This window comes from Neorhizobium sp. SHOUNA12A (assembly GCF_023006505.1).
Lineage (GTDB): Bacteria > Pseudomonadota > Alphaproteobacteria > Rhizobiales > Rhizobiaceae > Neorhizobium.
Window position 1 is genome coordinate 1 of record NZ_JALBGV010000048.1, and the last position, 44,435, is coordinate 44,435.

Genomic DNA, 44,435 nt, shown 5'->3' on the forward strand with positions numbered 1-44,435 from the left:
CGCTTGCCGCCAAGGCGCCGATCCCGGTCTACGCGATCATCCGGCCCCGCGCCGGCAGTTTCGTCTACGACGCCGACAACGAGGCGGCGATGATGGCCGATATCGATGGGGTGCGGGCGGCGGGGCTTGCGGGTGTCGTGATCGGCGCAAGCCGCCCGGACATGACGCTCGACATGGCCGTGCTCAAGCGGCTGATGACGCATGCGCAAGGGTTGGGCGTAACGCTTCACCGCGCCTTCGATCTGGTGCCCGATCCGTTTGAAGCACTCGAACAGGCGATCGATCTCTGCGTCGAGCGTGTCCTGACCTCCGGCCTCAAAGTCAGCGGCCCTGACGGCGTCGAGATGTTGAAGATGCTTGTCGAGCGGGCGGCAGACAGGGTGTCGATCATGCCCGGCGGCGGCATCAATCTGACGACCGTCGAACGGGTGGTGCGCGAAACCGGCGTGCACGAGGTCCACAGCTCCTGCCGGCGGCCTGTCGAAAGCAAGGACGAACGTGCGATTGCCTTCGGTTTCCAGGCGCCTGTTTCCCATGAGACGAGCAGCGAGATCGTCCGGCATATGCGCGCTTTGCTCGATGAATTGGAAGTGGCGCGGGAGTGATGCTCAGGTGTCTGCCGGTCGGCAGGCACGACTTTGCGGCAGGTCGCCGGGGGACGATGACCTGCCGCTTAGCAGTGAGGGAGGATGTTACGAAATTGAGGAGATATGCACTTCCATGGTCAGCGGACGGCCGCCACCGTCCGCTCATGCACTGCTATGCACTTTCATTCACTGTCATGCGCAGAGGCTGCGGAGTGCTTCGTGCTTTTTGATTTCGATGCAACGAATGCTCCGCAGTTTGATAAGGCCAGCCGTACGGAGTTTTGCGAAAACGCGCGACACCGTTTCGATCGTCAGGCCTAAATAGTCGGCTATATCAAGCCGGGTCATGGGTATGTCGAAATGTTCGAGCCCGCCCTGGCGTTCCGCCATGTCGACGAGAAAACCGGCAATCCGTTCCACCGCCGTCTGGCGGCCGATCATCATGATATGTTCCTGGGCGCGCAGCATGCCGCGCAGCGCCAGAGAAAGCAGTTCCGGCAAGGCCTGGTCGTTGGCGGCGCGGCTGATGGGGCGCAGCCCGGTCGGAGCGATGGCTTCGGCGAAGAAACTATGGGTCCGGTCAGCCTCGAACCCGAAAGTTTCTCCGGCCAGATGGAAGGCAATGACCTGCCTCCTTCCGTCCGACAACAGGCGGTGGATCCGCACGGCACCGAATTCGACGTGATAGAATGTTCCTGCCTTGTCGCCGGGGGCATAGATTTCCGCGCCGGCATTGAAGGTCGTCACAGAATTGGCCCGGAAGAGACCCGCGGTCTGGGGTGCGATCACGATCTGGCTCTTGGTGAGCTCCAATTTCGTGGCATGAGCGGCTGCGGTGTGCATCTTCACGTCTCCCCTTGCTGTAGTCTCAAGATGCCAGAAGACGTGCAGGGGGAAAATTGGGTTGTATCACTAGGGGGATTTACGTAGGGCAGGCGGGAAAACGGCAGCCAACGCGGCTCAGGCTGTCAGCGCAAGGTCCTTGACGAGACCCAGGAGATCGGCCCCGTTGAACGGTTTGGTGAGGCTCTGGATCGGGCCGAGCTCGTCTTCGATGGACGGAGACATGCCGTCGGTGAGCAGGATCACGGCCTCGCCCGACTGGAGCAGACGCTGCAGCGCGTCGCTCGAAGCACGCAGCACCTGATCGTCGATGATCATGCAAAGCGTCTGGCCGGCGGTGATGGTGCCCTTGCGCCAGGATTCGTGAGCCTCAACGTGATAGCCCTCCACCTCCAGTGCGAATGTCAACGACTGCCTGAGACCGAGATCGGGCGCGATGACAATTATGGTTCTCGCTTGTGATAACACCGAATTTCCCGCGCGGGTGGGGCAGCCGGAGAGCTGCTGAAGGGAGACATCTAGTGCCTGCGGGGGGGCCTGCGCTTTGCGATAGATCAAGAAAGTTTCAATAAATTTTAGGGGCCATCAATTGGGACCGAAACCGGCAGCCATTGCCATGCGAACGAGCTGTGGCAAGCTTTTCGCCTTCATCTTGCTCATGACGTTGGCGCGATGCACCTCGACGGTGCGAGGGCTTATGTCGAGATCGTAGGCGATCGACTTGTTCGGCAGACCGGCAACCACGGCGGCCAACACCTGCCTCTCCCGATCGCTCAGGCTTTCAAGCCGTGTCTGAACCTCGGCCAGGTCGTCGGTATCGAGCGTTTTGTCCGACAGCAGCTCGGCGGCCCGCTGGATCGCTTCGATGATGACCGTGTCCCCAAAAGGTTTTTCGATGAAGTCGATGGCGCCCGCCTTCATCGCCTCCACTGCCATCGGCACGTCGCCATGGCCGGTGATGACGATCGACGGAATGCCGGCGCGGCTGGAGGTCAGCTTGCGGATCAGCTCGACGCCGGTCATGTCCGGCATCCTGAGGTCGGTGACCAAAACACCGTTCCTGACGCTCGGCGCGAACTGCAGGAAAGACGAGGCGGTTTCATGCATGCGCACGGCAAAGCCATTCATGGTCAGCATGAAGGCGAGGGACTTTCTGACCGGCTCTTCGTCGTCGACGATATGGATCGTGTAGTCACCCGTCTGCATTTTCGCGTTCCTCCTTGTCGATCGGGAGTGTGAAACGGAACGTCGCTCCTCCGGCCGCGTTGCGCGTCACCGTCATCTCGCCGCCATGCGCTTCGACGATGCGCTTGGAAATCGAAAGCCCTATCCCCATGCCGCCGGCCTTGGTGGTGATGAAGGGTTTGAAAAGCTGGCCGGCGATCTCTTCGGGAATGCCGGGGCCGGTATCCTGGACGATCACCTGGATCATGTCTTCGTTTTCCTGGAGCGTGCGGATGACCAGTTCCCGCCGCTGGCTGTCGCGCATCGCCTCGATGGCGTTGCGCATCAGGTTGGTGAGCACCTGCTGAACCTGGATGCGGTCGACGGTGACCATTTCCGGCCCTTGCGCGAATTCGAAGATCGCACGGACGCCTTTTTCGCGCGAGCCGACCAACGCCAGAGCGCCGGCTTCCTCGACCAGACGGCGGATGTTCTCCGGCGCCTTTTCCGTCTCGCCCTTGGTCACGAATTCCCTGAGATGCTTTATGATCTGGCCGGCCCGGAGCGATTGATGTGCCGTCTCTTCCAACGCTTCGCGCATGCGCACCGCGACGGCTTCGTCCATGTCGCGCAGAAGGCGCGCGCAGCCGTGCACATAATTGGCAATCGCCGAGAGCGGCTGGTTCAGTTCGTGGGCAAGGGTGGATGCCATTTCGCCCATTTCATTGAGGCGGGCGAGGCGGGCAAGCTCTCCCTGGATCTCCTGCAGGCGTGCAGCCGATTCCTCGCGTTCGGTCAGGTCCCGCACGAAGCCGGTGAAGAAGGTTTCCCCGCCGGTATGGGTCTCTCCGACTGCAAGCTTCATCGGGAAGGTCGAGCCGTCCTTGCGTCGTCCGACGACCACGCGGTCCATGCCGATGATCCGCCTTTCACCAGTCCTCAGATACCTTTCCATGTAGCCGTCGTGTTCGCGGTGGTAGGGTTCCGGCATCAGCATGCGCAGGTTCTGGCCGACCACCTCATCCTCGCTATAGCCGAACTGGCGGATTGCTGCGGCATTGAAGGAGACGATCGTGCCGTCCCTTGTGCTGACGATGCTGGCATCGAGAACCGTGTCGAGCACGGAGCGAAGATGCGCTTCGCGGGAGTCGGCTTTTGCCTGGGCTTTTCCGATCGCCTTGCGGGCAGAGTGAAGTATTTCGCCGAGCAGCGCGATCACCACGCCGACGATGCCGATCATCGCCATTTCCGTGAAATTGGCCCCCCGCGGCGTCAGCTCCTTGATCACGTAGGCTGCCAGAACAGAAAGCAGCACGGTGAAAAGCGAGGCCCGCATGCCGCCGATAAGGGCGGCAACGAGGATCGGCGGAATGAAGAATGTGAAGGGCGCCTTGTCGTCAAGAACGCCGTGCAGCGAGAAGCGCAGCGCAAACGCAACCAGCACGCAGATGGTCGCAATAAAATAGACTTCCGCGGCTGAAAACCGACGGCTCAAGAAAGACTGAATATAGTCATCCTTCTTTTCGGCGAACGTCTTGGAAGCCATGATGCTTATCCGAAGCCGATCGTCTGCAGGAGGAACCCCATTCCCTTGTGCATATGAAACCTGACAGCCTGTCCTTAAACTGGTTCTAGCATGAGCGCGGATGCGGCGTCCAACGGCGGAAACCGTCGTGACCTAAAAAACATATAGTTTTGCGTGGTTTCTTATGTCCGGTGTGAAAACGCGGGCGGGTGCCCGCGCAGGTCGGAAGCGGTGCCGTGGGGGCCGACAGGGTGGAGCCGGAGGCCCGATTCTTCACTGTTGCGGGATATTGGCGATTTTGACGTAGTCGGCCCAGGCCGCGACTTCATTTTTCAGGTATTCCTGGCCTTCTTCCGGTGTCGAGACGAACACGTCGCCGCCCTGGTCGGTCACGAATTTCTTGACGTCTTCCTGGGCGAGAACCTGCCTGGTCCAGCCATTGATCTTGTCGACGATATCCTTCGGTGTCGCCGAGGGGACCATCATCGCGAACCAGCCGACCTGGTCCATCGGGTAGCCGGATTCCGTCATGGTCGGAACGTCGGGAGCGCCCGGAATGCGCTTGGCGGAACTGACCGCCAGCAGGCGGTAGCGGCCTTCGCGAAGCTGCGACAGGGAGAAGACCGGATCCTGGGCGGCAAAGGCCATGGCGCCGCTCAAAATGTCGTTCATCGAATCGGCGCTGCTCTTGTAGGCGACTTCGACCGTGTCGAGGCCGGCTTCCTGCTTGTAGATGGCGGCGAGAACCTTGCCTGAGGTGTTGTTGATGGCATAGCTCGCGTTGGAGCCTTCCTTCTTCAGGTATTCGGTCAGTTCCTTCATGGTCTTGATCGGGCTCGATACCGGAACGGCGATCATGTGTGGCTGCTTGTTGACGGTTGCCGCGACCTGCAGGTCCTTTACCACGTCGAAGGGCGGCGTCTTGAACATGTGCATGTTGCCGGCGACGGCGCTGCCGGTATGGAAGAAGATCGTATAGCCGTCCGGCTTTGCGCGCGTGACGTACTGGCCGGCAATATTGCCGCCGGCGCCCGGCTTGTTTTCGACGATGATGGTGGCACCCGAAACCTTGGCGATCTTTTCGGCGAAAAAGCGGACGATCACGTCGGCGCCGCTGCCCGCCGGGAACGCACAGATCATGCTGATGGTCTGATTTGGGTAATTCGCCTGGGCCGCGGCCGGCGAAAGCCCGAAGGCGCAGCCGGCAACGGCGACCGATGCGGCAAGCACGAAACGACGCGTGATAGTCTGCATGAATTCCCTCCCATGGATGACCTGGTCTTGCAGTCGACGCTGGCCGATCACACCTCCCCGATGCGACCTGATACAACATTGTATAATTATATTTGATTTAATCAACTGTTCTGGCTAGAAAACATCCCACGCAGAAACGCGTTTTCGGGAGAGGACAAAATGACCGTCAATACGACAACTCAATCCGCCGCCGCACTTGATCTCGACCGTTTCCGGTTGAAGAATTTCGTCGAGAGCCTGAGCGCGGACGAGCTCGATATCCGTGAGGAGAAGGTCAATCTGGCCGATGTCGCGGCCATTTTGCAGAACAACCCGAAGGCCGTGTGGTTCAAGAACGCCGGTCCGGAAGGCCAGCAACTGGTCGGCAACGTGGTCGGAAGCCGTTCCCGTCTCGCCAAGGCTTTCGGCGTGCCGGCCGGCGAGGTGGCGCTCGAGATGCGCCGCCGCCTGTCGCTGAGGCCGGAACTGGTGAAGCTTTCCGGCGGCGAAGCGCCCGTGCAGCAGGTCGTGCTGTCCGGCAATGACGCCGACCTCCTCAAGCTGCCGGTCCACGTGCAGCACGCGCTCGATGGCGCGCCCTACATTTCCGCGACGATCGACTACACGATCGACCCGAAGGACGGCCGTTACAATTGCGGCATGCGCCGGCTGATGCTGCGCGGCCCAAAGGAAGCGGGCGTCGACCTGATCGCGCCGAGCGACCTGCGCGTCATGTACATGGCCGCTTCCGAGCGGGGCGAGCGGCTGAACGTTGCCTATGTGGTCGGCTGCCATCCGATCGACATGGTGTCGGCCACCATGAAGGAGCCGGTCGACGAACTGGAACTGATCTCCTCCCTGCGCGGGGCGCCGCTGCCGGTCGTCAAATGCGTCACCAGCGACATCATGGTCCCGGCCGACGCGGAAATGGTCATCGAAGGCTATTTCGACGAGCGCGGTTACGTGGAGAAGGAGGGGCCCTACGGCGAATATCTCGGCTACTACGGCGTCGTGAAGACCAACCCGGTCTTCCATGTGACCGCGATCACCCACCGCAAGGATGCGCTGTTCCAGACGGCGACCATCTCCGGCAATCGCATGGACTTCACCGATACGTCCAACCTCGAGGCGCTGCGCATGGAGATGAATGTCTGGAAGACGCTCGGCGATGTGGTGCGCCAGCCGGTTGCCGTCTACGCGCCGGTCGCCGCCGGTGGGTCGATGAGCATGCGCTTCTCGATCCGCCAGACCTACCCCGGCGAGGCCCGTTCGGCGCTCTACGCCGTTCTCGGCGCCGTCGGCGTCAAGAACGTCTTCGTCGTCGATCCGGATATCGACATTTTCGACGACAGCCAGATGGAATGGGCGTTCGGCACCCGTTTCCAGGCCGACCGGGATCTGGTGATCGCAACCGGTGTTCGGCTGTCGCCGCTCGATCCGTCGCTTCACGGCTCCCGTTCCGGTGCCAAGGCCGGCTACGATCTCACCTGGCCGATGCAGCATGCCCAGAACTGGGAGCTCGTCACGCCGCAGGCCCCGTCCTATCCCGGCAAGCGTTTCCCCTCGCTCGAAGCGGCTCTGAAGGACGGCGCAAAGCATTTCGAGGAGCTGATGGCGGCGGTCGGCAGTCGCGACGGTCGCGAAGTCGTCCGCGAACTCGACACCTTCCGCTCCAGGGGACTGGAGCGCGACGAGCGGGGCCGTTACTACCTTCCCCTATAAGTTGTTCCATTTCCGGGCACTGTGCCTAATCGAAACGACCTTCCGGGTGCAAATCCGGAAGGTTTTTCATTTTAAGTCGAAAAAGCTCTCTTCCATCCCGTTAAACGGGTGAGGCCCCGGCCAAACACCATTCATTTCTTGGGGGCACCTCGTTATGCTTTCTCTAATGGATGGATTTCTATGGTGCGGTACTACCGCCCGCCTCCGGAGCAGAGATGTCCCACGTCGACAGCATCGATATTGCAGAGCGCAGACGGCTCGACGCTCTGGCAAGTTACCGTATTGCGGGTTCCGGGCCCGAAAACCGTTTTGATCGCATCTGCCGTTTTGCCTCGGAGCTTTTTTCCACGCGCATGGCTTTCGTGACGCTGATCGAAGAGGATCGGCAATGGTTCAAAGCCTGTTCCGGTCTCGATATCGAGGAGACCCACCGATCCGAATCCTTTTGCGATCACACGATCCGCACGGATGATGTTCTCGTGGTGTCCGACGCGCGGCACGACGCGCGGTTCTCCAGCCTGCCGATCGTCACCGGCGAACCCTTCATCCGGTTTTACGCCGGAGCGCCGCTGGTCTCGCCGGACGGTTTTCGGATCGGAGCGCTGTGCATCGCCGACACGCAGGTGCGCGAAAGCTTTTCCGAGCGGGAAAGGCGGACGCTCGCGGGCCTTGCGGCCATGGTCATGGAGCACATGGAATTGCGTCGCGAGGGCATACCGCAGGCGACGGCTGCCAACTTTGCGAATGCGACCGATCTTTCGCTGGTTACCGTCGATCCCACCGGCCGGATTGAATTCGTCAACCAGGCGGCGCTCGACATGTTCGGTTTCGGACGGGAGGAGATGATCGGCAGCTCGCTCGATATGATCGTGCCGGAGCGATTCCGCGCGGCCCACAATGCCGGTCTCGCGCGCGTGGCCGCGGGCGGCAATTCCAAACTCAAGGGCAAGACCGTCGAGGTGTCGGCTCGCCGCAAGGATGGTACGGAGTTTCCGATCGAGATGGCCCTTTCGATCTGGCACGATCAGCGCGGCGTCGGCGTGGGCGCCATCATCAAAGACATATCCGAACGCCGCGACCGCGACGTCCGGCTCCTGAGGCTGGCAAGCCAGGATACGCTCACTGGCCTATGCAATCGGCCTCGTTTCGAGGACCTTCTGCGCGAGGAACTGGCGCGCAAGCGGCCGCTTGCCGTGCTGCTCTTCGATCTTGACGGCTTCAAGGACGTCAACGATCGGTTGGGGCACGGCGTCGGCGACTCCCTGCTGCAGGCGATCGGTGTAAGATTGCCGGCGGTTCTTGACCGTAACGTCACCGTATCCCGGTTCGGCGGCGACGAGTTTGCCATTCTCATTCCCGGAACAGGCGATCCCCTTGTCGCCCAGAAGACCGCAAATGCGGTCATCGAGGCTTTCAAGATACCGTTCGAGGTTGCCGGGCACACGTTCCGTGTCGGGGCGAGCGTCGGTTTTTCGCTCGCTCCCAATCATGGTTCGGATGCGGAGGAACTGATCGCCAGCGCCGATTTCGCGCTCTATCGGGCCAAACAGGCCGGCGGCCGCGTCGTGCGCATGTTCGAACAGTCGATGCGCAACGAGACCCTGGCAAGGCGAACGCTCCGGGACGAATTGCTGCGGGCTTTGAACAGGCACGAGCTCGTGCTGCATTATCAACCGCAGGTGACCATCGAGACCGGCGAGGTGTTCGGCGTCGAAGCATTGATACGCTGGCAGCATCCCGAACGCGGTCTCCTGCCGCCCGCTGCCTTCCTTCCGGCCCTGGAGCAGAGTTCGATCGCGCTCGACGTCGGCTTATGGGTGCTTGACGAGGCCGGTCGCCAGATGGCCGCCTGGAATGCAGCCGGTTATCCGCCGATCAAGATGGGCATCAATCTGTTTCCCGCGCAGGTTCGGGCCGGCGATCTGGCGCGCAGCGTCATCGACCTGATCGCGCGCTACGCCCTCGATCCGAGGCTCCTGGAGATCGAGATCACCGAAACGGTCACGCTCAACGACGACGATCAGTCGCTCGAGTCGATTCAGGCGCTGAGCGAACTCGGCGTCGGCATTGCTTTCGACGATTTCGGCACGGGCTATGCTTCGCTCGGTTCGCTGCAGCGCTATCCGCTGACGACGCTCAAGATCGACATGGGCTTCGTCCGGGACCTCCTGACCAAGCCGCGCGACGCCGCCATCACCCGGGCGCTGATCATGCTCAGCAAGGAACTGGGGCTGAAGACGATTGCCGAGGGTATCGAGACCGAGGAGCAGGAGGCGGCGCTTCGCCTGATGGGCTGCGAGGCGGGGCAGGGCTATCGTTACGGCAAGGCGATGCCGGCCGAAGAGGTTGCCCGGCTCTTCGTCCAACCGATCGAAAAGCAGCGTATCCGGATCAAGTAATCCGGCATGATCCGCGCAAGGGCCGGTGCCAAAACCGGACGTCAAGCCGGGACATGAGTATCCTTTGGCGGTCGCGACAATCCCATGGGAGATTTCCGGGACGGGCCTGATTTCAATTGTCAACAATCGCGGAAACTCTATAACCTGATGATGCATTTGGCATCAGGGACGGCGCATGTTCAGACTGACGGAGCTTTCCGAAATCGATCTGAATCAGTTGTTCAATCTCGCACCCAACCCCTATGTCATCCTCGACCGGGAGTTGCGGCTTGTCGGGATGAACGACGCTTATCTGGCGGTGACGGGGCGTAGCCGTCAAGAGCTTCTCGGCCGCAACATGTTCGATGTGTTTCCGAGCGAGTCGGCGTCGGTCCCGGGCCGGCTTCTGCGCCAATCGTTCGCCAAGGTCCTTTCCACTGGTGAGGTGGATCACCTGCCGCTCATTCCCTATCCGATCCCGGGCCCCGACGGTGAGCTCGAGGATCGGTATTGGAGTGCCACCCATACGCCGATCAAGGACGAGGCGGGGCAGCCGATCTTCATCCTGCAGCATACGGTGGATGTGACTGAACTTCATCTGCTACGCAGCCGGTCCGCGAGCGACGGCGGCTTGAAGGTTCACACCGACCTGATGCGCCGGGCCGATGCCGTGCAGGGAGAGAATGTCGCGCTCGGCGAGGAACGGGAATATCTGCGCATGCTGTTCGAGCAGGCGCCCGGCTTCATGGCGGTGCTGCGCGGCCCGAGCCATGTTTTCTCGATCGTCAACAGGTCTTACCGGGCGATCGTTGGGCGTGAGGATCTGATCGGCAAGACGGTGCGCGAGGCCCTGCCGGACATCGACGGTCAGGGTTTTTACGAGCTGCTCGACGAGGTTTACCGGACGGGTACTCCCTATAGCGCCTATGGCGCGCGGGTCGTTCTCCAGCACTCTGAAAGCGCTCAGCCGGAAGAGCGGTTTCTCGATTTCGTCTTCCAGCCGATCCGTGATCGCGACGGCATGGTCAGCGGCATTTTCGTGCAGGGTCAGGACGTCACGGAACTTCGCCGCGCACAGGAGGCTGCCCGCGAAAACGAGGACCGGTTCCGGACGCTTGCCCAGTCATTGCCGACGCATGTGTGGACGGCGACACCGGATGGCCGGATGCAGTGGTGCAACGACCAGATCTTTACCTATAGCGGCCTGGAATCCTTCTATTTCGACAGGGAGCGTCGCTCCGAAATGCTGCATCCGGACGATTCGCCCCGGATCGCCGCGGCCTGGGGAGAAGCGATCCGCGTCGGGGGTCGTCTTGAGACGGAGATCCGCCTGCGCCGCCACGACGGCGTCTATCGCTGGTTCATCAGTCGCGCGGTACCGATCAAGAATGCCGAGGGCGAGATCACCCTCTGGGTCGCCACCAACACCGATATCGACGAGCAGAAACAGACCGAATCGGAGCTTTCCAGCCTCGCCGAAACCCTCGGCCACCGGGTCGAGGAGAGAACGATCGAGCTCGAGCGGACGCAGGAAGTGCTTCGCCAAAGCCAGAAGATGGAGGCGATCGGCAATCTCGCCGGCGGCATTGCCCACGATTTCAACAATCTCCTGCAGGTGATCACCGGCAATCTCCAGCTTCTCGGGCGGGAATTCGCGGGCAGTGAAGTTGCTGAAAGGCGGTTGAACAGTGCGCTTGCAGGGGCTTCGCGCGGCGCCCGGCTTGCCTCGCAGCTTCTCGCCTTCGGCCGCCGCCAGCCGCTTTCGCCGAAGGTGATCAACCTGAGCCGCCTGATCCGCGAGATGGATCATCTCCTGAGGCGCAGTCTTGGCGAAGCGATCGAAATCGACACGATTGTCGGCGGCGGGTTGTGGAACACGCTGGTCGATCCGAGCAATGTCGAGAACGCCCTCCTCAATCTCGCCATCAATGCACGCGATGCGATGAACGGGCAGGGCAAGCTGACGATCGAACTCGGCAATGTCTATCTCGACGACGAATATGCGCGGCACGCGTTCGACATGGAGGTCGGGAAATATGTGATGCTGGCGGTCACCGATACGGGTACGGGCATGACGGCCGACATTCTGGACAAGGTCTTCGATCCCTTCTTCACCACCAAGCCGGAAGGCAAGGGGACAGGGCTTGGCCTGTCGATGGTCTATGGCTTCGTCAAACAGTCGGGCGGCCATATCAGGATCTACAGCGAGCCGGGCAACGGCACCACCGTGCGGATATATCTTCCGCGATCGATGGAGGAAGAGGATTTGGTTGGCGAAAATGCCAGTGGTGCGGCCTTGGGCGGCGATGAGACGATCCTTGTCGTCGAGGACGACGAAGCGGTGCGGGAAATCACCGTCAGCCTGCTCGCCGAACTCGGTTATCGCGTCCTGCGGGCCAAGGATGCCGACAGCGGGCTTGCGATCGTCGAAAGCGGCGTGCCGATCGACTGCCTGTTCACGGATGTGGTGATGCCGGGGCGGTTGAAGAGCAGCGATCTCGCCAAGCGGGCCAAGGAGCGGCTGCCGCATCTCGGTGTACTGTTCACCTCGGGTTATACCGAAAATTCGATCGTCCATGGCGGGCGGCTCGATCCGGGGGTGAACCTGCTGAGCAAACCCTATACGCGGGAGGCGCTCGCCCGAAAAATCCGCCAGGTGATCGACCAGAGTCGGCAGGCTCCGTCGCCGCGCTTGCCCGAAAGTCCTCCCGAAATAACTTCGGTTCAGCCGGCCGTCGAGCAGCCATCGGCGCCGGATCTGCCGATCTCGGTTCTACTGGTCGAGGACGAAGCGCTGATCCGCATCTCGACGGCGGATTTCCTGCAGGATGCCGGCATGACTGTGGTCGAGGCGGGATCGGCGGCCGAAGCGCTTGCCGCGGGCAGCACCCAGACGATCGACATCCTCGTCACCGATGTGCATCTGCCGGAAATGAGCGGGTTGCAGCTCGCCTTGAAATTACGCGAAACGCTTGCCGATCTGCCGGTGATCTTTGCAACCGGCGACCGCAACGTGCCGGGATCGGAGGATCTCGGCCAGACGGCGCTGATCACCAAGCCTTACGATTATGAGCTGCTGACGACCCGCATACGGTCGATGGTGACGCCACGGTCGGGGGGCTGAGCCGCATTCGTCTTTTGCGGCTAAGCCGTTATTCGTCGTCTTTCATGCCCACTGCGACCTCGGTTTTGCGCAGCAGCCACAGGATGACGATGCCGGCGCTGGTCGCGGCTACTGCGACGATCCACATGCCGAGGCCGATGCAGAGCCCGATCGCACCGGACAGCCACATGCTGGCGCCGGTCGTCAGGCCCTTTACATCGCCGCGCATCTGGAAACGACGCCGGCGGCAAGGAAGGCAATTCCGGCGGTGACGGCCTCGATGAGACGGATCGGGTCGATCCGGACCGTATTGGGCTGGTTGCCAAACTCATGCATGATCTGCAGGCCGACCAGCGTGAAGACGGCAGATGCGAGGCCGATCAGCATGTTGGTGCGCAGGCCGGCGGAATTCTTGCGCAACTCGCGCTCAAGGCCGATCAGACCACAGAGAAACGCCGCGCCGACCAGCCTCACCAGAAGCACTTCGATCGCAACGGGCGCCTCATGCGAAAACTCCTCGGCAAGTGCGTTGAGCATGGTCGCGATATCCCGATGTTAGCCGTGATGTAACACCGGAAACTGACGCAGGCCTATATGGTTCCGTCAGCCCTGGGACGCTGGCGCGAAAGCCTCAGACACGCCCTTCGGCCTCGACGATGACCTTCGTCAGGCTGCCGTTTGCCGGAAAGAGCGGGATGAGGCACGCCTGCAGGGCGTGGTAGATATCGCCCTTGCCGGGGAAAAGAGTGTGGGCCGGGACGAGATCCTCGGTCAGTTCCTCGTGCCAGCCGCCGTTTTTGTGATCGATGAAGCGGTTGGCGATCGTACCCCAGATCCGCCTATAGCTGTCCTCGTAGAAATTGTCGGCCGGCAGGTGCTCGTTGAGGAAATGCGCGGCACCGGCCGCCTCGCACATCGGCCACCAGAGCTTGTTGGTCTTGGCGGGCTTGTCGCTCCAGTCGAGCGTGTAGAAGAAGCCCCCCTTTTTGCTGTCCCAGCCCAGTGACATGGACTGGACGAACAGCGATTTTGCCGCGTCCGGCATCCAGCCGTGCTTTTTATCCCCGAGCGTCCAGAGTTGCAGCAAGAGGCGCGACCATTCCAGCCAATGGCCGGGTGTGGTGCCGGCGGGGCGGAACATCTCGTCGGGATGGTAATAGTCCTTGTCGATCGTCCATTCGGCATCGAAATGTTCGGCGACGCGGAAACCGACGCTGCCGGCAGAACGGCGAATGACGAGGTCGGCAATGCTCGTCGCCTTCTCGAGATAGGCCTTCTCGCCGGTCGCCTCGTATGCGGCCATCAACGCTTCGGTCAGGTGCATGTTGGAGTTCTGGCCGCGATAGCTGCCGCCATCGATCGGCGACCAGTCGCGGTTGAATTCTTCCGCGATCGCGCCATGGCGCGGTTCCCAGAACCTGGTTTCGAGGACCTCGGTAATGTCGGCCAGCATCTGGTCGGCGAGGGGGTGGCCGATGACCTTGGCGGAAGAGGCGGCGAGCAGCACGAATGCGTGGCCGTAACCCTGCTTGGCGGGATCAGCCGCGCCGTCATCATTGACCTGCCAGAAATAGCCGCCATATTCCGTGTCGCGATGGCGTTCCCAGAGGGTGCGCATGCCGTGGTCGACGATATCGCCGGAGCCCGGCCGGCCAAGCAGATGGCCGATCGAAAAACAGTGGACCATGCGCGCCGATGCATGAATGCCCCGGGTCGGATTGGCGCCGCCAATCGGTGAGCCCTGGTCGTCGAGATCGAAGAAGCCGCCCTTCGGGTTCATTGCCCGGACCTGAAAGAAATCAAAGAGCCCGTCCGCCTGATCGAGGAGCCAGCGACGATGATAGGGAAGGCTCGCCCAGTTGGCTTCTGTCTGACGCGTGTCGCTCATGAAAACCTCGGAATCGCTGTGGCGGGGCAGTGGGTCAGAACGCCTATAGCGCCCCGCGAGTTGCCTGTCATCGCTCTTATCAAATCGATTATTGCGCGCATACTCATATGACACTTCTGGAAGGTTATATATTGACATAAACATATCTTTATGCGGTTATTGAACGAAATCGAAACGATGAAGGGCTGTGCTATGTTCGACGAACTCTTTGGTCCCGAAGCCGCCGCTCGCGACGGCGCAGAGATTCTGGCGGCACTCAAGGCGGCTGCGCGGGAACGCATCCTGATCATCGATGGCGCGATGGGCACCGAAATCCAGGGGCTCGGTTTCGACGAGGGGCATTTTCGCGGTGAGCGGTTTGCCGGTTGCGCCTGCCATCAGCAGGGCAATAACGACCTCCTGATCCTGTCGCAGCCGCAGGCGGTCGAGGATATTCATTACCGTTACGCCAAGGCCGGCGCCGATATCATCGAGACCAACACGTTCTCGTCGACCCGTATCGCCCAGGCCGACTACCAGATGGAAAATGCGGTCTACGACCTCAATCGCGACGGCGCGCGGCTGGCGAAGCGCGCGGCATTTCGGGCGCAGAAGGAAGACGGTCGTCGCCGTTTCGTCGCCGGCGCCATCGGCCCGACCAACCGTACGGCCTCGATCTCGCCCGACGTCAATAATCCCGGTTACCGGGCGGTGACATTCGATGATCTCCGGCTCGCCTATGGTGAACAGCTCGACGGGCTGATCGACGGCGGCGCCGACATCATACTGATCGAGACGATCTTCGATACGCTCAACGCCAAGGCGGCGATCTTCGCCTGCGCCGAGCGGTTCGAGGCAAAGGGCATCCGCCTGCCGGTGATGATTTCGGGCACGATCACCGACCTTTCCGGCCGCACGTTGTCTGGTCAGACGCCGTCGGCCTTCTGGTCCTCCATCCGTCATTCCAAGCCCTTCACCGTCGGCCTCAACTGCGCGCTCGGCGCCGATGCGATGCGGCCGCACCTGCAGGAACTGTCGGGCGTCGCCGACACGTTCATCTCCGCCTATCCGAATGCCGGCCTGCCGAATTCGTTCGGCGGCTACGACGAATCGCCCGAAGACATGGCTCGCCAGATCGAAGGCTTTGCGGCCGAGGGGTTGGTCAACGTCGTCGGCGGCTGCTGCGGTTCGACGCCGGACCATATCCGCGCCATTGCCGAAGCGGTGGCGCCGCACAAGCCGCGCGAAGTGCCTGAGCACCGGCCGTTCATGTCGCTGGCGGGCCTGGAACCCTTCGAGTTCACCAAGGACATCCCCTTCGTCAATGTCGGCGAGCGCACCAATGTCACCGGTTCGGCGAAATTCCGCAAACTGATTACCGCAGGCGATTTTACCGCAGCGCTTGCCATTGCCCGCGACCAGGTGGAAAACGGTGCTTCGGTCATCGACATCAACATGGACGAAGGCCTGATCGACTCGCAGCGGGCGATGGTCGAATTCGTCAACCTGATCGCCGCCGAGCCGGATATCGCCCGGGTGCCGATCATGCTCGACTCCTCGAAGTTCGAGATCATGGAAGCGGGCCTGAAATGCGTGCAGGGCAAGCCGGTCGTCAACTCGATCTCCATGAAGGAGGGCGAGGAAAAATTCATCGCCCAGGCCAAGCTGCTCCGCAATTATGGTGCTGCCGTCGTGGTCATGGCCTTCGACGAGCAGGGCCAGGCAGATACCTACGAGCGCAAGGTGGCGATCTGCGAACGCGCCTACAAGCTCCTAACCGAAGAGGCGGATTTCCCGCCGGAAGACATCATCTTCGACCCCAACGTCTTTGCGGTGGCGACGGGTATCGAGGAGCATAACAGCTACGGTCTCGCCTTCATCCAGGCGACCAAGACCATCCGCGAGCGCATGCCGCTGGTGCATATCTCTGGCGGTGTCTCCAACCTGTCCTTCTCGTTCCGCGGCAACGAGCCGGTGCGCGAGGCGATGCATGCCGTGTTCCTCTACCACGCCATCCAGGCGGGCATGGACATGGGCATCGTCAATGCCGGCCAGCTGGCGATCTACGAAAACATCGATCCCGACCTGCGCGAGGCCTGCGAGGACGTCGTCCTCAACCGCCGCGACGATGCGACGGAACGGATGCTCGATATCGCCGAGCGTTATCGCGGAACCGGTGCCAAGGAAGCCAAGGAGAGAGATCTCGCCTGGCGCGAATGGCCGGTGGAGAAGCGCCTTTCGCATGCGCTCGTCAACGGCATCAACGAGTTCATCGAGGGCGATACCGAGGAGGCGCGCCAGAATGCGGAGCGGCCTCTGCATGTGATCGAGGGCCCGCTGATGGCCGGCATGAACGTGGTCGGCGACCTGTTCGGCTCGGGCAAGATGTTCCTGCCGCAGGTGGTGAAGTCCGCCCGCGTCATGAAGCAAGCCGTGGCCGTGCTTCTGCCCTATATGGAAGAGGAGAAGCGCCTCAATGGTGGCGACCAGAAGAAGTCGGCCGGCAAGGTGCTGATGGCTACCGTCAAGGGTGATGTCCACGATATCGGCAAGAACATCGTCGGCGTCGTGCTCGCCTGCAACAATTACGAGATCATCGATCTCGGCGTGATGGTGCCGGCGACGAAGATCCTGGAAACGGCAATTGCCGAGAAGGTCGATATCATCGGGCTTTCCGGCTTGATCACCCCGTCGCTCGACGAGATGGTACATGTGGCGTCGGAAATGGAGCGCCAGGGGTTCGACATTCCGCTGCTGATCGGCGGGGCCACGACCAGCCGCGTCCATACGGCCGTGAAGATCCATCCGCGCTATGATCGCGGCCAGGCGATCTACGTGACCGATGCCAGCCGCGCGGTCGGCGTCGTGTCCGCGCTTCTGTCCGAGGACGGAAAGCCGAGCTATATCAGCACGGTGCAGGCGGAGTATGCCAAGGTTGCCGCGGCACACGCACGCGCGGAAGCGGAAAAAACCCGCCTGCCGATCGGCCGTGCCCGCGACAATGCCGAGAAGGTCGACTGGTCGTCCTACCGGCCCAAGAAGCCGCAATTCACCGGAACGAAAGTGTTCGAGACCTATGACCTGGCGGAACTGGCGAAATATATCGACTGGACCCCGTTCTTCCAGACCTGGGAACTGAAGGGCCGTTTCCCGGCGATTCTCGAAGACGAGAAACAGGGCGAGGCGGCGCGCCAGCTTTATGCCGATGCGCAGGCGATGCTCGACAAGATCATTGCCGAAAAATGGTTCCGGCCGCGGGCGGTGATCGGCTTCTGGCCGGCCAATGCGGTCGGTGACGACATCCGCGTTTACACCGATGAAAGCCGCAACGAGGAACTGGCGACCTTCTTCACACTGCGTCAGCAGCTTTCGAAGCGGGACGGTCGCCCGAACGTCGCGCTGTCGGATTTCGTCGCACCGGTCGCGACAGGTCTCGACGACTATGTCGGCGGTTTCGTCGTCACGGCCGGTATCGAGGAAGTGGCGATCGCCGAGCGGTTCGAGCGCGCGAACGACGACTATTCGTCGATCCTCGTCAAGGCGCTCGCCGACCGCTTCGCCGAAGCCTTCGCCGAATGCATGCACGAGCAGGTCCGCAAGGAATTCTGGGGTTACGCGCCGGACGAGAATTTTTCCGCGGAAGAGTTGATCACCGAAGCCTATCACGGCATCCGCCCGGCGCCCGGTTATCCGGCCCAGCCCGACCATACGGAAAAGGCGACGCTGTTCCGGTTGCTCGACGCGGAAGAGGCGACCGGCGTCGTTCTGACGGAAAGCTTCGCGATGTGGCCCGGCTCATCGGTCTCCGGCCTCTATATCGGCCACCCGGCATCCTATTATTTCGGAGTGGCGAAGGTCGAGCGGGACCAGGTCGAGGACTATGCCAGGCGCAAGGGAATGTCGGTCGAGGAAGTCGAGCGCTGGCTCGGACCAGTCCTCAACTACGTGCCGGCGTCCGACCGGGATGCGGTAGACGACGCGGCCTGAGATGGCTCAAATGCAAAACGGCATCCGCGAGGATGCCGTTTTCGTCTGGGCCGTCAGCCTTCCGATTTGTTTGCGATCAGTCGCGGATGATCAGGAAGTCGTGGGCGTTGAAGCGCAGCGTCAGGGTTTCGCCCGGCTGCGGCAGGACCGCATCCGGGGAATTGAACATGTCGAAGGAAATCTGGTTTCCGCCGACATCGAGCTTGGTGCGGATGACCGAGCCCAGGAAATGCGAGGAGATCACTTGGCCGGTCAGCGAGGTATCGCCCTTGGCATTTTCCAGCAGCGAACCCGCTTCCGGGCGCAGGGCGATTGACAGCTTGTCGCCGCCTTTCAGGGCGCCGATCGATTCCCTCAGCCTGATCGTGTTTTCGCCGACCTTCACCGTGTTGGCCGCCGGATCGACGACGGTCGCCTCGATGATGTTGAGCGTGCCGACGAAGGAGGCGACGAAACGGGTGGTCGGGCGATTGTAGATTTCCGACGGGGTGCCGATCTGGTCGGCGCGGCCGGCATTCATGACGACGACGCGGTCGGAGATCGACAGGGCCTCTTCCTGATCGTGCGTCACGAAGACGGTGGTGATGCCGAGCCGGCGCTGGATTTCACGAATCTCTTCGCGCAACGAAACACGGATCTTGGCATCGAGCGCCGACAGCGGCTCGTCGAGCAGCAGGACCTGCGGTTTCGGCGCAAGCGCGCGGGCAAGCGCCACGCGCTGCTGCTGACCGCCGGACATCTGGTAGGGATAGCGGTCGGCCAGGTGGTCGAGACCGATCAGCGTCAGCATTTCCTTGACGCGTGTTTCGATCTCCGTCTTGGACTTGCCCGCCACCTTCAAGCCGAAGGCGACGTTGTCGAAGACGTTCATGTTCGGAAACAGCGCATAGGCCTGAAAGACCATGCCGATATTGCGCTGGTTGGTCTTCAGCGCGTTCTGGTTCCGGCCGTTGATCGAGATCGCACCGTCGCTCGGGCTTTCGAACCCGGCGATCATGCGCAGCACCGTCGTCTTGCCGCAGCCCGACGGTCCGAGAAAGGAAACGAACTCGCCCTTCTCGATGGACATGTTGAAGTCCTTGACGACCTGCGTCTGGCCGAAACTCTTCTTGATACTTTCGAGAACGAGGAACGACATCAAAATTCCTTAAGGCCTGGACGGCGACAATTTGCCGAAGCGAGAAACGAGCTGGATCAGACCCATCGACAGCCAGGTGATCGCAAAGGCGATGACGGCGAGCGCCGACGGTTCGTAAGCCTTGTTGGCACCGACGAGCTGAAGATAGGGACCGAAGGCCGGACGGTTGAGAAGGGCCGCCATGGTGAATTCGCCCATGACGATCGCAAACGTGATGAAGGCGCCCGAGAGCACGCCCGACATGACGTTCGGGAAAATGCAGCGGAACATGATCGTCGGCCATTTGGCGCCGAGAATTTCGGCGGCCTCCGTCAGCGTCCGCACGTCGATAGTCCGCATCGCCGTATCGACCGAGCGGTACATGTAGGGAAGCGCCAGGGTCACGTAGGAGAACGTCAGCAGGACATTGGTGCCCTGGGTCGAGCCGGTGAACGGGATCCAGGACGAGGAATTGTAGAGGCGCAGGTAGCCGAACACGATGACGATCGCCGGAATGACGAGCGGCAGCAGCGTGATGAACTCGACGACCGGCCGCATCTGCGGCAGGCGCAGCCGTACCCAATAAGCCGTGGGCACGATGAGCAGCATGCCGACGACGATCGTCACCAGCGCCATCAGCATGGAGAAGCCGAAGGTGGCGCGGAACTGCGCGTCGGTGAAGACCGACTGGTAGGCGTCGAAGGAATAGGCACCGCGCCGCATGCGCAGCGAGAACTCGAACGTGCCGATAAGGGGTATGAAGAAATAAATGGCGCCGATGGCGATCGCGAGCCAGGCGAAGATCTTGTGCGCCTTCATTTCTGCCACCGTTCGGCGCGGGTGCGCAGCCAGATGTAGAGGATGTTGGAAATGCCGGTGATGACGATCATGCCGAGAGCCAAAGCGTAGCCGAGGTTCGGATTGTGCAGCACGTCACCGCGGATCTGGGCGTAGAGCAGGATCGGCACGATGTTGAGCGAGGATCCGGTCAGGGCATAGGCGGTTGCGATCGCGCCGAAGGCGTTGGCGAAAAGGAGAAGCGTGGCGCCCATCAGGCTTGGCCACAGGATAGGCAGCACCACCATGCGCCAATATTGCCAGGTGGATGCGCCGAGGATCTCGGATGCCTCGCGCCATTCCTTTTTCAACCCGTCGAGCGCCGGGGTCAGGATCAGCACCATCAGCGGGATCTGGAAGAACATGTAGGTGATCGTCAGGCCGAAGAACGAGAGAAGGTTGAACCCCGTCGAATAGAGATTGAAGCCGAACCAGTCGCGCATGAAGACGGTGACCAGACCGGTCCGACCGAGCGTCGCCAGGAAAGCGAAGGCGAGCGGCACGCCGGCGAAGTTCGATGCGACGCCGGAAAACGTGAGCAGGCTGGAGCGGATCCAGGACGGCACGCCGCCGAGCACAACCGCCCAGGCGAGGAAGAAGCCGATCAACGCGCCGCCGAGTGCAGACGCAACGGATACCCGGATACTGATCCAGTAGGCGCCGAGGATGGACGGCGAAAAGAGATCGGCAATATTCTGAAACGTGAATTCGCCCGCCGGATTGAAGAAGGCGCCGACGATCAGATAGAGCGTCGGGACAATCAGGAAAGCGAGCGCAAATACCATGAACGGCACGATGCCGAGCCAGTCGATGACTGTCCGGCGGTCGATGAATGACGTGGATGCGGTGGTCATGAATGCTGGCCATCCAGGGGAAACGGGAAACCTCCCGCGCCGGGCGGCGCGGGAGGTCAATCCTGATGCGATTACTTGGAGACGTTGGCGCCGACCACGGTATCCCACTTCTTGGTAATGGTTTCCTTGGCGGCGGACTGCTGGGCGAGCGTCGGGAATACGGCCTTCTCATAGGCTGCTGCCGGGGGCAAGGCGTCGAGCAGGTTCTTCGGGATCTTGTTGCTCTTGGCAAGATCGTTGAAGCGGATCGGGTGGCAATATCCCTTCAGCCAGCCGAGCTGACCTTCGTCGGAATAGAGGTATTCCATCCAGAGCTTCGCAGCGTTCGGATGCGGAGCGAAAGCGGAAATCGCCTGCACGTAGACGCCTGCAACAACGCCGCTTGCCGGTACCACGACCTCGAAGGGCGGGTTGCCCTTCAGGCTTTCGCCCCAGGACAGGGCATTATAGTCCCAGGCGATGATGATCGGCGTGGTGCCCTGCGCAAACGGGGCGGCCTTGCCGGTGACAGGCACGAAATTGCCCTTCTTGTTGAGTTCCGCGAAGAACTTCAGGCCTTCGTCGCCGGCCTTGGCGGAGTCGCCCTTGGCGCCGGAGAGGCCGGCAGCATAAACGCCCTGAACGGCCTGGTTGGCGCCGCGCGGATCACCGGCGAGAGCGACTGCGTTGGCATAGTCGGACTTCAGCAGGTCGGACCAGTCCTTCGGAGACGTCTTGACGAGGTCCTTGTTCACCAGGAAAGCCAGAACGCCGTAATAGTCGCCGTACCAGTAGCCGTCTGCGTCCTTGGCGTCGGCCGGGATCGAATCCCAGGTGGAGACCTTGTAGGGCTGGATCAGGCCGTCGGCCTTGGCGGACGGGCCGAACGACAGGCCGACGTCGATGACGTCGGGAGCCTGCGGGCCCTTGTTGCCCTTGTTGGCCTTGATCGCTTCGATTTCGTCGCCCGAACCGGCGTCCGGGTTCAATTCGTTGACTTCGAGGCCGTACTTCGCCTTGAATCCGGCGATGACGTCGCCGTAGCCGCACCAGCTATGGGGCAGCGCGATCGTGGTCAGCGTGCCTTCCTTCTTCGCGGCTGCGATCAGCTCGGCGCTGGGCGCCGCGGCGGCGATGGCCGTGGAGGCGATGACGATGGCGGTCGTCAGAGAAAGAAGACGTTGGGTCTTGTTGATCAAGGTATCCTCCTAGGGGTTCAGGTCGTGTAGTCCGGATCGTTTCGGCGCGACTCGTAGAGCCAGTTCATGTATCGTATATGACAGCCCGGAGGATGAGCATTTGCTCATGAAACTCCCGGATTGCCGGCATATTTCTTAACCCGACCGATCAGTCGGGACGGCTCTGGCGGCCCGGGCGGCGGAACAGCATCGTCCGCTCGAACAGGCCTTCCAGAGAGTTCATGCGTTCGCGAGTTTCCTCCCACGTCGCGCTCTGCACCGCCTCGATCAGCGCCTCGACGACGAACAGGGTGATGACGGAGCTGTCCCAGGCCGAGGGTGCCTCGATCCTCACCTTGAACGTGTGCTGTGCGTGCTTGGCAACGGGTGAAGCCCAGACGTCGGTCAGCAAGATGATGACGACGCCGTTAGCCCGTGCGGCCTCTGCCAGCGTCGCCATCTCCTGCTCGTAGCGGCGGATGTCGAAGATCACCAGGACGTCGCCGGCGCTCATGTTGAGAACATGCTGCGGCCAGGAGCTCGAATTGGTGGAGATCAGGGTCGTCTTGGGACGAATGACCTGCATATGGGTGAAGAAATATTCCGCGAGCGCACCGGTAATGCGGCCGCCGACGAAGTAGATGCCGCGGTTGCGGTCACGCAGAAGTGCGGCGGCCCCTTCGAAAGTCGTGGTGTCGAGATCCGAAAGTGTGTCGCGCAGATTGGCGGTGATCGCGTCGGCAAAGCGATTGAGGATATGTGTGCCCGGGGCGTTGGACGCCCACCGGTCGTGCTTGGCGATCGGGTTGGAGATGGTCGCCTCGAGCTCGTGATGCAGATGCGACTGGAATTCCGGGTAGCCCTTGTAGCCGAGCTTCTGCACCATCCGCGCAACCGTCGGCGTCGAAACACGGGCGTTCTCCGCGATCACAGTGATGCTGCCGAGCCCTGACACCGGATAGTTCTCCAATAGGCTGTCCGCCAACTGTTTTTCCGCGCGCGTCAGGCTATCGTAACGAACACGAATGACATCCGATACGGTGCGTGCAGTTGGTGGCACTAAAACTGTTCCCTCCGGTCTTCGCCGGTTATCGAAAAGATTAACAATCGTTTCTGCGGAGAAGTCAACGGTTCCTTTGAAGAGAAATTTTCAGAATCCCGTTGACGGCGGCAGGAAAGTGAAGAATTCTCTTCTTAATCCAATTTAAACGATTTTTTCCGGAACGCGTCGATGCTGATCCAGTCGGAATTCTTCTCGGAGGCGGATGGCGGACCCGTTGCCCTGGACAATGCCGGCGGCCGGGGAGATGTGCTTCTCGTCTGCGAACACGCCTCGCGGCGCCTGCCGGAACGCTACGGCGATCTCGGACTTTCCGCGGATGCGCTCGCCTCGCATATCGCCTGGGATCCGGGAGCGCTTGCCGTCTCCCGGCTGATGTCGAAGAGCCTCGACGCGACGCTGATCCACCAGCGGTTTTCGCGGCTCATCTACGACTGCAACCGGCCGCCGGATTCGCCTGCCGCCATGCGTGACGTGTCCGAGGTCTTCCGGATCCCCGGCAACGAGAACCTGTCCGAGGCGGAGAAGTCCCGACGCACCACGGCGCTGTACCTGCCATTCCACGGCCGCATCCGCGAGGAGATCGCGGCGCGGCGGGCGAGGGGGCAGAAGACGGTGCTGGTCACCATTCACAGTTTCACGCCGGTCTATTTCGGCAGGGAGCGCCCGGTCGAGATCGGCATCCTGCACGATACCGACAGCCGGCTTGCCGACCGGATGCTGGAGGCAGCATCCGACACCCATCTCTACCGCGTCGAACGCAACGAGCCTTACGGGCCGGCGGACGGCGTAACGCATACGCTGGAAGTCCACGCCCTGCCGGCGGGACTTCTCAACGTCATGATCGAAATCAGGAACGATCTGATAACGGACGAAATCGGCCAGGGGGTCGTGGCCGATTTCTTGACAGGATTGCTGCGGGAAAGCCTCGCAGACATCCAAGGATAAGACCCGGGGAGCAGCAGCTCGCATGCCCGTGGTTAACCTCCGCGGGAAGGACAAACCGGATGGCCGCGATGGCGCGGTCTTTCTGCCAACAGGGGGAAGTCATGTCCGATTATACCGAAGGCGACAAAAAGCAGGACATTCATATCCTGCATTCCATGGGTTATGCGCAGGAACTCGAGCGCCGCATGAGCTCGTTTTCCAACTTCGCAATTTCATTTTCCATCATTTGCATTCTCTCCGGCGGCATCAATTCGCTGGCGCAGGCGACGTCGGGTGTCGGCGGGGCCGCAATCGGCATCGGCTGGCCGATCGGCTGCATCATCTCTCTCTTTTTCGCGCTCGGCATGGCGCAGATTTCATCCGCCTATCCGACGGCCGGGGGGCTTTATCACTGGAGTTCCATCCTCGGGACGCGCTTTACCGGCTGGCTCACCGCCTGGCTCAATCTTCTCGGACTGATCACCGTTCTCGGGGCGATCAACATCGGTACCGCCCTTTTCCTCGGCGGCACGTTCGGCGCGCAGCTTGGCATTGCCGATGCGACCGGCGTTGTTTCTCCGGGGATACAGGTGGTTCTGGTGATCCTGTTCACCATCGTCCAGGCGGCGATCAACCATTTCGGCATCGGCCTCACGGCCAAGCTCACCGATTTCTCGGGCACGCTGATCCTGGTGACGGCGGCGGTCCTGACCATCGCCTGCCTCATCTACGCACCGACGCACGATATTTCGCGGCTCTGGACTTTCACCAATTATTCCGGTGATGCGGGCGGGGCCGTTTGGCCTCAGTCCGACAGCATGTGGTATATCTTCGCGCTCGGCCTGTTGCTGCCGATCTACACGATCACCGGTTATGACGCCTCGGCGCATACGTCGGAGGAAACCAAGAAGGCGGCGCTGTCGGTGCCCCGTTCGATGGTCTCCGCCGTGCTCTGGTCGTCGCTTGCCGGCTGGGTCATGCTGTCGGCCTTCGTCATCGCCATCCCGGACATGGCCGCAGGCGCCAAGCAGGGCTGGGCCGTGTTCTTCACCACGATCAACACCATCATGCCGGCCTGGCTGGTGACGGTGCTCTATGTCGCCATCTTCATCTCGCAGTTCCTCTGCGGGCTTGCGACCGTCACCTCATGCTCGCGAATGATCTTTGCGTTTTCGCGTGATGGCGGGATCCCGGTCGGCTCAAAGACGCTCGCAAGCGTCAGCCCGAAATTCCGTACGCCCGTCGCCGCGATCTGGACGGGGGCGGCTCTCGAAAGCCTGTTCGTCTGGGGTGCGCTGTTCATCTCGGTGGGCGAGGCAAGCCTCTACGTCACGGTCGTCAACGCGACCCTGATCTTCCTTTTCCTTTCCTTCCTCTTCCCGATCGTGCTCGGCATCTTCGCCTACGGCACTAAAAAATGGCCCGCGCCAGGGCCCTGGGATCTCGGCCAGGGCGTCTACAAGACAGTCGGCGTACTGGCGACGCTTGGCATGGTGCTGATCATCTACATCGCCATCCAGCCGCCGAACGACAAGGTGCTTGCGGTCACCGTCGGCCTTATCGTCCTTGCGATAATCATCTGGTTCGCGGTCGAGAACAAGCGCTTCAAGGGGCCTCCGATCGGTGACATGATCGCCAAGCGCAAGGCCGAAATCGCTGCTGCGGAAGCGGCAGTCGGCGAAACCGGAGCGGTCTCGCCGGTACCGGGCGAATAACCTTCACCGACATCATTGGCGGAGGCCGCGATGTGCGGCCTCCGCCAAATGTTCAAAGGCCAGATGGATCGATCATGACCAGTCATTATTCTTTCGACGAACTCAAAAAAGATGTTGCCGAGGGCCGCATCGATACGATCATCGCTGCCCAGGTGGACATGCAGGGTCGCCTGATGGGCAAACGGTTCCAGGCGGAATATTTCGTCGAGAGCGCCTATCAGGAAACCCATAGCTGCAACTATCTGCTGGCGACCGATATCGAGATGGAGACCATCTCCGGCTACAAGGCGACCAGCTGGGAACAGGGGTATGGCGACTATACGATGAAGCCGGATCTTGCGACGCTACGCAAACTCCCCTGGCTCGAAGGCACGGCGCTGGTTCTCTGCGACGTGCTCGACCATCACACCCATGCGGACGTGCCGCATTCGCCGCGCGCCATCCTGAAGGCCCAGGTGAAGCGGTTGGAGGCGATGGGCATGTCCGCCTTCATGGCGACCGAACTCGAATTCTTCCTGTTCGACCAGACCTACGATCAGGCGCGCGAAAGCAGCTACCGCAATCTCAAACTGGCGAGCGGCTACAACGAGGACTACCACATCTTCCAGACCACCAAGGAAGAGGAGGTCATGCGGGCGATCCGCACCGGCCTGCAGGGTGCCGGCATTCCGGTGGAGAACTCCAAGGGCGAGGCTTCGGCCGGCCAGGAGGAAATCAACGTCCGCTACGCCGATGCGTTGACCATGGCCGACCGGCACGTGATCATCAAGAATGCGTGCAAGGAGATCGCCTGGGGCAAGGGCAAGGCGATTACCTTCCTCGCCAAGTGGAATTATTCGGCCGCCGGCAGTTCGTCGCATATTCACCAGTCGCTGTGGAGCGCCGACGGCAAGACCCCGCTGTTCTTCGACAAGGACGACGAACACGGCATGTCGGAACTGATGAAACATTATATCGCCGGGCTGCTTAGCCATGCCGGCGAGATCACCTATTTCCTGGCACCCTACATCAATTCCTACAAGCGTTTCATGGCCGGCACGTTCGCGCCGACCAAGGCAGTCTGGTCGAAGGACAACCGTACCGCGGGCTACCGTCTTTGCGGCGAGGCGTCCAAGGGAATCCGCATCGAATGCCGCGTCGGCGGTTCCGACCTCAACCCGTATCTCGCCATGGCGGCGCTGATTGCCGCCGGTATCGACGGGATCGAGAAGAAGATGGCGCTGGAGCCTGCCTTCGTCGGCGACGCCTATGGCGGCAAGGGTATCCGCGAGATCCCGAAGACGCTGCGCGAGGCGATCGATCTCATGGACGGTTCGGAACTGCTGCGCTCGGCCTTCGGCAACGACGTCATCGACCACTATGTCCGAGCCGGCCAATGGGAGCAGGAGGAATACGATCGCCGCGTGACGGATTGGGAAGTGGCACGCGGTTTCGAGAGAGCTTGAGATAATCGCAATACTGGGGTGCGCTTGTTGTCATTATGGCATTATGTTAAGCTATTTCCACAACCTGCGGGAATGGTCATGAGCCCTATAGACAGTGAATGGTTTTATCAGAAACTCGATCAGGGACAGAAATCTTTGCGCGATTTGGCTCGCTTCATGTCGCTCGATCCCAGTGCCGTATCGCGGATGCTGAAGGGCGAACGGAAGATGAGCGCAGATGAGCAGGACGATATCGCCGCCTTCCTCGGGATAAATCTCGAGGAGGTGGCCGCGCACCGGCGGGGCAAGGTGTTCGGATTTGAGGAGACGAAGCAAGGCAGCTATGACGCCACCGGCTACTCGGACACTCAGCCGGCCAAAATGTTCACGAAAGACGATATCATCTACAAGGATGGCAAGCGTTGGATGGAGAAGGAGGACGGCACGCTGATCGAGTTGCATCCCGGTTACGGTTGTATGGCTGGTACGATCACCGTCATGCCGGGCGTCGATCTGACGGCGCCAATGGACTGGGATGAGGAGTTGGGCGAGAAGCTTTATAATGAGTAGTCGGTTTCTGCTCGATACATGTTTTGTTATCTGGATGTCGCAAAAGGAGGTGCTGTCGCCGGTGGCTTTGGAGTCGCTCGGAGAGAGCCAGGCTAGAAGGATTCCGGTTTTCGTTTCCGCTGCGACAGCTTGGGAAATGGGCATGCTGCTCGCCAAAGGTCGTATTCGTGAATCCCGGGATGCCCAGCAATGGTACCGCGACTATCTGCGGGACGGGAATTTTACAGAACATCCCGTGACCTCCACGATTTTTATTGCGTCCTCGTTCCTGCCCCAGCCTATTCACAAGGACCCGATCGACCGTATTCTGATTGCCACCGCGCGGGAGCACGATCTGACCATCATCACGCGCGACCGCGCGATTCTTTCCTATGGACATGCGGGCCATGTCCGCACGCTTGCCTGTTAACCCCTCGGGGCCTGCTGATTTTCTGGAGCCTATATCAATGACGATGATCCAATGTATCTCGCCGGTCGACGGTTCGGTCTATGCCGAGCGTCCGGCCATGTCGGCGGAAGCGGCGGCCGAAGCGATCGGGCGCGCACGGCATGTGCAGAAGGCGTGGGCGAAGCGGCCGCTCGAGGAGCGTGTCCAGCTCGTGCTGAAAGGCGTCGCGCGCCTCAACGAGATGGTCGACGAGGTGGTGCCGGAACTCGCCTGGATGATGGGCCGGCCGGTGCGCTACGGCGGCGAGTTCAAGGGGTTCAATGAGCGCTCCAACTACGTCGCCTCGATCGCCGCCGATGCGCTCGCTCCTTTGCGCGTCGAGGACAGCGCCACGTTCGAACGTCGCATCGAACGGGAGCCGCATGGGGTCGTGTTCGTCATCGCGCCGTGGAATTATCCCTATATGACGGCGATCAATACCGTCGCGCCGGCGCTGATGGCCGGCAACGCGGTTGTCATCAAGCATGCCTCCCAGACGCTGCTCGTCGGTGAGCGCATGGTGCGCGCCTTTGTCGAGGCCGGTGTTCCGGAAGATGTCTTCCAGAATATCTTCCTCGACCACGCGACGTCGGCCAGGCTGATTTCCGAAGGGCTGTTCAACTTCATCAATTTTACGGGTTCGGTCGAGGGCGGAAGGTCGATCGAGCGGGCCGCCGCCGGTACCTTTACCGGCATCGGCCTCGAACTCGGCGGCAAGGACCCCGGTTATGTGATGGAGGACGCCGACCTGGATGCTGCCGTCGACACGCTGATGGACGGCGCGACCTATAATTCCGGCCAATGCTGCTGCGGTATCGAGCGCATCTACGTTCACGAATCGCTCTACGACGCCTTCGTCGAGAAATCGGTCGCCTGGGTGTCGAACTACAAACTTGGCAACCCGCTCGACAAGGAAACGACGCTGGGGCCGATGGCCAACAAGCGCTTTGCCAAGGTCGTGCGCCAGCAGATCGCCGACGCGGTGGCGAGCGGCGCCAGGGCGCTGGTCGATCCGAAGTTTTTCCCGGCCGACGACGGTGGCGCCTATCTTGCGCCGCAAGTATTGGTTGACGTCGATCATTCCATGGAGATCATGCGGGAAGAGACGTTCGGCCCGGCCGTCGGCATCATGAAGGTGAAGAGTGACGACGAGGCGATCGGTTACATGAACGACAGCCGCTATGGGCTGACGGCGTCGCTGTGGACGCCGGATGTCGACCGGGCCAACCGGATCGGCAGTCAGCTCGAAACCGGCACGGTGTTCATGAATCGCGCCGACTATCTCGATCCGGCGCTTGTCTGGACCGGCGTCAAGGGAACCGGGCGAGGCGGTTCGCTCTCCGTCCTCGGTTTCCACAACCTGACCCGCCCGAAATCCTACCACCTGAAGAAGGTCACGAAATGAATATCGTCGCGAACTGGAGCTATCCGACCGCCGTCAAGCTGGGCCGCGGACGCATCAAGGAACTGGCGGACGCCTGCAAGACGCTCGGCCTGAAAAAGCCGCTTCTGGTCACCGACCGGGGACTGGCCTCGATGGCGATCACCGGCCATGCGCTCGACGTGCTCGAAGAGGCTGGCCTCGGCCGGGCGATCTTTGCCGATGTGGATCCGAACCCGAACGAGAACAACCTCGAAGCCGGCGTCAAGGCTTACAAAGATGGCGGTCATGACGGCGTCGTCGCCTTCGGCGGCGGTTCGGGCCTCGATCTCGGCAAGCTGATCGCCTTCATGGCCGGCCAGACGCGACCGGTCTGGGATTTCGAGGATATCGGCGACTGGTGGACCCGCGCCGACGCCTCGAAGATCGCACCGATCGTCGCGGTGCCGACCACGGCCGGCACCGGGTCTGAAGTCGGCCGGGCAGGGGTGCTCACCAACTCCGTCACCCATGTCAAAAAGATCATCTTCCACCCGAAACTGCTGCCCGGCGTCGTCATCTGCGATCCGGAACTGACGATGGGCATGCCGAAGGCAATCACCGCCGGCACCGGCATGGATGCGTTCGCGCATTGCCTGGAGGCCTATTCGTCGCCATTCTACCATCCGATGTCCGGCGGTATCGCGCTCGAAGGCATGCGGCTGGTCAAGGAATTCCTGCCGCGCGCCTACAAGGACGGACAGGACCTCGAAGCCCGCACCAATATGATGTCGGCTGCGGCCATGGGCGCGGTCGCCTTCCAGAAGGGGCTTGGCGCCATCCATTCGCTGTCGCATCCGATCGGCGCGGTCTACAACACCCATCACGGCATGACCAATGCAGTCGTGATGCCGCCGGTGCTGCGCTTCAACCGTCCGGCAATCGAAGAGAAGATCGCCCGCGCCGCAGCCTATCTCGGCATCGCCGGCGGGTTCGACGGGTTCTATGATTATGTCCTGTCGCTGCGTGCCGAACTCAACGTTCCCGAAAATCTCACGGCGCTGGGGATCAAGCCGGACCGAATCGATGAACTGACGGCGATGGCGATGGAGGACCCGAGTTGCGGCGGCAACCCCGTCACCATGACGATGGAGAATACCAAAGCGCTTTTCCTGGACTGCTTTTAAGTCTTCGGGGTCCTCGGAAGATCGGCATTGAAGGAGCCCGGAGGCCCAAACCTCCGGGCTTTTCCGCATTTTAGAGCCAAAAGCTAAATCTCCTGAGTGATATTAATGGTGGTTAAATTTGCAATTCGTTAACCATGTTTGGAAAGGATGTGCGAATGACACCATGCTTCCCGGTGTCCTCGTGAGCGATGTGGCTCAAGACTTGTTCGAGGACCGAAAATGCCTGTAATTTCCTTTGCCAACGCCAAGGGTGGAGCCGGAAAAACGACCGCTGCGCTCCTGCTCGCTACCGAACTTGCCTATCAGGGTTTTCGCGTCACCGTCATCGATGCCGACCCGCAGCGCTGGATCAGCCAGTGGTTCGAGACCTCCGGCACCGTGCGCAACATCGAAGTGGTATCGGAAGTCACGCTCGCATCGCTGCAATGTCATCTTCGAGAAATGGCATCGCGCACCGACTATTTCATCATTGACCTCGCCGGCGCCCGTGATGCGCTGGTCACCACGGCGATCGGGCTTTCCGACCATGTGATGATCCCGGTCCAGGGTTCTGCCATGGACGCCAAGGGTGCTGCCCAAATCCTCGACCTCCTGTCCTATATGAAGGAGAAGGCCGGCCTGGTGATCCCGCATTCAGTGGTGCTGACGCGCGTTACCTCGATGGTCACCACCAAGGCGCTGTTGACCATCAAGGGTCTTCTGGCTGCCCGCGGCGTGCATGTCCTCGATACGCCGATCGGCGAACGCATCGCCTTCAAGGAACTCTTCGAGACCGGGGGCACGCTCCATACGCTGGACCCTGCGAAGGTCAGCAATCTCGACAAGGCAAAGGAAAACGCCCGGTCCTACGCACAGGAAGTCATGCGTCTCATGCCCGTCAAGATCACCCGCTCCGTCGCGTCGCGCCTCTTCGGACTGGGCCGCTACGCCGCCTGATACCGCCCGGTTCCATTCATTCCATGCGGCCGGTTCTTCGGAACCGGCCGTTTTTTCGCGTTGCGACAGCAGCAGCAGAAAGCCCTGCGGCAATGCCGAGGAGCTTTCCGTCTTTGCGAGCCTGCTAACCTTACTCGGTGAATTCCACCGTGGTGCCGGGCTTGACCATCTTGGCGAGTTCCCTTGCGTCCCAGTTGGTCAGGCGCACGCAGCCGTGGCTGTTGGTCTTGCCGATCTTGGAAGGTTCCGGCGTGCCGTGGATGCCATATGTGGGCTTCGAGAGCGCAATCCAGACCGTACCGACCGGGCCGTTCGGACCCGGCGGGATCTGCAGGATCTGATCGTTGCTGCCCTGCTTGAAATTGATCTTCGGATTGTAGGTATAGCCGGGATCGAGGGCGATACGTTCGACCGAGTGGGTGCCGGTCGGCGAGGGCGTGTCGGTCGAGCCGATGGTTGCCGGATAAGCCGCCACCAGCTTGCCGTCGGCGCCATAGGCAAAAACCTGCTTTTTGCTCTTGTCGGCGATGATGCGGGTGACCTGACCGACCTTCGGCTGGCCGGGATTAATGACCTTGATGGTCGAGCCGGGGATGGTGAAATCGACGCCGGGATTGAGCGCCTTCAGATAGTTCTCGTCCATGTGGAACTGCTCGGCGAGCTTTTCGGTTACCGACGTATAGGACATCGCCGGCAGCTGCGATTTGTGCGCATAGTCTTCCGGGATCGACGCAACGTAGGGACCGGCGGCATCGGCCGGGGTGATCGTGTAGTCGACGATCGGCAGGCCGCCCGAATAGGTCAGTCGCTGCAGGATGTCCTCGGAATTGTTCGGATCGAGCGTCTCGCCGGTCATTTCCTGCCAGGCGGCGATCGCCTTGTTGACGTTGTCGCCGAGATGGCCGTCGATGACGCCGGGCGAGATGCCTTCACGGTCCAGGAAGACCTGGAGTGCAGCGATCTGGGCCTGCGGCTTCTTGGTGACGGTGATGATCGGCTTCTGCGGCAGAAGCGTTTCCGCCGGCGGCTGGTCCGGTTCGATCGAGGCTTCCTGCGGATAGCCGGTGTCGGGGAGGGCCTGATCATCGAGCGGCATGCGGCTGACCGAGCCTCGTCCAGGGATCCCGCCGGTAATGGCGCCTGGTTCGCCCGGTCGATATTCGCGGTAGTCGCGATAACCGCCGGCACCCTGCTGATAGCCGCCAGTGTCGCGCGGAGACCGGTAGCCGCCCGGTACCGGCGGATACTCCTGCGTCCGGTTGGGACGATAGGCTTCCTGGCGAATCTCTGTTGCGACGACATTGCCGAAATGATCGATCAGAACGCGGCGACCCATGCCGTCGCGGCTGATGACGACATCGCCGCGATCGGGCACATAGTCCAGGATCGAGCCGTCAGGAGCGACGAGCATCGTTTCCGAGGGGTAGCGGCCATAACGGTTCTGTGCTTCGGCGGAGGGAATTCCCTGTGCCGCGGTCAAGATCACCAGGCTTGCGCATGCAAAAAATAGCCGCTTCACGATGTCACCGACTTCCTTGTTACTACTTAAGCGTAATCGGGAAATCGGACATTGGTTCCCGCCCGTTCGCCTGTCGCCACAGACAAGTTAATTTTGACCGTAGTGTGGAAAAAGTGAATTCGTCATGAACACACCGTTAAATTCGCTTCACGATCGGTTAGAAGTTTTGACGAAACCGTGAAGGGAATGATTATGAAGGCTTTTTCCGCTGCCAACGGACCGAGGATTTTTCTCGACGAGAGCTCGGTTCTCGATATCGGGGGCTGTTTCATCGGCGATGTGGATCTTGCTCCGGGCCGGGCCATTCCCGACGACGGTGATCCGCGAATCGATCATTCGCTCGAAGGGTTCCTCTTCACCTGCGGGCCCGACCATATTCGTCATCCCGAGGCGATCGAAGGCGCCGCTGAAGGCCAGAAATATCCGCTGCATGGGTCCTTCTCCTCCCACCCGGCCGAAATCCTGTTCTGGGATGCGCAGGGGCCGGATGCGGAATGCCGTGCCCGCGTGCCGCTGACCATTGTGACCGGCGAGACGGCTCTCCTCGAACGTCATTGGCGGATCGATGGTGCGACGGGCGAGGTGAGCCTGTCGGACAAGGTCACCAATACCGGTTCCAAGCCATTCGCGCGGGTGCATATGTACCATATGAATATCGGCGCCTGGCTGTTCGATGACCACGTCCGGCTGACCGGCAGGATGCTCGACAAAGGCGGCTTCCCCTGGACCTTCGGCGGCGAGACCGGCGGCATATTCTGCGTGCCGGCGGCGGTCGAGGGCGAGCAATGGACCGAAATCGCGCTCGGGCCGATCGCGGCGATCGGCGGGCTGACGCTGAAGGTGAAGTTCAGGACCGACACGCTGCCGCATCTGCAGGTCTGGCGGAATCAGAAGGCGCCGGCGCATGTGCTGGGGATCGAGCCGGTTTCGCATCGCTTGGCAAGCCGCCAGGAGCTTGCGGCGAACGGGGAACTCGGGTGGGTCAAGCCCGGCGAAAGTGTCGAATACGGCCTGCGCTTCTGCTTCGTCTGAGAGTTGTCGCTCAGTGATTGACGCCCAAAGGGCACCGTCGTAATGCTTGCGCCTCAAATAGAACGGAGGGCTAAGTCCATGGATATCCGCCAGATCAACGACGAGTATTCCGTCACCGGCCAGATCACCGTCGAGGAACTCGACCAGGTCAAGGCCATGGGTTTCAAGTCGGTCGTCTGCCATCGTCCCGACGACGAGGAGCCGGGCCAGCCGCATTTTGCGCAGATCGAAGCCCGTGCCAAGGAACTCGGCCTCGACATCCGCCACATCCCGGTCGGCCGCATGGGCGTCGACGAACAGGGCGTCAAGGCGATGGTCGATGCGCTTGACGAATTGCCGCGCCCGATGCTCGGCTTCTGCCGTTCCGGCGCCCGTTCGACGGCGATCTACGAAAAGAGCCAGCACCTTCGCGGCTAAAGATTTTCCGCGGCCTCGTGCCTTTGGCGCGAGGCCCTTCCAGAAGCTCAATTTTTTGAGGAGAATTCCATGAGCATCCAGCGTATCGAGCCGGCCGCCCGCATGAGCGGCGCCGTCGTCCACGGCAACACCGTCTATCTGGCCGGCCAGGTTGGCGAAGGTGAGAGTGTCACCGACCAGTGCAAGGACGCGCTTTCCGAAGTCGACCGCCTGCTGGCTGCCGTCGGTTCCGACAAGTCGAAGATCCTGCAGACGATCATCTATCTCTCGGACATGTCCTATTTCGGTGAAATGAATGCGGTCTGGGAAAGCTGGATCGATCCGGCCAACCCGCCGGCCCGCGCTACCAGCGAAGCCAAGCTCGCTGCACCGAAATACAAGGTCGAGTTCATCGTCACGGCTGCGATCTGACTGCTGCGATCTTGATTCAAAAAGCCGGCCTATCGTGCTGATAGGCCGGCTTTTTCTATTTTATACCCTTTCGCGGATCTGGGTCAGCGTCCTTGCCGGCGTGATCGCTTCCGGGTCCAGCCTGACCTCGATAATCGAGGGTTTGCCGCTGGCGCGCGCCCGCTCATAGGCCGGGCCGAACTCTTCCGTCTTCTCGACCAGTTCCCCATGCCCGCCGAAAGCCTTGGCATAGGCGACGAAATCCGGGTTGACGAGGTCGGTGGCGCTGACGCGGCCCGGATATTCCCGCTCCTGGTGCATGCGGATCGTGCCGTAGATGCCGTTGTTGACCAGCACGGTGATGATCGGCAGTCCGTAGCGCACAGCGGTGATGAATTCCTGGCCATGCATCATGAAGCAGCCGTCGCCGGCAAAGCAGACGACTTCGCGTCCGGGAAACAGCTGCTTGGCGGCAACCGCGGCGGGCAGGCCATAGCCCATCGAGCCGGAGGTCGGGGCGGACTGGGTGTTGTATTTCCGGAAGCGGTGGAAGCGGTGCAGCCAGGTGGCGTAATTGCCGGCGCCGTTGGTGAAGATCGCGTTGTCGGGCACGTTCTCCTCGATCCATTGCATGATCGGACCCATCCTGACCGGGCCGGGGCCGGCCTCCGGCGGCGTCGACCACTTGAGGTAGGCGTCGTGCAGCGCCGATTTCCGTTCGGCCCAGAGCGGTAGGGCAGGTGGTTCGAGGTCTTTCAGTGCCGCGACGAATTCCGCCGGCGCGGCGCAGATCGCCAGGTCCGGCCGGTACATGCGGCCGAGTTCTTCCGGATCGGGAAAGACGTGGACGAGCTTCTGTTGCGGATAGGGGATGTCGATCAGCGTATAGCTGGAGGAGGGCATTTCCGACATGCGGCTGCCGATCAGCACCAGCAGGTCCGCCTCCTTGACCGCCTTGGCGAGCACGGGATTGATGCCGATGCCGACATCCCCCGCATAGGAGGGGTGGAGGTGATCGAACAGCATCTGGCGGCGGAAGGAGCAGCCTACGGGCACCTTGAAGCGGCTGGCGAAAGCCTGGAAATCGGCAACCGCCTGTTCGCTCCAGCGGGTGCCGCCGAGGATGAACATCGGATGCTGAGCGTTCTTCAGCATGGTCTCGAACGCTGCGATCTGGCTTTTTCCGGGGTGGCTTTCGACCGGCATATAGGCGCGGGCTTCAGGCGCCTCGACTTCCTCGACCAGCATGTCCTCCGGCAGCGTCAGCACGACCGGGCCGGGGCGGCCGGAAGTGGCGACCGCAAAGGCGCGGGTGACGAATTCGGGGATGCGGCGGGCGTCGTCGATCTCGCCGACCCATTTGGCAAATTCGGTGAAGGCGCGGCGGTATTCGACCTCCTGGAAGGCTTCCCGTTCCTTCATGTCGCGGCCGATCTGGCCGACGAAGAGGATCATCGGGATCGAATCCTGCTTGGCGATGTGCAGGCCGGCCGAGGCATTGGTGGCGCCGGGACCGCGGGTGACCATGCAGATGCCCGGCTCGCCGCTGAGGCGGCCCCAGCTGTCAGCCATCATCGCAGCGCCGCCTTCTTGGCGGCAGACGAGCACCTCGATGCCGCTTTCATACAGCGCGTCGAGCACGGCGAGATAACTTTCTCCGGGCACGCAGGAGATGCGCTTGACGCCGTTCGCCTTCAGCGCCTCGACGATGAGCTGCCCTCCGGTTTTCATCGCGGTTTTCATCTTTCTCTCCCCTCTTTTTCGATTTGATCGAGTTGCGCCAGCACGTCTGCGGTATGTTCGCCGAGCGCCGGGCTCGGCCGGTGATAGACAAGCGGCGTTTCCGACAGCACGATCGGGCTGCGCACACCGGGAATGACCGTACCGTCGGCTGCCTCGAGGTCGATTCGGAGCCCGCGCTCCTTGACCTGCGGATCGTTAAACATTTCGGCGATCGAATTGATCGGCCCTGCCGGCACGGCATTGTCGCCGCAGGCGGCGAGCAGCTCGGCCTTTTTCCATTTCGACGTCTGCGCGAGGATCAGCCGGCGCACTTCGACGCGGTTGGCGACGCGCGCCTTGTTGGTGGCGAAACGCTCGTCATCGGCCATCCCATCGATGCCGAGGATGCGGCAGAGGCGCCGGAACTGGCCGTCATTGCCGATGGCGAGAATGAGATACCCGTCTTCGGTGGCCAGGACCTCGTAGGGGCTGATGTTCGGATGAGCATTGCCAAGCCGCACCGGCGCCTCGCCCGAGACCAGGTAGTTCATGTTCTGGTTGGCGAGGATGCCGGCCTGGACGTCGAGCAGCGCCATGTCGACATGCTGGCCTTCGCCGGTCTTCATCGCATGGATCAGCGCGCCCTGGATAGCGGTCACCGCATAGATGCCGGTGAAGATGTCGGCGATCGCGACACCCGCCTTCATCGGCTGGCCATCCGGCTCGCCGGTGATCGACATGAAGCCGGACATGCCCTGGACGATGTAATCGTAGCCGGCGAGATTGGCGTAAGGGCCGTTCTGGCCGAAGCCGGTGATCGAGCAATAGATCAGCTTCGGATTGATCTTTTTCAGGCTCTCGTAGTCGAGCCCGTATTTGACGAGGCCGCCAAGCTTGAAGTTCTCGATCAGCACGTCGGCGGTGGCGGCCAGCCGGCGGACGATGTCCTGGCCTTCCTCGGTCTTGAGGTCGACGGCGATCGAGCGTTTGCCGCGGTTGGTGGAGTGGTAATAGGCGGCCGACAGGTTTTCGCCGTCCTTGCCTTCGACGAAGGGAGGACCCCAGGCGCGGGTATCGTCGCCGCCATCGGGGTTTTCCACCTTGATGACGTCGGCACCCATGTCTGCCAGCATCTGCCCGGCCCAGGGACCGGCGAGCACACGAGCAAGTTCGATGACGCGGATGCCGGTAAGCGGCGGTTTCTTGGGTGTCTGGGTCATATCACGGGGTCACGGTTGATTTGGCGGCGCTGGTTACCGGCTTCATGGAAGCAACGCGGCGTTCGCGCCAGATGATATAGAGGCCGGAGCCGATGATGATCGAAATGCCGAGCCATTTGACCGGATCGGGAAAGTCGCCGAAGACCAGCCAGCCGAACAGCGTTGCCGAGACGATCTCGAAATATTGCAGCGGCGCAATCACGGACGCCGGTGCGGCGCGATAGGCGTAGACGGCAAGGATGCCCGACAGGGCTGCGAAGGCGCCGACGCCCGCGAGCCACAGCAGGGTCTTCCAGTCCGGCATGGAGGGCGCCAGGAAGCCGATGCCCGTCCGGTCGCCGACAAGGAGCAATATGGCTGAGATCGGAATTCCCCAGAGCGCCATCTGGAACTGCATCGACCAGGGATCTTCGCGATGCGCCAGCGCCCGCGTCAGGATCGCGAAGATCGCTACGCAGAAGGCGGTGACGATCGGCAGCAGTGCCACGAAGCCGATCTCCTGGAAGCTTGGACGGATGACGATCATGGCGCCGACGAAGCCGGCCGCGCAGGCGGTATAACGCCGCCAGCCGATTGTCTCCTTGAGGAAGATGCTGGAGAGCACGGTGAGGATGATCGGTTCGACGAAGAAGATGGCGATGGCATCGGCCACTTCCATGACGGCCAGGGTCGCCACGAAGCAGACCATGGAGACAGTGATGAGGGTCGCGCGGATCGCATGGAAGACGCTGAGACGCCAGGAGAACGTCCGCCAATATCCATTCCGGAGCACGATCGGCAGCATGCAGAGCGCCTGGAAAACGAAGCGCGCGGCAGTGATGAACATGGGCGACGCGGTATCGGTCGCAAGCTTCGAAAAGACGTCGATGAACGGGGCGATCAGCATCGCGACGATCATCAGGCCGAGGCCGTTGACGATCCGGTTCGGGGCTGATGCGGCAAGGCTTGCGGACGACGAATTCATCGATTTCCTATAGCCGGGACCGGTCCCGGAAGCACTTGATTAAATGTCATGAACTCATTCCGTTTGATGAGTAGGCCCGGTTCAGAGCGCGGCCGCGGGCATGGGCAGGGCGGCCCGGGCCCAGGCGGCGAATTCGGCGGTGGCGCGGGCCCGCACCGTATCGTTCAGCGTTTCGTGGCGGGTGCCCGGCCAGATCTTGGTGGTGACGTTCGAAAAGCCGTTGCGCTTGAAATGCTCGGAAAGCCACAGGATCTCACGGCCGCCATTGGTCGCCGGATCCTCGGCGCCGCCGATCAGGTGGATCGGCAGGGTTTTCGCCAGTCGATGGATCAGTTTCGGGGCGCGAAACGTGAGTTCGAAGAGATCGAGCCACAGCGAGACGCTGGCATCGAAACCGCAGAGGGGATCGGCGATATAGGCATCGACGATATCCCGGTCATGGCTCAGCCAGTCGAATTCCGTACGGTGGCCGGCAATGGATTTCCCCCAGGCGCCAAAAGTGAGTTTCGGCAGAAGCCCGCTCGGCACGTCCGAGCCTTTCAAAGCCTTTTCGATGCGCAGGATCACCTGCGCCGCGCGGCCAGCCGGACCTGGATGGAAGTTGGAATTCCAGACCGCGACGGCATTAAAGCTGTCGGGATGATCCACGGCGGCATTGAGCGCGATCAGCCCGCCCATGGAATGGCCGAAGAGCAGAACCGGCAGGCCGGGATGGGCATGTGCCGCCATGTCGCGCATGGCCTTGACATCTTCGAGCACCAGACTGACGCCGTTATGCCGGGCGAAACGGCCGATCGGCGCATCCGGCGCCGTCGTTTCGCCATGGCCGCGATGATCGAAGGCGTAAGTCTGGAAGCCGCGGCTGGCCATGGTCTCGGCGAAACCCCTGTAGCGCCGGGAATGCTCGGCAAGCCCGTGCGAGATCAGCAGGATGGCATGCGCCGGTTCGGCCGGCGGCTGGTAATGATAGGCAAGGTTTGCGCCTGTCGGGCTCTTAAACCGCCTCGTTTCGTCGAACATCCTCGCTCCCTCGACCGTTCGCGCATTGCTCCCGGCCACCAATTCGCCTACATAGCGGCAAACCGAAATTCCCCCCGGAGCACTTTTATCCATGGCACGTCAGTTCATCTATCACATGTCGGGACTCAACAAGTCCTACGGCGCCAAGAAAATCCTCGAGAACGTCAATCTGTCTTTCTACCCGGATGCCAAGATCGGTATCCTCGGCCCGAACGGCGCCGGTAAGTCGACCGTGCTGCGCATCATCGCCGGTCAGGACAAGGAATATACCGGCGAAGCCTGGCTCGCAGAAGGCGCGACCGTCGGCTATCTCGAACAGGAGCCGCATCTCGATGCGTCCAAGACCGTTTTTGAGAACGTCATGGAAGGCGTTGCCAAGAAGACGGCCGTCCTCGACCGGTACAACGAACTGATGATGAACTATTCCGACGAGACCGCCGACGAGGGCGCCAAGCTTCAGGACGTCATCGACAGCCAGAACCTTTGGGACCTGGAAAGCCAGGTCGAGATGGCGATGGAGGCACTACGCTGCCCGCCGCGCGATTCGGAAGTCACCAGCCTGTCGGGTGGTGAACGCCGCCGCGTCGCGCTGTGCCGTCTTCTCCTGTCGCAGCCGGATCTGCTGCTGCTCGACGAACCGACCAACCATCTGGACGCCGAAACCATCGCCTGGCTCGAAAAGCACCTGCGCGACTATCCGGGCGCCGTGATGATGATCACCCACGATCGCTACTTCCTCGACAACGTCACCGGCTGGATTCTGGAGCTCGACCGCGGCCGCGGCATTCCTTACGAAGGTAATTACTCGGCCTACCTGCTCGCAAAAGCCAAGCGCATGCAGCAGGAAAACCGCGAAGAAGCCGGCCGCCAGAAGGCGATTTCCCGTGAACAGGAATGGATCGCGTCCAGCCCGAAGGCGCGCCAGGCAAAATCCAAGGCGCGTATCAAGTCCTACGAACAGCTGGTGGAAGCCGCCGACAAACAGCGCCCCGGCGACGCGCAGATCATCATCCCGGTCAGCGAGCGTCTCGGCCAGGTGGTCATCGAGATGGAAGGCATCACCAAGGGCTTTGAGGGCCGCACGCTGATCAACGACCTGTCGATCAAGCTGCCGCCGGGCGGCATCGTCGGCATCATCGGCCCGAACGGCGCCGGCAAGACGACGCTGTTCCGGATGATTACCGGCCAGGAAACGCCGGATGCGGGTTCGGTGCGCATCGGCGAGACCGTCCATCTCGGTTATGTCGACCAGAGTCGCGATGCGCTCGACGGCAACAAGACCGTCTGGGAGGAAATCTCGGGCGGCGCCGAAATCATCAAGCTCGGCAAGTTCGACATGAACTCCCGCGCCTATTGCGGCGCCTTCAACTTCAAGGGCGGCGACCAGCAGCAGAAGGTCGGCAACCTCTCGGGCGGCCAGCGCAACCGCGTTCACCTTGCCAAGATGCTGAAGGCCGGCGGCAACGTTCTGCTCCTCGACGAACCGACCAACGACCTCGATACGGAAACGCTGGGTGCGCTCGAAAGCGCGCTGGAAAACTTTGCCGGCTGCGCGATCATCATCAGCCACGATCGCATGTTCCTCGACCGCCTGGCGACGCATATTCTCGCCTTCGAAGGCGACGGCCATGTGGAATGGTTCGAAGGCAATTTCGAGGACTATGAGCAGGACAAGGTCCGCCGACTCGGCCCCGATGCCCTCAACCCGGGCAGCCAGGCCCACAAGCGTCTGACGCGTTAAGTTTTTTTAGTTTTGCCTAAAGTAAAAACCCCGGTTCTGCCGGGGTTTTCTTTTGGATGAAGTTAACAAAAGCTAAAATCCGAACCCCCAAAATTATGGGTATTTTTAACCTAGCCCGATAAAGACAATCGCAAAGATTCCCGGCGCATTTTCCCGCCCCAGGGAGACCATGTCCGCCTGGGTCTTGACGCTGTCATGATGACGGCCCGTTTCAGAGGGTTTTATTCATGCTGCGTTTGATCGAACGTTTGCCTTTCCGTACATCGTTGACGCTTCTTGCTTCCGTTCCGCTCCTGGCCGTGATTGGGCTCGGCGCGTTCGCCAGCTGGGAATCCTACAACCAGTACCGGGAGCTGAACCGTGCGATCGCTCTTGAGAGCCTGGCGCTTGCCGGCGGCGAGCTGATGAACGCCATTCCGGAAGAAAGCTTTGGTTCCGTGGCGCAGCGGCCCCAGGCCCGTGCGAGCGTGGATGCGGCGGAAAAGCGGCTCGTGAACCAGTATAAGGTCATCGATGCGCAGGGTTACGGCGAGGCCAGCTTGCGCGAGCTTGTCGCGGCGGTGGATGAACGCTTTCTGCGGATGCCGGAATATCGTGCCAAGATCGATAGCGGCGACACGAACCAGCTTCTGTCTGCGCAATACGTGACGCCGGTTTCGGAAAAGACGCTGGATATCATCGGCCGCGTCGGCGGCCTGACCGAAGACCGCGCGCTGGCGCGCTATGTTGACGGCTTCCATGCCCTCGTCCAGCTCAGCAACGGCTACGTCATCGTCAACCGGATGGGGCAGCAGTACACCAAAAACGGTGCGTTGACCGTCGAGGAAGCCGCCCGTTTCATGCAGGGGCGGCAGCAGGTCCGGCTTTATGAAAAGCCGATGCGCGCTTTCCTGTCTCCCAAGTTGATCGCGCAGTACGACGCTTATTTCCAGACGCCCGACGGTCAGCTGATCACCAATACGATGAAGGCGCTCGACAGTCTGAAGCCCTATACGCCGGCCGCCGACGACTATAGCGCCTGGGCGCGCGCGATGGAGAACCGTCGCACCTTCACCTCCGGCATCATCGCCCAGGCTGCAAGCGAGTTGAAAGCGTTGGGCGATCAGAAGTCTTCCGACGCTGCGTCCAGCCTGCGGGTACTTTTTGGCTCACTCTCGATCTTCATCCTGGCTGTCATCGCGCTCAGCGTGATCATTGCCCGCAGCCTGTCCGGCTCGATCCGCAAGATCGGCGACCGGATGGCAAGCCTTGCCTCCGGCAATACCGAAGAGGCGATCCCTTATTCGGATCGCAGGGACGAGATCGGCGCCATGGCCCGCTCGGTCGAGGTTTTCCGTGAAGCCGCGATCCGCAATCTTCAATTGGAAGCCGAGGCAGAAGCCACCCGTCGTCGTTCGGAGGCCGAGCGCCTCGAAATGCAGCGCCAGAGCGAGGCGGATGCCGAGGCGAAGCTGACGCAGGCGACCGGCGCGCTTGCCGCCAATCTTCGTCGTCTTGCTGCCGGCGACATGCTCTGCGAAGTGAACGAAGCTTTGGCGCCGCAATTCGAAGGCCTGCGCCACGACTTCAATACCTCGGTCCGCCAGCTGCGCGACGCGCTGCTCAGCGTCGGCAATTCGGTTTCCACCGTCACCAGCGGTTCGCGGGAAATTTCCGACGCATCCGACAACCTGTCGAAGCGCACCGAGCAGCAGGCTGCTTCGCTGGAAGAAACAGCCGCGGCACTCGAAGAGATCACCGCCAATGTGGTAGCCACCTCGAAGCGCACCGGCGAAGCCCGCGACGTCGTCCGCGATGCCCGGACACGAGCCGATCAATCGGGCCAGGTCGTCCGCAACGCAGTATCTGCCATGGAACGGATCGAGAAATCGTCGCAGCAGATCGGCCAGATCATCGGCGTGATCGACGAGATCGCGTTCCAGACCAACCTTCTCGCCCTCAACGCGGGTGTCGAAGCGGCCCGTGCCGGTGAGGCCGGCAAGGGCTTTGCGGTCGTCGCACAGGAAGTCCGCGAACTCGCCCAGCGCTCCGCGAACGCCGCCAAGGAAATCAAGTCGCTGATCTCCAACTCGGCAGTTGCCGTCGGCGAGGGCGTCAAGCTCGTCAGCGAGACGGGCGAGGGGCTCAGCGTCATCGAACAGCTCGTCCAGACCGTCAACAGTCATATGGATGCGATCGCGATCGCAGCGCAGGAACAGTCGGTCGGCCTTGCGCAGGTCAATACCGCCGTCAATCACATGGACCAGTCGACCCAGCAGAATGCCGCCATGGTCGAAGAGATGAACGCCGCCGGCGCGGGCCTTGCCCAGGAAAGCGGCAAGCTCAGCGATCTGCTGTCGCACTTCCAGCTCGGCGGCAGCCCCTCGGGCCAGCTTCGCGAGACGGCAAGCCGTATGCGCGCACCGGCGGCTCCGGTCTCACGCCCGGTCG

The 44,435-nt window shown here is 61.5% G+C and carries 36 protein-coding genes; 18 read left to right on the forward strand and 18 right to left on the reverse strand.

Annotated elements, in window-relative coordinates:
* The coding region (locus MOV63_RS20215) for a copper homeostasis protein CutC (protein WP_247036244.1) at positions 1 to 605 on the forward strand (605 nt) is incomplete at its 5' end.
* A 174-nt stretch (positions 606 to 779) separates the two neighbouring features.
* Here MOV63_RS20215 and MOV63_RS20220 read toward each other — a convergent pair.
* The 5 genes from MOV63_RS20220 to MOV63_RS20240 all read right to left on the reverse strand — a co-directional run bounded on the left by MOV63_RS20220 (position 780) and on the right by MOV63_RS20240 (position 5,373).
* Positions 780 to 1,430 (reverse strand): helix-turn-helix domain-containing protein, encoded by a 651-nt coding sequence (locus MOV63_RS20220; RefSeq protein WP_247036246.1) that lies wholly within the window; start codon positions 1,428 to 1,430, stop codon positions 780 to 782.
* Positions 1,431 to 1,547: 117 nt separating this feature from the next.
* Positions 1,548 to 1,898 (reverse strand): hypothetical protein, encoded by a 351-nt coding sequence (locus tag MOV63_RS20225; RefSeq protein WP_038549318.1) that lies wholly within the window; start codon positions 1,896 to 1,898, stop codon positions 1,548 to 1,550.
* A 117-nt stretch (positions 1,899 to 2,015) separates the two neighbouring features.
* The gene (fixJ, locus tag MOV63_RS20230) at positions 2,016 to 2,636 is read right to left on the reverse strand and encodes a response regulator FixJ (protein WP_038543629.1); all 621 of its coding nucleotides are present in this window, start codon (positions 2,634 to 2,636) and stop codon (positions 2,016 to 2,018) included.
* On the reverse strand, positions 2,623 to 4,140 hold the full coding sequence (locus tag MOV63_RS20235) for a PAS domain-containing sensor histidine kinase (protein ID WP_038543626.1): 1,518 nt from the start codon (positions 4,138 to 4,140) through the stop codon (positions 2,623 to 2,625). The genes fixJ and MOV63_RS20235 overlap by 14 nt, the downstream gene beginning before the upstream one ends.
* A 252-nt stretch (positions 4,141 to 4,392) precedes the next feature.
* Entirely contained in the window at positions 4,393 to 5,373 is a 981-nt protein-coding gene (locus MOV63_RS20240; RefSeq protein ID WP_247036248.1) for a tripartite tricarboxylate transporter substrate binding protein, read from the reverse strand.
* 159 nt (positions 5,374 to 5,532) lie between these two features.
* Between MOV63_RS20240 and MOV63_RS20245 the strand changes: the two genes are divergently transcribed.
* The 3 genes from MOV63_RS20245 (at position 5,533) to MOV63_RS20255 (ending at position 12,576) form a co-directional block, all read left to right on the forward strand.
* Positions 5,533 to 7,074, forward strand: coding sequence for a UbiD family decarboxylase (locus tag MOV63_RS20245; RefSeq protein ID WP_247036250.1), 1,542 nt, complete (start codon positions 5,533 to 5,535; stop codon positions 7,072 to 7,074).
* Between the two features lie 215 nt (positions 7,075 to 7,289).
* Complete coding sequence (locus MOV63_RS20250) at positions 7,290 to 9,473, forward strand: bifunctional diguanylate cyclase/phosphodiesterase (RefSeq protein ID WP_247036251.1); 2,184 nt, start codon at positions 7,290 to 7,292, stop codon at positions 9,471 to 9,473.
* A 175-nt stretch (positions 9,474 to 9,648) separates the two neighbouring features.
* Positions 9,649 to 12,576: a PAS domain-containing protein gene (locus MOV63_RS20255; protein ID WP_247036258.1), complete on the forward strand. Its 2,928-nt coding sequence runs from the start codon at positions 9,649 to 9,651 to the stop codon at positions 12,574 to 12,576.
* A 28-nt stretch (positions 12,577 to 12,604) separates the two neighbouring features.
* Here the strand turns inward: MOV63_RS20255 and MOV63_RS32860 are convergent, their stop codons facing one another.
* The 3 genes from MOV63_RS32860 to MOV63_RS20265 form a co-directional block, all read right to left on the reverse strand.
* Positions 12,605 to 12,784: an MgtC/SapB family protein gene (locus MOV63_RS32860; protein WP_309500841.1), complete on the reverse strand. Its 180-nt coding sequence runs from the start codon at positions 12,782 to 12,784 to the stop codon at positions 12,605 to 12,607.
* Positions 12,769 to 13,092, reverse strand: a complete 324-nt coding sequence (locus MOV63_RS20260) for an MgtC/SapB family protein (protein ID WP_309500842.1) — start codon at positions 13,090 to 13,092, stop codon at positions 12,769 to 12,771. The genes MOV63_RS32860 and MOV63_RS20260 overlap by 16 nt, the downstream gene beginning before the upstream one ends.
* A gap of 94 nt (positions 13,093 to 13,186) precedes the next feature.
* The gene (locus MOV63_RS20265) at positions 13,187 to 14,443 is read right to left on the reverse strand and encodes an AGE family epimerase/isomerase (protein ID WP_247036261.1); all 1,257 of its coding nucleotides are present in this window, start codon (positions 14,441 to 14,443) and stop codon (positions 13,187 to 13,189) included.
* A 192-nt stretch (positions 14,444 to 14,635) separates the two neighbouring features.
* On the opposite strand from MOV63_RS20265, the gene metH reads away from it, so the two are divergent.
* Positions 14,636 to 18,409, forward strand: a complete 3,774-nt coding sequence (gene metH / locus MOV63_RS20270) for a methionine synthase (RefSeq protein ID WP_247036263.1) — start codon at positions 14,636 to 14,638, stop codon at positions 18,407 to 18,409.
* A gap of 76 nt (positions 18,410 to 18,485) precedes the next feature.
* On the opposite strand, the gene MOV63_RS20275 is transcribed toward metH, so the two are convergent.
* The 5 genes from MOV63_RS20275 to MOV63_RS20295 all read right to left on the reverse strand — a co-directional run bounded on the left by MOV63_RS20275 (position 18,486) and on the right by MOV63_RS20295 (position 23,434).
* On the reverse strand, positions 18,486 to 19,547 hold the full coding sequence (locus tag MOV63_RS20275) for an ABC transporter ATP-binding protein (protein ID WP_247036265.1): 1,062 nt from the start codon (positions 19,545 to 19,547) through the stop codon (positions 18,486 to 18,488).
* A gap of 9 nt (positions 19,548 to 19,556) precedes the next feature.
* On the reverse strand, positions 19,557 to 20,345 hold the full coding sequence (locus MOV63_RS20280) for an ABC transporter permease (RefSeq protein ID WP_247036267.1): 789 nt from the start codon (positions 20,343 to 20,345) through the stop codon (positions 19,557 to 19,559).
* Positions 20,342 to 21,217: an ABC transporter permease subunit gene (locus MOV63_RS20285; RefSeq protein ID WP_038543608.1), complete on the reverse strand. Its 876-nt coding sequence runs from the start codon at positions 21,215 to 21,217 to the stop codon at positions 20,342 to 20,344. Before MOV63_RS20285 ends, MOV63_RS20280 begins: the two co-directional genes overlap by 4 nt.
* 71 nt (positions 21,218 to 21,288) lie before the next feature.
* Positions 21,289 to 22,395: an ABC transporter substrate-binding protein gene (locus tag MOV63_RS20290; RefSeq protein WP_038543606.1), complete on the reverse strand. Its 1,107-nt coding sequence runs from the start codon at positions 22,393 to 22,395 to the stop codon at positions 21,289 to 21,291.
* Between the two features lie 148 nt (positions 22,396 to 22,543).
* Positions 22,544 to 23,434 (reverse strand): MurR/RpiR family transcriptional regulator, encoded by an 891-nt coding sequence (locus MOV63_RS20295; RefSeq protein ID WP_038587696.1) that lies wholly within the window; start codon positions 23,432 to 23,434, stop codon positions 22,544 to 22,546.
* Between the two features lie 171 nt (positions 23,435 to 23,605).
* Between MOV63_RS20295 and MOV63_RS20300 the strand changes: the two genes are divergently transcribed.
* From MOV63_RS20300 to MOV63_RS20335, 8 genes are all read left to right on the forward strand, one after another.
* On the forward strand, positions 23,606 to 24,382 hold the full coding sequence (locus tag MOV63_RS20300) for an N-formylglutamate amidohydrolase (protein ID WP_247036269.1): 777 nt from the start codon (positions 23,606 to 23,608) through the stop codon (positions 24,380 to 24,382).
* A 101-nt stretch (positions 24,383 to 24,483) separates the two neighbouring features.
* Positions 24,484 to 26,076: an amino acid permease gene (locus tag MOV63_RS20305; RefSeq protein WP_247036271.1), complete on the forward strand. Its 1,593-nt coding sequence runs from the start codon at positions 24,484 to 24,486 to the stop codon at positions 26,074 to 26,076.
* 74 nt (positions 26,077 to 26,150) lie between these two features.
* A complete protein-coding gene (locus tag MOV63_RS20310) occupies positions 26,151 to 27,521 on the forward strand; it encodes a glutamine synthetase family protein (protein ID WP_247036273.1) in 1,371 nt (456 codons plus the stop codon).
* A 78-nt stretch (positions 27,522 to 27,599) separates the two neighbouring features.
* Positions 27,600 to 28,070, forward strand: coding sequence for a helix-turn-helix transcriptional regulator (locus tag MOV63_RS20315; RefSeq protein ID WP_247036275.1), 471 nt, complete (start codon positions 27,600 to 27,602; stop codon positions 28,068 to 28,070).
* Positions 28,063 to 28,479, forward strand: a complete 417-nt coding sequence (locus MOV63_RS20320; protein WP_247036276.1) for a type II toxin-antitoxin system VapC family toxin — start codon at positions 28,063 to 28,065, stop codon at positions 28,477 to 28,479. Before MOV63_RS20315 ends, MOV63_RS20320 begins: the two co-directional genes overlap by 8 nt.
* 37 nt (positions 28,480 to 28,516) lie before the next feature.
* Entirely contained in the window at positions 28,517 to 29,902 is a 1,386-nt protein-coding gene (locus tag MOV63_RS20325) for an aldehyde dehydrogenase family protein (RefSeq protein ID WP_247036279.1), read from the forward strand.
* Complete coding sequence (locus MOV63_RS20330; protein WP_247036281.1) at positions 29,899 to 31,044, forward strand: iron-containing alcohol dehydrogenase; 1,146 nt, start codon at positions 29,899 to 29,901, stop codon at positions 31,042 to 31,044. Before MOV63_RS20325 ends, MOV63_RS20330 begins: the two co-directional genes overlap by 4 nt.
* A 219-nt stretch (positions 31,045 to 31,263) precedes the next feature.
* On the forward strand, positions 31,264 to 31,980 hold the full coding sequence (locus MOV63_RS20335; protein WP_247036283.1) for a ParA family protein: 717 nt from the start codon (positions 31,264 to 31,266) through the stop codon (positions 31,978 to 31,980).
* Between the two features lie 130 nt (positions 31,981 to 32,110).
* Here the strand turns inward: MOV63_RS20335 and MOV63_RS20340 are convergent, their stop codons facing one another.
* On the reverse strand, positions 32,111 to 33,499 hold the full coding sequence (locus MOV63_RS20340) for a L,D-transpeptidase (protein ID WP_405029358.1): 1,389 nt from the start codon (positions 33,497 to 33,499) through the stop codon (positions 32,111 to 32,113).
* Between the two features lie 192 nt (positions 33,500 to 33,691).
* Between MOV63_RS20340 and MOV63_RS20345 the strand changes: the two genes are divergently transcribed.
* From MOV63_RS20345 to MOV63_RS20355, 3 genes are all read left to right on the forward strand, one after another.
* Positions 33,692 to 34,531, forward strand: coding sequence for a DUF4432 family protein (locus tag MOV63_RS20345; RefSeq protein ID WP_247036285.1), 840 nt, complete (start codon positions 33,692 to 33,694; stop codon positions 34,529 to 34,531).
* Between the two features lie 78 nt (positions 34,532 to 34,609).
* Entirely contained in the window at positions 34,610 to 34,948 is a 339-nt protein-coding gene (locus MOV63_RS20350; protein WP_038543585.1) for a TIGR01244 family sulfur transferase, read from the forward strand.
* A gap of 69 nt (positions 34,949 to 35,017) precedes the next feature.
* Positions 35,018 to 35,359: a RidA family protein gene (locus tag MOV63_RS20355; protein WP_247036287.1), complete on the forward strand. Its 342-nt coding sequence runs from the start codon at positions 35,018 to 35,020 to the stop codon at positions 35,357 to 35,359.
* Between the two features lie 60 nt (positions 35,360 to 35,419).
* Here MOV63_RS20355 and MOV63_RS20360 read toward each other — a convergent pair whose 3' ends face one another.
* The 4 genes from MOV63_RS20360 to MOV63_RS20375 all read right to left on the reverse strand — a co-directional run bounded on the left by MOV63_RS20360 (position 35,420) and on the right by MOV63_RS20375 (position 40,264).
* On the reverse strand, positions 35,420 to 37,081 hold the full coding sequence (locus MOV63_RS20360) for a thiamine pyrophosphate-binding protein (RefSeq protein ID WP_247036289.1): 1,662 nt from the start codon (positions 37,079 to 37,081) through the stop codon (positions 35,420 to 35,422).
* The gene (locus tag MOV63_RS20365; protein ID WP_247036291.1) at positions 37,078 to 38,280 is read right to left on the reverse strand and encodes a CaiB/BaiF CoA-transferase family protein; all 1,203 of its coding nucleotides are present in this window, start codon (positions 38,278 to 38,280) and stop codon (positions 37,078 to 37,080) included. The genes MOV63_RS20360 and MOV63_RS20365 overlap by 4 nt, the downstream gene beginning before the upstream one ends.
* A 1-nt stretch (position 38,281) precedes the next feature.
* Positions 38,282 to 39,244, reverse strand: coding sequence for a DMT family transporter (locus MOV63_RS20370; protein WP_247036293.1), 963 nt, complete (start codon positions 39,242 to 39,244; stop codon positions 38,282 to 38,284).
* Between the two features lie 81 nt (positions 39,245 to 39,325).
* On the reverse strand, positions 39,326 to 40,264 hold the full coding sequence (locus MOV63_RS20375; protein WP_247036295.1) for an alpha/beta fold hydrolase: 939 nt from the start codon (positions 40,262 to 40,264) through the stop codon (positions 39,326 to 39,328).
* A gap of 91 nt (positions 40,265 to 40,355) precedes the next feature.
* On the opposite strand from MOV63_RS20375, the gene ettA reads away from it, so the two are divergent.
* Complete coding sequence (gene ettA / locus MOV63_RS20380; RefSeq protein WP_038543572.1) at positions 40,356 to 42,005, forward strand: energy-dependent translational throttle protein EttA; 1,650 nt, start codon at positions 40,356 to 40,358, stop codon at positions 42,003 to 42,005.
* A 227-nt stretch (positions 42,006 to 42,232) separates the two neighbouring features.
* Positions 42,233 to 44,435: methyl-accepting chemotaxis protein (locus tag MOV63_RS20385; protein WP_247036296.1), on the forward strand; the 2,203-nt coding region annotated here is incomplete at its 3' end.

Excerpts from the sequence above, each read along its gene's own strand:
- MOV63_RS20220 (WP_247036246.1), bottom strand. The coding sequence starts at position 1,430 with ATGCACACCGCAGCCGCTCATGCCACGAAATTGGAGCTCACCAAGAGC.
- fixJ (WP_038543629.1), bottom strand. The coding sequence starts at position 2,636 with ATGCAGACGGGTGACTACACGATCCATATCGTCGACGACGAAGAGCCG.
- MOV63_RS20235 (WP_038543626.1), bottom strand. The coding sequence starts at position 4,140 with ATGGCTTCCAAGACGTTCGCCGAAAAGAAGGATGACTATATTCAGTCT.
- MOV63_RS20240 (WP_247036248.1), bottom strand. The coding sequence starts at position 5,373 with ATGCAGACTATCACGCGTCGTTTCGTGCTTGCCGCATCGGTCGCCGTT.
- MOV63_RS20245 (WP_247036250.1), top strand. The coding sequence starts at position 5,533 with ATGACCGTCAATACGACAACTCAATCCGCCGCCGCACTTGATCTCGAC.
- MOV63_RS20250 (WP_247036251.1), top strand. The coding sequence starts at position 7,290 with ATGTCCCACGTCGACAGCATCGATATTGCAGAGCGCAGACGGCTCGAC.
- MOV63_RS20255 (WP_247036258.1), top strand. The coding sequence starts at position 9,649 with ATGTTCAGACTGACGGAGCTTTCCGAAATCGATCTGAATCAGTTGTTC.
- MOV63_RS32860 (WP_309500841.1), bottom strand. The coding sequence starts at position 12,784 with ATGCGCGGCGATGTAAAGGGCCTGACGACCGGCGCCAGCATGTGGCTG.
- MOV63_RS20260 (WP_309500842.1), bottom strand. The coding sequence starts at position 13,092 with ATGCTCAACGCACTTGCCGAGGAGTTTTCGCATGAGGCGCCCGTTGCG.
- MOV63_RS20265 (WP_247036261.1), bottom strand. The coding sequence starts at position 14,443 with ATGAGCGACACGCGTCAGACAGAAGCCAACTGGGCGAGCCTTCCCTAT.
- metH (WP_247036263.1), top strand. The coding sequence starts at position 14,636 with ATGTTCGACGAACTCTTTGGTCCCGAAGCCGCCGCTCGCGACGGCGCA.
- MOV63_RS20275 (WP_247036265.1), bottom strand. The coding sequence starts at position 19,547 with ATGTCGTTCCTCGTTCTCGAAAGTATCAAGAAGAGTTTCGGCCAGACG.
- MOV63_RS20280 (WP_247036267.1), bottom strand. The coding sequence starts at position 20,345 with ATGAAGGCGCACAAGATCTTCGCCTGGCTCGCGATCGCCATCGGCGCC.
- MOV63_RS20285 (WP_038543608.1), bottom strand. The coding sequence starts at position 21,217 with ATGACCACCGCATCCACGTCATTCATCGACCGCCGGACAGTCATCGAC.
- MOV63_RS20300 (WP_247036269.1), top strand. The coding sequence starts at position 23,606 with ATGCTGATCCAGTCGGAATTCTTCTCGGAGGCGGATGGCGGACCCGTT.
- MOV63_RS20305 (WP_247036271.1), top strand. The coding sequence starts at position 24,484 with ATGTCCGATTATACCGAAGGCGACAAAAAGCAGGACATTCATATCCTG.
- MOV63_RS20310 (WP_247036273.1), top strand. The coding sequence starts at position 26,151 with ATGACCAGTCATTATTCTTTCGACGAACTCAAAAAAGATGTTGCCGAG.
- MOV63_RS20315 (WP_247036275.1), top strand. The coding sequence starts at position 27,600 with ATGAGCCCTATAGACAGTGAATGGTTTTATCAGAAACTCGATCAGGGA.
- MOV63_RS20320 (WP_247036276.1), top strand. The coding sequence starts at position 28,063 with ATGAGTAGTCGGTTTCTGCTCGATACATGTTTTGTTATCTGGATGTCG.
- MOV63_RS20325 (WP_247036279.1), top strand. The coding sequence starts at position 28,517 with ATGACGATGATCCAATGTATCTCGCCGGTCGACGGTTCGGTCTATGCC.
- MOV63_RS20330 (WP_247036281.1), top strand. The coding sequence starts at position 29,899 with ATGAATATCGTCGCGAACTGGAGCTATCCGACCGCCGTCAAGCTGGGC.
- MOV63_RS20335 (WP_247036283.1), top strand. The coding sequence starts at position 31,264 with ATGCCTGTAATTTCCTTTGCCAACGCCAAGGGTGGAGCCGGAAAAACG.
- MOV63_RS20345 (WP_247036285.1), top strand. The coding sequence starts at position 33,692 with ATGAAGGCTTTTTCCGCTGCCAACGGACCGAGGATTTTTCTCGACGAG.
- MOV63_RS20350 (WP_038543585.1), top strand. The coding sequence starts at position 34,610 with ATGGATATCCGCCAGATCAACGACGAGTATTCCGTCACCGGCCAGATC.
- MOV63_RS20355 (WP_247036287.1), top strand. The coding sequence starts at position 35,018 with ATGAGCATCCAGCGTATCGAGCCGGCCGCCCGCATGAGCGGCGCCGTC.
- MOV63_RS20360 (WP_247036289.1), bottom strand. The coding sequence starts at position 37,081 with ATGAAAACCGCGATGAAAACCGGAGGGCAGCTCATCGTCGAGGCGCTG.
- MOV63_RS20365 (WP_247036291.1), bottom strand. The coding sequence starts at position 38,280 with ATGACCCAGACACCCAAGAAACCGCCGCTTACCGGCATCCGCGTCATC.
- MOV63_RS20370 (WP_247036293.1), bottom strand. The coding sequence starts at position 39,244 with ATGAATTCGTCGTCCGCAAGCCTTGCCGCATCAGCCCCGAACCGGATC.
- MOV63_RS20375 (WP_247036295.1), bottom strand. The coding sequence starts at position 40,264 with ATGTTCGACGAAACGAGGCGGTTTAAGAGCCCGACAGGCGCAAACCTT.
- ettA (WP_038543572.1), top strand. The coding sequence starts at position 40,356 with ATGGCACGTCAGTTCATCTATCACATGTCGGGACTCAACAAGTCCTAC.